Origin of the sequence: Novosphingobium sp. GV079 (assembly GCF_003058045.1) — a bacterium.
Taxonomy (GTDB): Bacteria; Pseudomonadota; Alphaproteobacteria; order Sphingomonadales; family Sphingomonadaceae; genus Novosphingobium; species Novosphingobium capsulatum.
Genome location: NZ_QBUE01000016.1, coordinates 1 through 57017, shown reverse-complemented (window position 1 = coordinate 57017; position 57017 = coordinate 1). Strand labels below are relative to the sequence as shown.

50 protein-coding genes, 1 tRNA gene and 1 pseudogene (1 of these 52 running past the window's edge) are annotated in these 57017 nt (G+C 67.1%); 24 read left to right on the top strand and 28 right to left on the bottom strand.

The genetic code is table 11. The features are described from left to right. The 6 genes from C8K14_RS17695 to C8K14_RS17670 form a co-directional block, all read right to left on the bottom strand. A protein-coding gene (locus C8K14_RS17695; protein WP_107718024.1) for a glutathione S-transferase family protein crosses the window boundary here: on the bottom strand, nucleotides 1–181 show its 5' portion. It extends 488 nt beyond the left edge of the window; 181 of the gene's 669 nt are visible here — the first part of the coding sequence; it begins with the start codon at nucleotides 179–181; its stop codon lies off the left edge, out of view. Between the two features lies 1 nt (nucleotide 182). Then, entirely contained in the window at nucleotides 183–611 is a 429-nt protein-coding gene (locus tag C8K14_RS17690) for a VOC family protein (RefSeq protein ID WP_062787729.1), read from the bottom strand. 22 nt (nucleotides 612–633) lie between these two features. Then, nucleotides 634–1077: an SRPBCC family protein gene (locus tag C8K14_RS17685; RefSeq protein ID WP_062787731.1), complete on the bottom strand. Its 444-nt coding sequence runs from the start codon at nucleotides 1075–1077 to the stop codon at nucleotides 634–636. A 54-nt stretch (nucleotides 1078–1131) separates the two neighbouring features. After that, entirely contained in the window at nucleotides 1132–1758 is a 627-nt protein-coding gene (locus tag C8K14_RS17680) for a TetR/AcrR family transcriptional regulator (protein ID WP_107718022.1), read from the bottom strand. 135 nt (nucleotides 1759–1893) lie between these two features. Next, nucleotides 1894–3888 carry an SPFH domain-containing protein gene (locus C8K14_RS17675; protein WP_107718020.1) on the bottom strand — a complete coding sequence of 665 codons (1995 nt, stop codon included), beginning with the start codon at nucleotides 3886–3888 and terminating at the stop codon, nucleotides 1894–1896. Nucleotides 3889–4305: 417 nt separating this feature from the next. Next, on the bottom strand, nucleotides 4306–4956 hold the full coding sequence (locus C8K14_RS17670) for a hypothetical protein (protein ID WP_107718017.1): 651 nt from the start codon (nucleotides 4954–4956) through the stop codon (nucleotides 4306–4308). Nucleotides 4957–5226: 270 nt separating this feature from the next. Between C8K14_RS17670 and C8K14_RS17665 the strand changes: the two genes are divergently transcribed. Further along, complete coding sequence (locus tag C8K14_RS17665; protein WP_233251136.1) at nucleotides 5227–8490, top strand: DUF3857 domain-containing protein; 3264 nt, start codon at nucleotides 5227–5229, stop codon at nucleotides 8488–8490. 262 nt (nucleotides 8491–8752) lie between these two features. Here the strand turns inward: C8K14_RS17665 and C8K14_RS17660 are convergent, their stop codons facing one another. Then, the gene (locus C8K14_RS17660; protein WP_107718013.1) at nucleotides 8753–9295 is read right to left on the bottom strand and encodes a pseudouridine synthase; all 543 of its coding nucleotides are present in this window, start codon (nucleotides 9293–9295) and stop codon (nucleotides 8753–8755) included. Between the two features lie 6 nt (nucleotides 9296–9301). Next, nucleotides 9302–10486, bottom strand: coding sequence for a cupin domain-containing protein (locus C8K14_RS17655; RefSeq protein ID WP_107718093.1), 1185 nt, complete (start codon nucleotides 10484–10486; stop codon nucleotides 9302–9304). A gap of 113 nt (nucleotides 10487–10599) precedes the next feature. On the opposite strand from C8K14_RS17655, the gene C8K14_RS17650 reads away from it, so the two are divergent. Beyond that, on the top strand, nucleotides 10600–11271 hold the full coding sequence (locus C8K14_RS17650) for an XRE family transcriptional regulator (RefSeq protein ID WP_022675447.1): 672 nt from the start codon (nucleotides 10600–10602) through the stop codon (nucleotides 11269–11271). 35 nt (nucleotides 11272–11306) lie between these two features. Here the strand turns inward: C8K14_RS17650 and C8K14_RS17645 are convergent, their stop codons facing one another. Together C8K14_RS17645 and C8K14_RS17640 are read right to left on the bottom strand one after the other, a co-directional pair. Further along, nucleotides 11307–12191, bottom strand: coding sequence for a homocysteine S-methyltransferase family protein (locus tag C8K14_RS17645; RefSeq protein WP_233251135.1), 885 nt, complete (start codon nucleotides 12189–12191; stop codon nucleotides 11307–11309). Further along, complete coding sequence (locus C8K14_RS17640; RefSeq protein ID WP_107718011.1) at nucleotides 12188–14581, bottom strand: TonB-dependent siderophore receptor; 2394 nt, start codon at nucleotides 14579–14581, stop codon at nucleotides 12188–12190. The genes C8K14_RS17645 and C8K14_RS17640 overlap by 4 nt, the downstream gene beginning before the upstream one ends. Before the next feature lie 159 nt (nucleotides 14582–14740). Between C8K14_RS17640 and C8K14_RS17635 the strand changes: the two genes are divergently transcribed. From C8K14_RS17635 to C8K14_RS17625, 3 genes are all read left to right on the top strand, one after another. Continuing rightward, nucleotides 14741–16105 (top strand): APC family permease, encoded by a 1365-nt coding sequence (locus C8K14_RS17635; RefSeq protein WP_233251134.1) that lies wholly within the window; start codon nucleotides 14741–14743, stop codon nucleotides 16103–16105. Nucleotides 16106–16201: 96 nt separating this feature from the next. Continuing rightward, nucleotides 16202–17098 carry a pirin family protein gene (locus C8K14_RS17630; RefSeq protein WP_022677418.1) on the top strand — a complete coding sequence of 299 codons (897 nt, stop codon included), beginning with the start codon at nucleotides 16202–16204 and terminating at the stop codon, nucleotides 17096–17098. Between the two features lie 212 nt (nucleotides 17099–17310). Then, nucleotides 17311–18189, top strand: a complete 879-nt coding sequence (locus C8K14_RS17625; protein ID WP_022677419.1) for a TorF family putative porin — start codon at nucleotides 17311–17313, stop codon at nucleotides 18187–18189. Nucleotides 18190–18392: 203 nt separating this feature from the next. On the opposite strand, the gene C8K14_RS17620 is transcribed toward C8K14_RS17625, so the two are convergent. The 7 genes from C8K14_RS17620 to der form a co-directional block, all read right to left on the bottom strand. After that, nucleotides 18393–19934, bottom strand: coding sequence for a SulP family inorganic anion transporter (locus tag C8K14_RS17620; protein WP_107718006.1), 1542 nt, complete (start codon nucleotides 19932–19934; stop codon nucleotides 18393–18395). Further along, nucleotides 19931–20626 (bottom strand): carbonic anhydrase, encoded by a 696-nt coding sequence (locus C8K14_RS17615; RefSeq protein ID WP_062787749.1) that lies wholly within the window; start codon nucleotides 20624–20626, stop codon nucleotides 19931–19933. The genes C8K14_RS17620 and C8K14_RS17615 overlap by 4 nt, the downstream gene beginning before the upstream one ends. 107 nt (nucleotides 20627–20733) lie before the next feature. Then, nucleotides 20734–22119: an ATP-binding protein gene (locus C8K14_RS17610; RefSeq protein WP_107718004.1), complete on the bottom strand. Its 1386-nt coding sequence runs from the start codon at nucleotides 22117–22119 to the stop codon at nucleotides 20734–20736. A 13-nt stretch (nucleotides 22120–22132) separates the two neighbouring features. Next, complete coding sequence (locus C8K14_RS17605; protein WP_054132086.1) at nucleotides 22133–22870, bottom strand: response regulator transcription factor; 738 nt, start codon at nucleotides 22868–22870, stop codon at nucleotides 22133–22135. 54 nt (nucleotides 22871–22924) lie between these two features. Further along, entirely contained in the window at nucleotides 22925–23230 is a 306-nt protein-coding gene (locus C8K14_RS17600; RefSeq protein ID WP_108350170.1) for a hypothetical protein, read from the bottom strand. A 203-nt stretch (nucleotides 23231–23433) separates the two neighbouring features. Continuing rightward, nucleotides 23434–23886, bottom strand: a complete 453-nt coding sequence (locus C8K14_RS17595; protein WP_107718003.1) for a DUF983 domain-containing protein — start codon at nucleotides 23884–23886, stop codon at nucleotides 23434–23436. After that, nucleotides 23883–25262, bottom strand: a complete 1380-nt coding sequence (der, locus tag C8K14_RS17590) for a ribosome biogenesis GTPase Der (protein ID WP_107718001.1) — start codon at nucleotides 25260–25262, stop codon at nucleotides 23883–23885. The genes C8K14_RS17595 and der overlap by 4 nt, the downstream gene beginning before the upstream one ends. A 161-nt stretch (nucleotides 25263–25423) precedes the next feature. Between der and C8K14_RS17585 the strand changes: the two genes are divergently transcribed. Continuing rightward, nucleotides 25424–26329 carry a CHAP domain-containing protein gene (locus tag C8K14_RS17585; RefSeq protein ID WP_233251133.1) on the top strand — a complete coding sequence of 302 codons (906 nt, stop codon included), beginning with the start codon at nucleotides 25424–25426 and terminating at the stop codon, nucleotides 26327–26329. A gap of 25 nt (nucleotides 26330–26354) precedes the next feature. Here the strand turns inward: C8K14_RS17585 and C8K14_RS17580 are convergent, their stop codons facing one another. Continuing rightward, the gene (locus C8K14_RS17580; protein WP_022675621.1) at nucleotides 26355–26693 is read right to left on the bottom strand and encodes a DUF3297 family protein; all 339 of its coding nucleotides are present in this window, start codon (nucleotides 26691–26693) and stop codon (nucleotides 26355–26357) included. Nucleotides 26694–26805: 112 nt separating this feature from the next. On the opposite strand from C8K14_RS17580, the gene C8K14_RS17575 reads away from it, so the two are divergent. The 8 genes from C8K14_RS17575 to C8K14_RS17540 all read left to right on the top strand — a co-directional run bounded on the left by C8K14_RS17575 (nucleotide 26806) and on the right by C8K14_RS17540 (nucleotide 36546). Continuing rightward, nucleotides 26806–26880: transfer RNA gene (locus C8K14_RS17575), tRNA-Val, on the top strand. Nucleotides 26881–27118: 238 nt separating this feature from the next. Beyond that, a complete protein-coding gene (locus tag C8K14_RS17570) occupies nucleotides 27119–27793 on the top strand; it encodes a response regulator transcription factor (protein ID WP_107717999.1) in 675 nt (224 codons plus the stop codon). Beyond that, on the top strand, nucleotides 27790–29154 hold the full coding sequence (locus C8K14_RS17565; protein WP_107717997.1) for a HAMP domain-containing sensor histidine kinase: 1365 nt from the start codon (nucleotides 27790–27792) through the stop codon (nucleotides 29152–29154). Before C8K14_RS17570 ends, C8K14_RS17565 begins: the two co-directional genes overlap by 4 nt. Before the next feature lie 56 nt (nucleotides 29155–29210). Further along, nucleotides 29211–30398 (top strand): efflux RND transporter periplasmic adaptor subunit, encoded by a 1188-nt coding sequence (locus tag C8K14_RS17560; RefSeq protein WP_107717995.1) that lies wholly within the window; start codon nucleotides 29211–29213, stop codon nucleotides 30396–30398. A 13-nt stretch (nucleotides 30399–30411) separates the two neighbouring features. Next, complete coding sequence (locus C8K14_RS17555; protein WP_107717993.1) at nucleotides 30412–33576, top strand: efflux RND transporter permease subunit; 3165 nt, start codon at nucleotides 30412–30414, stop codon at nucleotides 33574–33576. Continuing rightward, the gene (locus C8K14_RS17550) at nucleotides 33573–35021 is read left to right on the top strand and encodes an efflux transporter outer membrane subunit (RefSeq protein WP_107717991.1); all 1449 of its coding nucleotides are present in this window, start codon (nucleotides 33573–33575) and stop codon (nucleotides 35019–35021) included. Before C8K14_RS17555 ends, C8K14_RS17550 begins: the two co-directional genes overlap by 4 nt. Nucleotides 35022–35035: 14 nt before the next feature. Continuing rightward, on the top strand, nucleotides 35036–35794 hold the full coding sequence (locus C8K14_RS17545; RefSeq protein WP_107717990.1) for an MgtC/SapB family protein: 759 nt from the start codon (nucleotides 35036–35038) through the stop codon (nucleotides 35792–35794). Nucleotides 35795–35898: 104 nt separating this feature from the next. Further along, nucleotides 35899–36546 (top strand): GntR family transcriptional regulator, encoded by a 648-nt coding sequence (locus tag C8K14_RS17540; protein WP_107717988.1) that lies wholly within the window; start codon nucleotides 35899–35901, stop codon nucleotides 36544–36546. Between the two features lie 27 nt (nucleotides 36547–36573). Here C8K14_RS17540 and C8K14_RS17535 read toward each other — a convergent pair whose 3' ends face one another. Next, a complete protein-coding gene (locus C8K14_RS17535) occupies nucleotides 36574–37359 on the bottom strand; it encodes an enoyl-CoA hydratase/isomerase family protein (protein ID WP_107717986.1) in 786 nt (261 codons plus the stop codon). A 93-nt stretch (nucleotides 37360–37452) separates the two neighbouring features. Between C8K14_RS17535 and serS the strand changes: the two genes are divergently transcribed. After that, entirely contained in the window at nucleotides 37453–38733 is a 1281-nt protein-coding gene (serS, locus tag C8K14_RS17530) for a serine--tRNA ligase (protein WP_107717984.1), read from the top strand. Nucleotides 38734–38738: 5 nt separating this feature from the next. Beyond that, on the top strand, nucleotides 38739–39545 hold the full coding sequence (locus C8K14_RS17525; protein ID WP_233251132.1) for a M23 family metallopeptidase: 807 nt from the start codon (nucleotides 38739–38741) through the stop codon (nucleotides 39543–39545). 137 nt (nucleotides 39546–39682) lie between these two features. Here C8K14_RS17525 and C8K14_RS17520 read toward each other — a convergent pair whose 3' ends face one another. Beyond that, a complete protein-coding gene (locus tag C8K14_RS17520; RefSeq protein WP_210426922.1) occupies nucleotides 39683–40099 on the bottom strand; it encodes a DUF1761 domain-containing protein in 417 nt (138 codons plus the stop codon). A gap of 197 nt (nucleotides 40100–40296) precedes the next feature. On the opposite strand from C8K14_RS17520, the gene rimO reads away from it, so the two are divergent. Further along, complete coding sequence (gene rimO, locus C8K14_RS17515; RefSeq protein WP_233251131.1) at nucleotides 40297–41709, top strand: 30S ribosomal protein S12 methylthiotransferase RimO; 1413 nt, start codon at nucleotides 40297–40299, stop codon at nucleotides 41707–41709. 20 nt (nucleotides 41710–41729) lie between these two features. Here the strand turns inward: rimO and C8K14_RS17510 are convergent, their stop codons facing one another. The 3 genes and pseudogenes from C8K14_RS17510 to C8K14_RS17500 form a co-directional block, all read right to left on the bottom strand. Next, nucleotides 41730–42650 carry a cation diffusion facilitator family transporter gene (locus C8K14_RS17510; protein ID WP_054132074.1) on the bottom strand — a complete coding sequence of 307 codons (921 nt, stop codon included), beginning with the start codon at nucleotides 42648–42650 and terminating at the stop codon, nucleotides 41730–41732. A gap of 87 nt (nucleotides 42651–42737) precedes the next feature. Then, the gene (locus C8K14_RS17505) at nucleotides 42738–44516 is read right to left on the bottom strand and encodes a methyl-accepting chemotaxis protein (RefSeq protein WP_158271952.1); all 1779 of its coding nucleotides are present in this window, start codon (nucleotides 44514–44516) and stop codon (nucleotides 42738–42740) included. 152 nt (nucleotides 44517–44668) lie between these two features. Then, nucleotides 44669–45504 (bottom strand): annotated as a pseudogene (locus C8K14_RS17500) (magnesium and cobalt transport protein CorA). Between the two features lie 230 nt (nucleotides 45505–45734). Between C8K14_RS17500 and C8K14_RS17495 the strand changes: the two are divergent. The 4 genes from C8K14_RS17495 to C8K14_RS17480 all read left to right on the top strand — a co-directional run bounded on the left by C8K14_RS17495 (nucleotide 45735) and on the right by C8K14_RS17480 (nucleotide 50758). Next, the gene (locus C8K14_RS17495; protein WP_107718088.1) at nucleotides 45735–47243 is read left to right on the top strand and encodes an NAD(P)/FAD-dependent oxidoreductase; all 1509 of its coding nucleotides are present in this window, start codon (nucleotides 45735–45737) and stop codon (nucleotides 47241–47243) included. Then, nucleotides 47240–48016: a molybdopterin-binding protein gene (locus tag C8K14_RS17490; RefSeq protein WP_107717977.1), complete on the top strand. Its 777-nt coding sequence runs from the start codon at nucleotides 47240–47242 to the stop codon at nucleotides 48014–48016. Before C8K14_RS17495 ends, C8K14_RS17490 begins: the two co-directional genes overlap by 4 nt. Before the next feature lie 148 nt (nucleotides 48017–48164). After that, complete coding sequence (locus tag C8K14_RS17485; RefSeq protein WP_158271951.1) at nucleotides 48165–50192, top strand: DUF3857 domain-containing protein; 2028 nt, start codon at nucleotides 48165–48167, stop codon at nucleotides 50190–50192. Further along, nucleotides 50177–50758: a hypothetical protein gene (locus tag C8K14_RS17480; protein ID WP_107717973.1), complete on the top strand. Its 582-nt coding sequence runs from the start codon at nucleotides 50177–50179 to the stop codon at nucleotides 50756–50758. Before C8K14_RS17485 ends, C8K14_RS17480 begins: the two co-directional genes overlap by 16 nt. Here C8K14_RS17480 and C8K14_RS17475 read toward each other — a convergent pair. From C8K14_RS17475 to secE, 5 genes are all read right to left on the bottom strand, one after another. Continuing rightward, nucleotides 50731–51855 carry an FUSC family protein gene (locus C8K14_RS17475; RefSeq protein ID WP_107718086.1) on the bottom strand — a complete coding sequence of 375 codons (1125 nt, stop codon included), beginning with the start codon at nucleotides 51853–51855 and terminating at the stop codon, nucleotides 50731–50733. The two genes, C8K14_RS17480 and C8K14_RS17475, sit on opposite strands and share 28 nt — an antisense overlap. 218 nt (nucleotides 51856–52073) lie before the next feature. Next, nucleotides 52074–52775 carry a 50S ribosomal protein L1 gene (rplA, locus tag C8K14_RS17470; RefSeq protein ID WP_022675307.1) on the bottom strand — a complete coding sequence of 234 codons (702 nt, stop codon included), beginning with the start codon at nucleotides 52773–52775 and terminating at the stop codon, nucleotides 52074–52076. A gap of 4 nt (nucleotides 52776–52779) precedes the next feature. Further along, entirely contained in the window at nucleotides 52780–53211 is a 432-nt protein-coding gene (gene rplK, locus C8K14_RS17465; protein ID WP_022675306.1) for a 50S ribosomal protein L11, read from the bottom strand. A gap of 523 nt (nucleotides 53212–53734) precedes the next feature. After that, the gene (gene nusG, locus C8K14_RS17460; protein WP_022675305.1) at nucleotides 53735–54271 is read right to left on the bottom strand and encodes a transcription termination/antitermination protein NusG; all 537 of its coding nucleotides are present in this window, start codon (nucleotides 54269–54271) and stop codon (nucleotides 53735–53737) included. 30 nt (nucleotides 54272–54301) lie between these two features. After that, nucleotides 54302–54496, bottom strand: coding sequence for a preprotein translocase subunit SecE (secE, locus tag C8K14_RS17455; protein WP_022675304.1), 195 nt, complete (start codon nucleotides 54494–54496; stop codon nucleotides 54302–54304). A 493-nt stretch (nucleotides 54497–54989) separates the two neighbouring features. Here secE and C8K14_RS17450 point away from each other — a divergent pair, with 493 nt between their 5' ends. The 3 genes from C8K14_RS17450 to C8K14_RS17440 all read left to right on the top strand — a co-directional run. Further along, the gene (locus C8K14_RS17450) at nucleotides 54990–55544 is read left to right on the top strand and encodes a hypothetical protein (protein ID WP_062787784.1); all 555 of its coding nucleotides are present in this window, start codon (nucleotides 54990–54992) and stop codon (nucleotides 55542–55544) included. Nucleotides 55545–55878: 334 nt separating this feature from the next. Beyond that, nucleotides 55879–56061 carry a hypothetical protein gene (locus C8K14_RS17445; RefSeq protein ID WP_107717972.1) on the top strand — a complete coding sequence of 61 codons (183 nt, stop codon included), beginning with the start codon at nucleotides 55879–55881 and terminating at the stop codon, nucleotides 56059–56061. A gap of 765 nt (nucleotides 56062–56826) precedes the next feature. Next, nucleotides 56827–57017, top strand: a 191-nt coding sequence (locus C8K14_RS17440) for a hypothetical protein (protein WP_133726870.1), incomplete at its 3' end; no start/stop codon positions are given.

The window sequence follows — 57017 nt, the reverse complement described above, 5'->3', positions numbered from 1 at the left end:
GCTCGGCAAGGTGCTCTGCGGATTTTTCGGTGCCCGCCCCGCCGACAAGACGGACGCGATAGGGCAGGCCGATTTCCTCCAGCGCCCATCGCACTCGCAGATCCTTGACCCGTCCGCGCGCCATGTCGGGCACCCAGTCGTAGGCGGTGATTTCGATGGCGGCTTGCGGATCGATCGGCATGTCAGGCTGCCCCTTGCTGCATGGCTGCCGACGCAGCGGCCATGTCCATCCACATCACTTCCCAGATATGGCCATCAGGATCTTCAAAGCTGCGCCCGAACATGAAGCCGAAATCCTGTGTCGGCGTCGGGTCAGCCTTTCCGCCGTTGGCCTTGGCCTGCTCGACGTAGGCATTCACCGCGTCCTTGCTGTCGGCAGACAGGCACAGCAGCACCTGCGCGCTGGCATGGGCATCCACAATCGGCTTCGTCGTGAAGTGCCGCCACTTGTCGTGGGTCAGCAGCATGACATGGATAGTGTCGCTCATGACCATGCAGGCGGCGGTCTCGTCGGTAAACTGCGGATTGTTGGTCGCCCCGATGGCGGCGTAAAATGCCATCGACCGGTTCAGGTCGGTTACCGGCAGGTTGATGAAAATCATCTTGGACATGACTGGTTTCCTCTGAACGCGATTACTGGCTGATTTCAGGGGTGACGAGGCGCGCGAGCTTGTCCAGCGAGTCCTGCCAGCCAAGATAGCACATCTCCGTTGGGATGGCGTCGGGAATGCCGGCCTGTTCGATGCTCAGCGCCGTTCCGCACAATACCGGCGTGAAGTCGACCGTGACGACGATCTCGCCGGGCAGGTTGGGATCGTCGAAGCGGTCGGTATAACGCAGCCGTTTTCCAGGCACGAATTCCAGAAATTCGCCGCCGAAACCATGCGATCCGCCGGTGGTGAAATTCGTGAACACCATGCGAAAGCGGCCGCCCTCGCGCGCATCAAAATGTTCGATGCCGGCCGTAAAACCATAAGGGGGCAACCATGCCGCCAGCGCCTGTGCCTCGGTAAAGGCACGGAAGACCTTGTCGGGTTTGACAGGCAAGACGCGGTGAAGATGGACGGTTCCGGGCATGTCAAACTCTCCTCTTGGTTTGGCCTCTTCATTGGGCCTCTTCATTGTGTCGCTTCATTGAGGCAGGGGCACCTCGCACAGCATGGCGACATAGGCTTTGAGATGCGCGACGCTGGCCTTGGCATGCGCCGGGTCGCCGCTGGCTTTCGACAGGATAAACCCGCCCTGCAGAACCGCCTGGAAATGCAGCGCCAGGTCGATCGGCTGAACGCCGTGGACATTATGCGCCGCCAATGCTGCGGTGATATCGGGCACCAGGCTTTGCGCGTGGCCGAAGATGCTCGCCTCGCAGGCTTGGCGGATGGCGGGGCTGGTGCCGTGCACCTCCTGCACCATGGTGCCGACCAGACAGGTGAACGCGGCAATCTCGTCCGACACCAGGTCACGCCGGAAATCGAGATAGGCAAATACGCGGTCGAGCGGATCGGCAGGCAGGTGATAGGGAGCGCCGGCAAACAGGGCGGAGGTCGTTTCCGCCCAGTTGTTTGCCGCAGCCACGCCGAGCGCTTCCTTCGAGGCGAAATGGTGGAAGAACGCCCCTTTGGTCACACCCGCTGCCGCGCACAGTTCATCGACGCTGGTCGCCGTGAAGCCCTTTTCGCGGATCAGCTTTGTCGCCGCGTCGAGCAGGCGCGCCCGCGCATTGCGCTTGTTGGGAGATGAGGCTGCTCGACTCGACATGGGCAAAACATACCAACCGGTTGGTATGTCGTCAAACGCGCGGTTACGCGCATGTGCACAGCGCCTACTCCGCGCTACCCCGAAAAATGAAACGGCCCCGTTCCGTTTCGTTGGAGCGGGGCCGTGCGGGATGCGTCAGTGAGTCTGCACGGGCTCTGCCGCCGCGTCGCTGGCCAGCATGTCCCGGCCCTTTTCGCCCAGCATCATGCCGATCAGCGCGGCCAATGGCCCACCGGCAGCGCCGCTGGCGTCGCCGCCAGTGCTGATCTGGATACGGGGCACGATGTCCACGCCCGACTTTTCCAGTGCGTCGGCCAGCCGCTCCACGATCTGGCGCGTGAGCTGGTTCTGCGCCCCGCCCGATGCCTCGGCCTGGCGGGCAATGGTTTCGGCGGTGGCAAGGCCGGTCTTGGTGATGCGTTCGGCATCGGCCGCGGCCAGGGCGATCATCCGCGCGGCCTCGCCCTCGCCGATGATGCGCACGCGCTCGCTTTCGGCCTTGGCCAGGGTGCGGGTTTGTTCGGCCTGTTGCGTGGCCTGGCGCAGGGCCGCCTTGCCTTCGTTTTCGCGCACGATGATCGAGAGTTCCGACTGGGTGATCGCGGTCTGCTGGTTGGCGCGCGCCTCGGCCTCGCGCAGCGCCTTTTCGCCTTCGGCGGCGATGCGCTGCTTTTCATAGGTGGTCACGCGCTCTTCGGCCACCTGGCGTTCGCGCAGCTGTTGCAGCACTTTCTCGATCTGGTCGTTGCCGGCGCTGGCGCGCGGCGTACCGATCAGCACTTCCTGCATTTCCAGGTTGTAGGTGGCGAACTTGGCGCGCATTTCGGCGCCGGCCTGTTCCTGGATGTCGCTGCGTTCCTGCAGCAGTTCGATCAGCGTGCGCTTCTGGGCGATGTTCTTGAAATAGGCCGAGACCATCGGATCGAGCGTCTGTTCGACCAGCTTCTTGATATCGCCAAAGCGCTGCACCACCAGCGGCGCCTTGCGGTAATCGATATGCACCACCACCGACAGCGGCAGGGTGGGTTCGAACGCGTCGCGCGTGATCAGCGAGACTTCCGAGAGGTTTTCGTCGAACTTGTGCTGGCCGATCGTGTCGCTTTCCCACTTCAGGATGAAGTTGGTGGTGGGCACGATCAGGATCTTGCCGGCATAGGTGTTGAACGCATATTTGCCGGGCAGCAGCGGATCGCTCCACACCCCGCGCGAACCGCGCGCGACCAGCTCGCCATGGCGATAATCATCGCCCGAGGTATCGGCCGTGTCATTGCCGGTATAGCTGATCACCACGCCGACATGGCCCACCTCGATCACCGTCTTGGCGACCATTTCCACCGTGGCGAACAGGCGGTTGATGTAATAGCTGCCTTCGACCAGCACCTGCAACTGGCGCCCGCGCCGGCCGCCGGCGGCGATGAACTTTTCCGGGTCCTGGAACGAGTTGTGGAACGTGGCGGCATCGCCCTGCTGTGTGCCTACTTCGGGCGCGATGATGTGATCGGCGCTGAGCGCGGGGCCATCGTGCACGGTGACAATGCCGATCTGGTCGGCCGAATCCTTGATCACCACGGCTTCGAACCCGCCGCGCCCGGCGATCAGCGTCTGCATCTGGCCGAACAGATCGCCGTCATTGGCATTGAGCATCAGGCCATGGATGCGATCGCGCGTGATGATCACGAACTGCGCGGTGTTGATGGCATAAGTGCCCTCGCGCAGGATCGTGCGCTGCGGCCCCTTTTGCCCGCCGGCCGAGAGAAACGCGCGCACATCGAGGAAATCGGCGGTGTGGGCATTGCTCGCCAGGGTCTGCGTGGGGCCAAGCGGCGCACCATCGCGGGCAAAGACATAGCCGATCTGGCCCTGGGGAATGGTCACCAGCGACTGGCTATGGATGCGGTACTGGAACGGGAAGAAGAAGTGATAGCCGCCGCGCAGCACGTCGGGCTGGAACCCGGCTTCGCCGCGCAGGGCGATCAGGCCGTCGGTGATCGAACCGGCGCCGCTCCACAGCTTTTCGACAATCGCCACGCGATTGTTGCCGACATAGCGCACGCAGCGCGACGCCACGAACAGCACGAAGACGAACACGACGAGCACGGCAGCGGTGCCGAGCATGATGGGATCAAGCATGGATGACATCCTGTGGAGTCTGGATCAGGGGAAACAGCAACCGGGGTGACGCAACCCTCACAGCAGGCCGCACGCATGCCTGCCAACTGCGCCGGCTATCCGGCCCGGCTAGGGCAAGCATGGCGCCCGGCATGGCATACCGGCGTGCGGGAATGGTGCGGATGGGGTGGTGCGGTTGCGCACGGGCGCGCGGCCACGGTCAGGCGTGGTTGAGGCCTGACGCGGCGTGCGCGCCGTCAGGGCCGCAAGCGGCCTGGGCTTTCAAACCTGTGCTTGGTGAAAGTGAGCCGGGCGATACGCCGGGCCGAAGGGAAGAATTGCACACCCATGGGTGCTGTTACCCTGTTAAAAGCCGCTCGATGCGGCCACCGACTCATCTAGGCCGTTTTCACAGCGAAATCCACAACAATCGCAATGTCACACAGTATCCTGCCCGTCAGAACCGGGCCGATACTTGAGGTCGATATACCGCGCCATGACGCGCGCCTGATCCTGTGCTGCGCCTGATCTTTGGCGCATGTCCTGCTCCAGCGCGTCGGCCAGCGTTGCCAGGGCCTGGGCGGTGCCATGCTGCACCCCGGGATCGGATGCGGGCGCGGCGCTGCTGGCGGCAAGCAGGCGGATGATATCCTGGGCGATCGGGCCGGCTTCGGTGGGCGCGGCCAGGCTGGCAATGCGTGCCAGTTGTGCATCAGCCGCCGCGCCAAAGCGGCCCTGTGCTGCGGCCAGGGCCGGGGCCAACGGCACTGCCGGCGGTGCCGCCTGCACGCGCTGGCGCCGATCGGCCAAAGCCGCCACGCCGCTCGCCACCACGGCGGCGGCGCCATAGGCGGCCAGGAACCAGCCGCCCAGATGCAGGGCATGGGGCAGCCAGGCCGCCCACGCATGCGGGGCATGGCCCAGCGCGGCATCGGTCACCAGCACCAGGCCATAACCAGGCGCCAGGAAATGCAGGGCAATGCCCGCCACCAGCCGTCCGCGCCGGATCGGCCGCCCTGCCGAACGGGCAGGCACGCCGAGCACGGCCGACTGATCAGCGAGGTAAACCGGCGGTCTGTCTGCGGTCATCGTGCGTCGATCCAGGCACCGCGCGCTGCGGCATGGCCCATCTGCCCCGCTTCCCGCGAAACTTGAAGCAATTTCGCGCCAACCCTGGCTGGACGGTTCCCGGCGCAGGCGATAGCAATGGCAACAAAGACAAATCTGCCGTTACCATGCGGCACAAAGGTGGGGGCATTCTTGGGGGTTTTTCGTGCAGCCGCGGCGCTGGCCGCCGCTTCTTTGCGGCCATGTGCAGCGCTCGCCCTGCTGGGCTTGGGCCTGGGTCTGGGGTTGGGCGTGGCACCCATCAGCGCCTACGCCGCGCCCGAGGGCAGGGCCAGCACGGCCAGCGCGGCGCTGGCCCGCCCGGCCATTGCCCCACCCGAACCCTGGGTCTTGCCGCCCGGCGCCGCGATCACGCCCACCGGCGCCGGCGCGCAAGGTGCCGCCACGATCGACCTGCTGATCGATGAGCAGGCGCACCTGATCGATGGCGGCAGCAGCGTCTATCGCGCCAACCGCTTTCGCATTGCCACCACCCAGGGATTGGACGATGCCGCCCTGCAATTGAGCTGGGATCCGAGCCTCGAAACGCTGACGCTGCACCGCTATCGCATCCTGCGCGGCGATAGCGTGATCGACCTGCTGGGCGATGGCAGCGCCCTTTCCGTGGTGCGCCGCGAAAAGAACCTCGAAGATGCGATGCTCGATGGCAAGCTGACCGCCACGCTCCAGCCCGATGACCTGCGCGTCGGCGATGTGATCGACGTGGCCTATACCCGCACGCGCCGCGATCCGGCGATCGGTGGCCGCGCCGAACTGGTGATGGGCCCGGCAGACGGTTTCCCGCTGGGCCACTATCGCCTGAGGATGACCTGGCCGGTGGGCCGCGCGGTGCAATGGCGCGCCTGGCCCGGCGTGGTGCAACCCAAGCTGACGCGGCAGGGTGACACGATGGAACTGCTGGCCGAACGCAGCGACTTTTCCACCGAGCGGGCGCCCGCCGGCGCGCCCGCGCGCTTTGGCCTGGTCAACCTGGTGGAGCTGACCGAATTTGCCGATTGGCCCAGCGTCTCGCGCACCGGCCACGCCCTGTTCGAAACCGCCGAAACGCTCAAACCCGATAGCCCGCTCAAGGCCGAGATCGCGCGCATTGCCGCCGCCAGCTCCGATCCGGTGCGCCGCGCCGAACTGGCCCTGGCCCTGGTGCAGGAACAGGTGCGCTATCTGTTCATCGGCATGAACGATGGCGGTTTTGTGCCCGCCCCGGCAGACCTGACGTGGCAGCGCCGCTTTGGCGATTGCAAGGGCAAGACCGCACTGCTGGTGGCACTGCTCAAGGGACTGGGCATCGCGGCACGGCCGGTCTTTGTCGATACCGACAGCGGCGATGCCGTGGCCGCGCGCCTGCCGGCGATGAACCTGTTCGATCACGTGCTGGTCGAGGCGCAGATCGGCGGGCGCAGCTATTGGCTGGACGGCACGCGCCAGGGCGATAGCCGGCTCGACCGGCTGGAAGTGCCGAATTACACCAGTGGCCTGCCCACCACGGCGCAAGGCAGCGGCTTGGTGGCGATGGTGCCGCCCGCGCCCAGCGCGCCGCAGGTGGTGACCAGCCTTGCGCTCGATGCCTCGGCCGGGGTGGAGGTGCCCGCCCCGGCGCGGGCGGAAATGCGCGCGCGCGGCGATACGGCGGCGCGCTGGCGGATGAAATATGCCGGCCTGGCCACGGCCGAGCGCGAACGCCAGCTGCGCAAGCTGTGGCGCGATGTCTATGATTTCGTTACCCCGCAAACCGTGAAGGCCACTCTGGACGAGGCCAGCGGCGATTATGTGCTGGGCATGACCGGCACCGCCAAGATGGAGTGGACATCGAGCGGATCGATGCGCTGGTACGAACTCGATCGCGCGCGCGTAGGGTGGAAACCCGATGTGCAGCGCGAGGGCACCTTGCTGGCCGATGCGCCCTTTGCGTTTGATTATCCCGATTGGTGGGCCAACCACGAAACCGTGCGCCTGCCGCGTGGCGGCAAGGACTTTGCCCTGCAAGCGAGCGACGTGGATGAAACCGTGGGCGGCCTCTATGCCTTTCACCGTCGTGTGACGCTGAATGGCGACACGGTGACGATGGACAACGACACCCGCGCTCTCAAGGCCGAATTGCCCGCCGCCGATGCCGCCAAGGTGCGCGACCGCATGGCTGAGCTGGGCAACCATGGCCAGTTCATCCGCCTGCCCGCGATGTATGAAGCGACCGATGCCGACATGGCCGCCCTGGCCACTGACAAGCCGGCACTGGCCCATGCCTGGCTGGTACGCGGCGCGGCTGCGTTTGACCGGGGCGACATGCCCGGCGCCATCGCCGGCCTGAATGCGTCGCTGGCGGTCGATGCCAAGCAGCCGATCGCGCAAGGGCTGCTGGCCTTTGCCTATGCCAGCCAGGGCGATGCCCGCGCCACCGAAACGGCCGATGCCGCACTGGCGCTGGACGACAAATACGACATGGCCTGGGCGGCCAAGGGGCTGGTCGCGCTCAAGGCGCAGAAGATGGCCGACGCCATCGCTGCCTATGACCACGCCATCGCGATCGATCCGCGCAACCCGCGCACTCTGGCCGGGCGGGCCAGCGCGCACCTGGCGATGGGCCACTATGGCCCGGCCCTGGCCGATACCGACGCCGCGCTTGTCCTCGCGCCCGATCTGCCGCTGCAGCCCGTGCGCGTGGTCGCGCTCTCGATGCTGGGCCGCACGACCGAGGCACTGGAGGGGGCCGACGCGCTGCTGGCCAAGACCCCCGACGCGCGCGACATGCGCCGCCTGCGCGCTGCCCTGCGCGCGCAGGAGGGAGACCGCACCGGTGCCCTGGCCGATGCCGACTGGCTGGTGGCGCATGACGGCACGGCGGCAGACCTGCTGACTCACGCGTCGATGCGGCCGGTGGGCGACAATGCCGGACGCATGACCGACGTGACCGCCGCATTGAAGCGCGATCCCGACAATATCGATGCCCTGCTGCAACGCGCCGCCCTGGAACGAGACGCTGCCGCCACTGACGCGATGGCCGCCGATATCACCCACGCGGCCAAGCTGGCGCCCACCTCGCTCAAGGTGGCGGCCGCGCAGATGGACATGATGGCCGCGCAGGGGCGCACCGCCGCCGCGCTGCAACTGGCCGGCACCACGCTGGCCGGCCATGCCCAAGACCCGGAGGCGCACAACCTGGTGTGCTGGTTCAAGGCCACGCACAACCTGGCGCTCGACAGTGCCGGCGGCGATTGCGACAACGCCCTGCGCCTGGCGCCGGGCCGCCCCGATTTCATCGACAGCCGGGGTTTCCTGCGCCTGCGCCAGGGTGACAACAAGGGCGCGATTGCCGACTACGACACCGCGCTGCGCATGGCGCCGACGCTGATCGCCTCGCTCTATGGGCGCGGGCTGGCCTATGCCCGCCTGGGCGAGCGCGACCGCGCGCTGGCCGATCTGTCCCGCGCGCGCAGCCTGTCACCGGGGGTGGACAAGACCTGGGCCGAATATGGCATGCAACTGCCGCCAGGATTCTGAGCGCCGCGCGCGCCATGTGCGGTGCGGACGAGGCCCAAGGCTGGTGACGCGCCGGTTGCGGACGGTCTGGCAGGACGGGCCACCAGAAAAGCGGGACCCCGGGTCAAGCCCGGGGTGACGTAAGGTTTCAGAAAACAACACCTTCTTCGTCACCCCGGGCTTGACCCGGGGTCCCGCTCGGTGGCTTGCGCCATGGCAACCAGCCAACACTCCTTGCCCCTTACCCACACAATGGATCGACGCAGCGCGGATTGGCAGCGTCCTAATCCACCTGGCGCCACTCTCCGGGCGCGAGGCCATCGAGTGTCCAGGCGCCGATGGACCAGCGCACCAGGCGCAGGGTGGGGTGGCCCACGGCCGCCGTCATGCGCCGCACCTGGCGGTTGCGCCCTTCGCGCAGAGTCAGTTCCAGCCAGCAATCGGGCACGCTCTTGCGAAAGCGCACCGGCGGCACGCGCGGCCACAGCGCGGGCGGATCGATGCGGCGTGCGCCAGCGGGCAGGGTCATCCCGTCCTTGAGCCGCACCCCGCGCCGCAGGGCAGCGAGCGCCGCCTCGTCCGGCTCTCCCTCCACCTGCACCAGATAGGTCTTGGGCGCCTTGAACCGGGGATCGGCAATCCGCGCCTGCAAGCGGCCATCGTCGGTCAAAAGCAGCAGCCCCTCGCTATCGAGATCCAGCCGTCCGGCCGGATAGACGTCCGGCATGGTGATGTGATCGGCCAGGGTGGGCCGCGCCGGGCCGGTGCTCTCGTTGGTGAACTGGCACAGCACGCCATAGGGCTTGTTGAACGCGATCAGGGCCATGGGTGCTCAATCCGCCCAATCGCCGTCTTCGTCGTCCTCGCCATCATCGAAAGCGAGCGTGCCCTGGTCGATCAGCGCGGTCACCAGCGCGGCGGTGCCCGGCGCGCCGGCCAGGCCCGGATCGAGCAGCACCAGCGCCCCGCCGCACAATGCCTGGGCCAGGGCCACGTCGGCGCAGGGCCAGGCCTGGCCATCGGCAAACAGCAGCGTGCCGGCCCCCTCGCGGATATAGGCCAGGCGGTGGGCCGGGTTGCGGCGCAGCGCCACACCCTGCGCCAGCAGCGCGGCGACATCGGCCGGGTCTGCCGCCGTATCGGGGCGCCAGTCGGTATCGGCGTATTTGGCCTGGGTGTTCATCTGGCCAAACCAGCGGGCAAAGGCGACGCGATCGCCCAGCGCTTCCAGCGTCATGGCGTGCAGCCGGTCGAGCGCGGCCGGGGTGATCTCTCCGGGGTGATCCTGCAGGACGAGATCGGGATCGGCATAGCGATCGGCCTCGTGATCGGCCGCCGCTTCCAGTTGGTCGGCGACGTGGGCGCCCCAGCCCTCCACCAGTTCGGCGCGCGAGGGGGCGCGAAACCCGATCGAATAGGTCATGCAATCATCGCCCAGCGCCACGCCATCGTGGGCAAAGCCGGGCGGGACATAGAGAATGTCGCCCGGTTCCAGCACCCAATCGCCAGTGGCGGCAAAATCCGCGATCAGGGCCAGATCGGCGTGCTGCTGGCGCGGCGTGGCGGCATCGCAGCGCGGACCCACGCGCCAGCGCCGCCGGCCCAGCCCCTGGATCAGGAACACGTCATACTGGTCGAAATGCGGCCCCACCCCGGCCCCGTCGGTGGCATAGCTGATCATCACGTCATCGATCCGCCAATCGGGCACGAAGCGGAACGGCGCGATCAGATCGGCCACCTGCGGCACCTGCTGGTCCACTGCCTGGACCAGCAGCGTCCAGGGATCGGCGCCCAGGCTGGCAAAGCGGTCTTCGGGCAAGGGCCCGTGTTCCAGCACCGGCCCGCCCGCGCCGCGCACGATCAGGCGCGATTCCACCCCGGTTTCGCAGGCCAGGCCGGCCAGTTCGTCGGGATCGAGCGGATTGTGCCACGCCCCCCACGGATTGCGGATCAGCATGGGCTGCTTTTGCCAGGCAGTGGCGAGGAACCGGGCGATATCGAAGTGGGCAAGGTGCATGGCGCCGCTCATGCGCCGATGCACCGCCCCTTGTCAAAAGGTGGCCCGTCACCCGGGCTGCCAAGCTTGAATTTGCCGTGCCGCCGTTCCATGCAGGGCCAGCAGGAGACGATATGGCCAAGCGCGCAAAAGCCGAACAGGCAGAGCCTTCAGAAGCAGTTATCGAACAATTGACCACCGGATCGGGCGCCCCCAGCAACGATCCGCGCGCGCTGGAAAAGGCGCTGGGCCTGCGTGTGCGCCAGTTGCGCCGCCAGCAGGATCTGTCGGTGGCCGATCTGGCCACCGCCGCCGGGCTTTCCACCGGCATGCTCTCCAAGATCGAGAACGGGCAGATTTCCGCCTCGCTCACCTCGATCCACTCGCTTGCCCAGGCATTGAGCGCGCCGATCTCGTCGCTGTTCGCCCTGGCCGAAGAGCGGCAGGACTGCTCGTTCGTGGCGGCAGGCGAAGGCGTGAAGATCGATCGGCGCGGCACCAAATCGGGCCATGTCTATCAATTGCTGGGCCACCTGATGCGCGGCGACCTGGTGATCGAACCCTATCTGATCACGCTGTCGGACCGGGCCAGCCCCTATACCAGCTTTTCCCACGCCGGCACCGAACTGATCCATGTGCTGGAAGGCGAACTGTCCTATCGCCATGGCGACCGGCGCTATGACCTCAAGCCCGGCGACACGCTGCTGTTCGACAGCCAGGCCCAGCATGGTCCGGAAACCATGGGGCCGGGCACGATCCGCTATCTGTCGATCATCGCTTATCCGCGCGGGCAGGCGGGGGCCTGACGCACCCCCGCGCTGCTGGGATAACCGCCGGCAGGTTAGCCCAGTTCGCTGCGCAGCACAGCGATGTGTTCGGGCCCGATGCCGCAGCATCCGCCCAGGATCGTGGCGCCCTCGGCCGCCCAGGCACGGGCAAAGGCGGCATAGCCTTCGGGCGTGAGATCCGCGCGGATCGGACTGAGGCCATTGTTCGCCTCGGCATCGGCGCCCTGCGGCGGGAAGGCATTCGCATAGACGCCGATCGCCACCCCGCTGCCGGCCAAGGCGGCCTTGGCCTGGGCCACGGCGGCAGCCATCACTTCGGGCTGGCTGCAATTGAACAGCAGCGCCTGGGCGCCCAGCCGCAGGGCGGCGGCCGCAGCGGCTTCGACGCTTTCGCCCGAGCGCAGCTGCGGGGCTGCGGCCGGGTCTTCATCGGCCAAGGTGAACGAGAGCCACAGCGGCTTGCCCGTGGGCGCGATCAGATCGGCGACGAGTTCCGCCTCGGCAATCGCCGAAAGAGTTTCGGCCTGCCAGTGATCGACTTGCGGCGCCAGCGCGGTCACCAAGACCGACAGCACCGCGCGGCTGCGCTCCAGATCGATCAGGTCGGGGCGGTAAGACCCCGAGACCGGCGGCAGCGATCCGGCCACCTTCACGCCACGCGGCGCGGCATCGGCCACAGCGCGCGCCAGGCTGCCGGCCAGTGCCGCCCACTGCGCGCCATGGGCATCGAAGCGGTCCTGCCCGATGTGAAACGGCACCACGGCATAGCTGTTGGTGGTGATCACATCGGCCCCGGCATCGACATAGCGCTGATGCACCTGGGTCACGAACTCAGGCGCCTCGATCAGCGCCAGGGCCGACCATTCGGGCTGGCGGAACGGCGCGCCGCAGCGCGCCAGCTCGCGGCCCGTGCCGCCATCAAGGATCACCAGGCTCACAGGTTCACCGTCAGGCGCAGGTAATACGATCCGCCGTTGATGCCATAGGGCGCAACGTGGGAATAGCGATCGTAGTTGAGCGCCTGGCCAATGTCGGTGGGGATCATGCGCGGGTGCACGTCGAACAGGTTGTTCGCGCCCACGCCCACGCGCACCTGCGGCGTGACGCGATAGCCGATGTCGAGATCGGTGATCACGCGCGCGCCGGTATCGATGATGTAATAGGGCTCGGCATAGCCCTGGGCCTGGCGCGCATTGCTGTAGAACGTGTTGCGCAGCGTCAGATCCAACGGGCCGCTGCTCCATGCGGCAGCCAGCGAGGCCTTCCACGATGGCGTGGCGGTGGTGAGATTGGTGCGCTGCACCGCATCGACCAGCGCCAGACCGGCATCGGCCAGGACCGCCGGCGCGGCATGCACGCGGCGGATCGTGGTATCCACGTAAGCCAGCCCCGCATCCCAGCGGATCGTGCCCAGCGCGCCGGCCGGCATCACCCAGCTGGCGGTCATGTCCACGCCCTGCGTGCGGGTATCGACGCCGTTGGTGAAGAACACCGCACTGACATTGCCCGGATCGAGCCCGGCGGGAATCGTGGTGCCGTTGGCAGCAATCGCGGCCTGGGCCAGATCGCCATAGAGATAGGCGCTTTCGATGATCCGGTTCTTCACATCGATGCGATAGGCATCGACCGTGATCGACAGGCCATGGACCGGCTCTGCCACAAAGCCCAGGCTGGCGCTGGTGGAGGTTTCCGGCTTGAGCGCGGGGGCGCCCAGCAGGTTGGCGCCGGGCGAGCCGAGCGGCAGCTGGATCGAGGCATAGCCGGTGGTGACCGTGGTGGCCGAATAGTTCTGCTGCGCCAGCGTCGGCGCGTGGAACCCGGTGCTGACACTGCCGCGCAGGGCAAAGCGGTCGGTCACGTCATAGCGGCTGGCGAGCTTGCCGTTGAGGCGGCTGCCCACGCCGTTGTAATGCTCCCAGCGCAAGGCGCCCGAAAGCTCCCAAGCCTTGACCGGGCGCAGCGTCAGGTCGGCATAGCCGGCCACGCTGTTGCGGTGCACGTTGGCCGCGTCGCTGGGGCGAAAGCCGGGAAACGCCTGCGGCCCGCCGCTGTAGTACGACGTCGGCTCGCCGGCGCGGATCTCGTAGGTTTCATAGCGGTTTTCCGCGCCGAACGCGAACGTCGCCGGACCGGCCAGGCCCAGGTCGAACTGGTGCTTCACATCGAGGTTGCTGGTCCATTCCGACGCGGCAAAGCCCCCGACGTTGAAATCGGTCTGGGCATTGCCGGTATCGGCCAGCAGATCGGGATTGATCGTGCTGATATTGCGCAGCTTGACCGTGTCGCGGCCATAGGTGGAGGAAAGGTCCACCGCCCAGTCGCCATGGCTCTTGATGCCGCCGGTCACGCTGAAATCGTGCTCGTTCAAGGTTTCCTGCGGGGTGAAGCCCTGGGGATAGAGCGCATCGACCGCATCGGAAAACCAGCCGGGCTGGCGCGGGTTTTCATTGGCCCGCGCCTTGCGCCAGGCATAGGTGCCAAAGCTGTAGAAATCGAGGGTTTCACCCAGCGGCCGGGTATAGTCATAGCCGCCGCTGACCACGACCGAGCGCGGCATGCCCTGCACCTTGGCCGGCTGCACGCCGCCGCTGTCGCCGCTGCGGTTGGTGAAATCCTGATAGCGATAGCCGGCCGACAGATGCAGCACGCCGCCATCCTTGAGGGCGACGCCCTTGTCGGCATTGGCCTGGATCGAGGTGCCATCGCCGGCATAATACTTGCCGCCCTGCACCGAAACGCCGCCCGAATTGGCATCGTCCTTGAGGATGACGTTGATCACCCCGGCAATCGCGTCAGACCCATATTGCGCCGCCGCGCCATCGCGCAGCACTTCCACCCGGCCCACGGCGGCCAGCGGGATCATATCGAGATCGACGACATTGGAGCCCTGCGAGGGATCGCTGTCGGCATAGATGCTGGATGACAGGTGCCGGCGCTTGCCGTTGACCAGGATCAGCGTCTGGCTGGGCGAAAGGCCGCGCAGCGCAAAGGTGCGCGCCAGGGCGCCCACGTCATAGCCCACGGCCGGGGCATTGAACGAAGGCAGCACGCTGCGCAGCGAATCGACCAGGTTGGACTGGCCCGTGGCCGTCAGGGTATCGGCCTTGACCACGTCGATCGGGGTGGCGCTCTGCCGGGCCAGGCGGCCGCTTTCGCGCGTGCCGGTGACGATGATGGCATCGCCGCTGGTGCCGATGTCGGCAGCCGGCGCATCGGCGGCCGGTGCCGGTGCCTGGGGCGCGGCCAGCGCCATGCTGCTGGCCGAGAGGCCAAGGGAAACCAGCGCCAAACGCAGCGGCGCGCGATAGGAAACGACGGAAAGTGCCACGAAAACCCCGGATCGGTTGGACGTCGGAAAAATCCACCTAATGACTTGAGTATTATTCGGTCAAATGAGCAGTTCAAAACATGCCAATCCTTGCACGGACTGTGGCAATCGCGCACTAGGTGCGCTGCTCGTGGCCCCCAGCCTGCGGAAAGTGCCTGCTTGACCGATCTGCCCCCTTCCGGCCCCCTTACTTCCGGCCGTTCCACTTCTGGCCCACGCGCCCATCTCCACGTCGGCCACGCCATGCTGGTGGCGCTGGGCATGGTCATGTCGACCGACAGCCTCAAGACCGCGCCCACCGTGGCGGCCAATGCGCCGGGCGGGCATGTGCTGCTGCTGTGGGTAGCCGGCGCGCTGGTCACCATGGTGGGCGCGCTATGCTATGTCGAAATGGCGGCGGCCTTTCCGGATTCGGGCGGCGAATACAGTTTCCTGCGCCGGGCCTGGGGCGGCCGCGTGGCCGCGCTCTATGCCTGGTCGCGCTTTGCCATCATGCACACCGGCTGGATCGCGCTGATGGCGCATCTGTTGGCCGACTATGCCAGCGCGCTGTGGCCGCTGGGCCATGCCGGGCGCACCGTGCTGGCGCTGGCGATCGTGGCGGCGCTCACCGCGCTTAACCTCGTGCATGTCAGGCTGGGTTTCCTGACCCAGGCACTGCTGGTGGCACTGGTGGCGGCCGGCTTTGCCTGTGTTACTGCGGCCGGCCTGCTCGTGCCGGCCCCCGCCGCCGGCGCGCCGCTGGCTGGTGGCGGCAGCGTGGGCGTGGCGCTGATCTATGTGTTCCTGGCCTATGGCGGGTGGAGCGACATGGCCACGCTGTCGGGCGAGGTGCGCGGCGGGCGGCGGGCCATGCTGGTGGTGGTGATCGGGGCGCTGGCGCTGCTGATGCTGATCTATTGCGCGATGAACTGGGCGCTGCTGCGCGGGCTGGGGCCAGCGGCCCTCGCCGCCAGCACCGCGCCCGGCGCCGATCTGGCGCGCACCGCGTTCGGCCCGGCCGGCGCGTGGCTGACCGTAGGGATCGTGGCGATCTCGGCGATCAGCAGCATCAATTCCACGCTGATCGTGTGTTCGCGCGTCACCGCGTCTGCCGCGGCAGACCTGCCGGCGCTGGCCGCGCTTGGTAATTGGCACGACGCACGCGGCACCCCGGCGCGCGCCACGCTGGCTGTGGGCGGATTTTCCCTGCTGCTGACGGCAGTATCGGGCCTGTCGCAAAGCGGCTTTGGCGCGATGGTCGATTACATGACCCCGGTGTACTGGCTGTTCGTGATCCTGGGCATGGCTGCCTTGATCCGCCTGCGCCGCACGATGAAGGCGCACGACTGGCCGGTGCGCACGCCGCTGTTTCCGCTGTTTCCGCTGGCCTTCATGGCGCTGTCGGCCGCCATGCTGTGGTCTTCGCTCACCCAGCTGGGGCCGGGCGCCTTGGCCGGGGCCGCCGTTCTGCTGCTGGGCCTGGTGCTGGGCCAACTGGTGCAGCGGCGTGGGAGGACTGTCCAAGCCGTCCAACAAAGCTGAACAATTCGACCAGCCTTATCGGTATTTCCTTGAATAGCTGCGCGCCTTAAACCGGCCACATAGCCCGTCACGGGCGCAAGCTTTGGGAACACCGCCATGACCATCCGCACCCCCGACGTGCCGGGCATCGAATTTGCCCTCCTGCCCCCGGTTCGCGATCTGGGCGAAGGCTTCAAGGTGCGCCGCGCGCTGCCTTCGGCCCACCGCCGCATGGTCGGGCCGTTCATTTTCTTTGACCAGATGGGCCCAGCCGCCTTTGCCGGTGGCGAGGGGCTCGACGTGCGCCCGCACCCGCATATCGGCCTCGCCACGGTGACCTATCTGGTGGAGGGCGAGATCCTGCACCGCGATTCGCTCGGCTCGGTCCAGGCGATCCGCCCGGGTGAGGTCAACTGGATGACCGCCGGGCGCGGCATCACCCATTCCGAACGCACTGGCCCGGAAATGCGCAGCAGCGGCGGCCCGCTGTTCGGCCTGCAGGCCTGGGTTGCCCTGCCCACCCATGCCGAGGAAACCGATCCCGCCTTTGCCCACCACAAGGCGGATGAAATCCCCACGGGCGAAGTCGATGGCACCCGCCTGACGCTGATCGCCGGGCAGGTTGATGGCCTGACCTCGCCGGTCAAGACACTGTCGGACCTGGTCTATGCCGAACTGGTGATCGCGCCGGGCGGGCGCTATCGCGTGGCGGCCGAGCATGTCGAACGCGCGCTCTATGTCGTGAGTGGCGAGATCAGCGTGGGCGGCCAGACCGGCGGCTTTGCCACCAGCGAACTGATCGTGCTCAAGCCCGGCGCCGAAGTGGTGATCGAAAGCACGACCGGCGCGCGGGTAATGCTGATGGGCGGCGAACCGTTTCCCGAAAAGCGCCACATCTTCTGGAACTTCGTCTCGTCGCGGCCCGACCGCCTGGAGCAGGCCAAGGCAGACTGGAAGGAAGACCGCTTTGCCCATGTTCCCGAAGAGCACGAGTTCATCCCGCTGCCCGAATAAGTGGCTGTGACGTAAAAGCCACAGCAGAAACACAGCAACACTTCGTTGCATAAAGGAAAAGGAACAGACAGCATCGCAGCCTAACCCCGGTCATCTCGGCGCAACCTGCTGCCGGAGATGGCCGGGCTTTCCCTTGCCATCGTCCGAGACGGGCAGGCGCCGAGACGCAGGCGGAACCGTTTCTCGATGACCGTGAGGGAAGGACAGTTCCGATGATTCAACGCTCTGCACGCCGCCGGGCCGGCCGTATCGCCTTGGCCGCCACGCTGGCCGGCGCATCCATGGCCCTGGCCACCGCGGCCAAGGCGGAAGACACCGCGCCGCCTTCGGCCATCACCATTTCCGGCAGCGCCGCCGTGGTGACCGACTATCGCCTGCGCGGCGTGTCGCAATCCAACAATGGCTTTGCCCTGCAGGCCGGCGTCACCATCGCCCATGAAAGCGGCTTCTACGTCGGCACCTGGGGCTCCAACCTGGCCGGCTGGGGCACGTTCGGCGGTCCCAACCTGGAACTCGACGCGATCGGCGGCTTCAAGAAGTCGTTCGGCCCGGCCACGCTCGACGTTGGCCTGACCTGGTACATGTATCCGGGCGGCGCGGCCAAGACCGACTTTGCCGAACCCTTCGTCAAGCTGTCGGGCACCGTCGGCCCGGTCTCGGCACTGGCCGGCGTGGCCTATGCGCCCAAGCAGCAGGCGCTGGGTCAGTGGTATGATTCGGGCGCCAGCTACGTCGCCGGCACGCCCGAACATCCCGGTGCCAAGAACGACAACCTCTATGTCTGGGGCGATGTGAGCGGCGCAATCCCGACTACCCCGGTCACGCTCAAGGCCCACCTCGGCTATTCCAAGGGCAATCCCGGCCTCGGCCCCAATGGCACCAGCGTGGCGCCGACCGGTTCCTATGCCGATTGGCTGCTGGGCGCCGACCTGGCGCTGGGCAAGGTGGTACTGGGCATTGCCTATATCGACACCAACATCAGCGATGCCGATGCCGCCTATCTGCGGCCCAACTTCACCAAGTATCAGGTCCAGGACGGCGCCTCGATCTCGTCCTCGCGCGTGGTGCTGTCGGCCACGGTCAACTTCTAACCCGCCCTTTCCACCAGGTACGCACGACTGTCCCTCGCCAGCCCCCAAGCTGGCGGGGGACTTTTTTTATGTGCCGTTGTCGCAGGCCTGGCTCAACGAAACTGCCCCCACAGGCCAGAGGCCGTGGGGGCAGCGGCGCGTGGTGCGCCATCCATGAGCCGGGATGGGGGTGGGCTCAGGAGTTCGACAGGGGCTCTGCGCGATCAGGCGGCGTGGGGCACCGCGCGCAGGATCGGCTCGGGGCCCGAGACGGTTACCGCGTTGCCCTGCTGGCGGCGGCGGGCGAGCCATTCGCGCAGGGTTTCGGCAGTGGTGTGGTCGATCGCCTTGACCCGGCCGAGATCGAGGTGGACACGGCGATCGGCCGGCAGGTCTTCGAGCACGGCGTTGAGCTTGGTCAGCCGCAGGAAGGTGGCCGCACCCTTGAGTTCCACGTTGGTGGCGTCACCATGATCGTGGGCGTGAACACCCAGGTTGAGGTGCTTCACATGCGGCAGCAGTTCCACCAGCGACAGCGCCATGCCCACGAGCACGCCGGTCAACAGGTCGGTCGTCACGACCAAGGCAAAGGTCACCGCCCAGATGGCCGCGGGCAGCGGGCCATAGTGGGTGAACAGGTGCTTCACATGCTTGAGGCTGACCAGCTTCCAGCCCGTCACCACCAGCACGCCGCCGAGCGCAGCCATCGGCACTTCGCGCAGCAGCCAGGGCAGCAGCGCGACAAAGCCAAGGATCCACGCGCCATGCAGCACGGCCGACCAGCGGGTTTGCGCACCGGCCTGGACGTTGGCCGAAGAACGCACGATCACCCCGGTCATCGGCAGGGCGCCAACCATGCCGCACAGCAGATTGCCCACGCCCTGCGCGCGCAGTTCCTTGTTGTAATCCGTGCGCACGCCATTGTGCATGCGATCGACCGCGGCGGCTGACAGCAGCGTTTCAGCACTGGCAATAAAGGCGATGGCCACGGCCGAAACCAGCAGCGCCGGCTTGGCCAGCAGCGGATCGAGGAACGCGCCGCCCGGCGCGGCAAACGCGGCGCTGAGCGAATCCGGCACGGCAATGCGCGCCACCGGCAGGCCGAGCACGGCGGCGAGCACGGTGGCAGCGACCACCCCGATCAGGGCGCCCGGCACCAGGGACAGCGCCTTGGGCTTGAGCTTGTCCCAGGTGAGCATGCCCACGATCGTCACCAGGCCCAGGACCAGCGCCATTTCGCTGGCGCGCCAATCGAACGGCGAAAGGCCCAGCACACGCGCCGGGATCATCGACAGGTTGGCCAAGCCATTGGACATCGGCTTGGCATCGAACAGGATGTGGAACTGGCCCACCACGATCAGCGCGCCGATGCCGGCCAGCATGCCATGCACCACCGCCGGGGAAATGGCGCGGAACACGCCGCCCAGGCGGGCAATACCCGCCACCAACTGGATCAGCCCGGCAACGAGCAACACCGGGCCAAGCGCGGACAGGCCATTGTCGCGCACGAATTCGAACACGATCACGGCCAGGCCCGCCGCCGGGCCGGAAACCTGCAAGGGAGAGCCGGCCAGCAGGCCGACGACGATGCCGCCGATGATGCCGGTCACCAGGCCCTTTTCCGGTGGCACGCCCGAGGCGATGGCAATGCCCATGCACAGCGGCATGGCCACCAGGAACACCACGATCGACGCGGTGAAATCGCGAACGAGGCCGCCCCTTGCGGGGGCAGCCTCGGGCGATGCAGCGATTGCTGCCTGGCTCATTCGGCCGCCTCCGCCAGGGCCGGTTCGCGTGCAAAGCGCGGTGCGGCCGCCAGGGCAACCGGCAGCGGGCGATCTTCGCGCAGCGGCACGAATTCGCCGGTATCGCCATCCAGGCCCAGTACCTGGCCAGCGCTGATATCCACGAACCAGCCATGGAGCGACATTTCGCCGCGCGCGATCGCCGCCGAAACCGACGGATGGGTGCGCAGATGATCGATCTGGGCGATGATGTTCTGCAGGCTGACCGCGCGCACGCGCTCGCTGCCGTGCAAATGCGGCGAACAGCTCGACACGACATGCTCGGCCGCAGCGCCATGGCGCAGCCAGGCGACCACGTTGGGCATGCCCTGCGGCGGCTCGGGCGCGGCCAGCGCCTTCATCGCACCACAGTCAGAGTGTCCGCACACGATGATGTCACGCACGCCCAGCGCCACCACGGCATATTCTACCGTGGACGAGACGCCGCCGTTCATCGTTGAATAGGCCGGCACCATGTTGCCAGCGTTGCGGCACACGAACAGGTCGCCAGGCTGGGCCTGCATGATCTGCTCGGGCACGATGCGCGAATCCGCGCAGGACACCATCAGCGCCTTGGGCGCCTGGCCGTGGGCAGAAAGCTGGCCATAAAGCTCGCTGCTCTGCGGAAACACGGTCTTTTCGAAACGGAAAACCCGGCCGATAAGTTCGTTCATGGGGAGGTACCTCCTCTTGAATATCTGATGCGCGGGGCGAATGCCGTTGCGCTTGATGCAAGAGGTACGCGGATGTCTTTGCCCGCAGCCGTCGCAACTGTAAGGAACTATTTCCCTGGCTTGGCAGCGGGGTAGCCGGCCTTGCGCGGCAGACGAACCGTGGCGACAAGGCCGCTGACCGGCCCGGCCTCGCCCGGTTCGGGGCGGCGATTGGCGAGAATCAGCGTGCCGCCTTCGGCCCGGATCGCGCGCTTGACGATGGCCAGGCCCAGCCCCATGCCCGGGGTATCGCGCCCGCGCGCCGCATCCAGGCGCACGAACGGCTGGGTCACTTCGTCCAGCCGGTCCACCGGAATGCCCGGCCCGCGATCGGCCACCACCACTTCGGCCCAATCGCCGTCGGCGCGCACGATCACTTCCACGTGCCCGGCATAGTGCAGCGCATTTTCCACCAGATTGCCCAGCGCGCGGCGCAGCGACACCGCGCGCGCCTGGATCACCAGCCGGTCTGGCCCGTCATAGGTGGCATCGCCCCCCTGGTCATAGGCGTTGTCCACCAGGGTCATCGCCATGGCCGCCAGGTCCACCGGCTCTGCCGGGATCTGCCGCCCTTCCCCTTCGACATAGGCCTGCAGCGAGGCGAGCAGGTGCATCATCTCGTCAATGTCGTGGACCATGTCTGCCTGGGTTTCGCGGTCGATGCCGGCATCGTCCAGCCGCAGCCGCAGCCGCGCAAGGGGTGTGCGCAAGTCATGACCGATCGCCAGCATCGACTGCGTGCGATCGAGCATCTGGCGATAGATGCGGCTTTGCATGCGGTTGAACGCGCGGATCAGGCGGCGCACTTCGTCCGGGCCGCGCTCGGTCAGCGGTTCGGGCGGGCCGGCGCCAACCCGCCCGGTGGCCGATACCAGCGCCTTGAGCGGGCGGATCGTGGCGCGAAACAGCACCCAGGCCAGAACCACCAGCAAGGGCGTTGGCACCAGCAGCACCGCCAGCCGTCCGGCATTGAGCGTCCAGGCCTCGCTTGCCTGGGTGCGGAACACCACGCCCGAGCCATCCTTGAGCAGCATCGCCCCGTTTACCGATCCGGGCGAGGCGAGCGATTTCAGCGAAAAGCGCGGATCGCCCGAGGCCAATTCGGGCGCGGCATCGAGCACCTGCGCGCGCAGCCGGTCGAGCGAAAGGGCATCGTCGCCGTGGGCCAGGCGCGGTTTCCACGCCAGGGAAAAGCGCGGTGAAGACAATCGCTCGGCCAGCGCCGGGCGGTCGGCGGGCTCTTCTGCTTCCAGCGCGCGGCTGGCGATTACCAGGTTTTCGGCAATGCGCGCCGCATCATCGCTGCGCAGGGCAAAGTTGCTGGCGCGATCGAACAGCACGGCGTTGGAGCCGAAATCGATCGCCGCCATCAGCACCAGAATGGCCAAAAGCCGCTCCGGCAAACCGAAGCGGCGCATGGCCCGGCGCAGCGACAGCCGGCGCCGGGAAATCATGAGCGGCGCTGCATCACGTGCGGGTGACTTGCGCCTTGAACATGTAGCCAACCCCGCGCACCGTCGCGATCGGGGCTTCGCCCCCGGCCGCCGTCAACTTGCGGCGCAGGCGCGACACCAGCACGTCGATGCTGCGGTCTGAACTGTCACCCAGGCGGGTGCGCGACAGCTCGATCAGGCGTTCGCGGCCCAGCACGCGCTGCGGCTGCGCCACGAACGTGGCGAGCAGATCGAACTCCGCCCCGGTCAGGTCCACCATCACACCATCGGGGGCATGCAGTTCGCGGCGGGCGAGCGAGAGCGTCCAGCCATCAAAGCGGATTTCGCTGGCGCGCTCACCCGGCTCGGCCGCCGCCAGGCCATCGCCGCCCTGCCCGCCACGGCGCAGCACGGCGCCGACGCGGGCGACCAGTTCGCGCGTGCCGAATGGCTTGGCGAGATAGTCATCGGCGCCGAGTTCCAGGCCAAGCACGCGGTCTTCCTCGCTGCCACGGGCGGAAATGAAGATGATCGGCACGTCGCTCAACCGCCGCAGCTTGCGGAACAGCTCGATCCCGTTGGTGCCGGGCAGCATGATATCGAGCACGACAAGGTCGGCCGGCGCGCTATCGAGCAGCACCCACATTTCCGCGCCGGTGGCGGCCGGGCGCACTTCATAACCATGCTCGCGCAGGGCGCGGGCGGTCAGCGTGCGCAGGGGGCCATCGTCTTCGACAAGCACGATGGAGGGGGCAAGACGGGTGGCCAGCATGGCTGTGCTACGCAATGGCGCTCCTTTGGTTCCAGGCTCGATCATACCGCCGCCTCAGCGCGCATCCTCGCGCACCACGGCGTTCTGGGCAAGGGCGGCATCAGTGCCGATGGCGGTGCGGCGGAAACAACCGCGGTTCTTGCCCGGATCGGGATGGCAGGCCACCACGGCGACACGGCCAGCGGCTGCATCGGTGCGTTCCGCCACCGGCGCGGCGACGGCAGCGGGGCGGCACAGCGCGGGACGGCCAGGCGCGCCCTGGCACACCGGGGCCGGGTGAGCAGCGGCAGTGGGAGCGGCCAGCAGCGGAGCTGCCGGGGCCGAAAGCGTCGCCAGAGCGAGGAAGGAAGCGAGGATCATGAGGGGGACACTCCGCAGGAAATTGATCGTGAAATTGGTCGTGTCCGGGGTAACACCATGCCTTTTGCGCGATGGGTGCGGCTTCGTGAAGAAGTGTTGCTGCGCAAGAAAAGATTGCGCCTTCATGTCCACCCTGCGCGCCATGCCGCAGCAAAGTGCCGGTGCGGCATGGCGCCGGCATAGGGACGAAGCTGTTAAAGCAATTACGTTTCGTTGCGCGGACGTGTCTCGATCGCGGCGCTTTCGCGCGCCGGCGCCGCGCCGGGCGCCAGGGCCTTGCCCGGTGCGCCGGCAAAACCGTGCAGGCCCAGCCACCATTGCAGCGCGATCACCGCGCCCTTGGCCGGTTGCAACAGGCCTAGCACCATCGTCACCGTGATGGTCAGGCACACGGCCATCATCACCGGCCATGACAGCGTGGTGTGCAGGCCCAGCGCGATAATCACCGGCGCCATGACGTGGCCGGTGATCAGGATCGCCACATAAGGCGGAAAATCGTCGGCGCTATGGCCGCGCCAGTCCTGCGCGCAGGCCGGGCACTGTGCCACCGGGCGCAGCCAGGCGGCAAACAGGCGCGCGCCGTCACAGCGCGGGCAATGGCCCCGCGCCCCGCGCCACAGGGCATCTGCCAGGCGGCGCGGGGGGTTGCGGGTCATTTCTTGGCGAACGGGTTGGTGGGGCTGCGCAGCGTCAGCCGGATGGGCACCGCTTCGAACCCCAGCGAGCGGCGGATGCCGTTGACCAGATAGCGGCGATAGCTTTCGGGCAGCTGATCGAGCCGCGTGCCGAACATCACGAAGCTGGGCGGGCGCGTCTTGGCCTGGGTGATATAGCGCAGCTTGATGCGGCGGCCGCCTGGCGCGGGCGGCGGGTTGGCCGCCAGGGCATCGTCGAACCAGCGGTTAAGCGCTGCAGTCGGCACGCGCTTGCTCCAGGCATCGCGCAGCGTAAAGGCGGCCGACAGCAGCGTGTCCAGCCCCTTGCCGGTGCGGGCCGAAACCGCCACCAGCGGCACGCCGCGCACCTGCGCCAGGCCATCGTCGAGCGCCTGGCGCACGCCGTTGAACAGGCCGCTGGCATCTTCGGCCACGTCCCACTTGTTGATGGCAATCAGCAGGGCGCGCCCTTCTTCCAGCACCATCGAGGCGATCTTGAGATCCTGGTGTTCCAGCCCGCGCGTGGCATCGAGCAGCAGCACGACCACTTCGGCAAAATCGATCGCGCGGCGGGCATCGGCCACCGACAGCTTTTCCAGCTTGTCGACCACCTGGGCCTTCTTGCGCATGCCGGCCGTATCGATCAGCCGAATCGGGCGTTCTTCTCCGTCCTTGGGATCGGTCCAGTTCCAGTCGATGGCGATCGAATCGCGGGTGATGCCCGCTTCCGGCCCGGTGAGCAGGCGGTCTTCACCCAGGAAACGGTTGATCAATGTGGACTTGCCGGCATTGGGCCGGCCAACGATGGCCAGCTTGAGCACGGCCTTGGGATCGTACTCGGCCTCCTCGTCGGTGGCTTCTGCCTCGTCCTCGGCTTCCTGCTCGGCAAAATGGGGCAGCAGCGCCTCGAACAGGTCGCCCAAGCCTTCGCCGTGCTCGGCCGAAACGCCCACGGGATCGCCAAAGCCCAGCGAGAACGCCTCGAACAGGCCATGATCGCCGGCGCGGCCCTCGGCCTTGTTGGCCAGCAGGATCACCGGAATATCGTGCCCGCGCAGATAGCGGCCGATTTCCTCGTCCAGCGGGGTGATGCCGGCGCGCGCATCGATCACGAACAGCGCCACGTCGGCGCCTTCCAGCGATGCTTCGGTCTGCATCCGCATCCGGCCGGGCAGGCTGGAGGGATCTTCGTCTTCCCACCCGGCGGTGTCGACGATGGTGAATTCAAGGCCCAGCAGCGACGCATCGCCAAAGCGACGGTCACGGGTGACGCCGGGCTGGTCGTCAACCAGCGCCAGCTTCTTGCCGACAAGCCGGTTGAACAGAGTGGACTTGCCCACGTTGGGCCGTCCGATGATGATAACCTGGGGACGCATAGCCCCCGTTGGCCCGGCTTGGCGCCAAAGGCAAGCGGGCGTTGCATACCAGGCCCGGTTGGTCGCGATTCGTAAAACCGCCATTAACCAAGCCGGTCAGGCGGGCATTGACCATTTGCCGGCACAACAGCGCCATGGTGTGGTGGACAAGAACAGGGCCGTTGGGCCTGGCCGCGGGGGCGGCACTGATCGCCGGGATGATCGCTCCAGGGGATGCCGTAGCGGCCCCGATCGCCCTGATTCCCGGCCCGGATCAATCCGATGGCGCACCGGCCGATACCGCCGGCGCGCTGCCTTACCTGCAATGCGTGCCCTATGCCCGGCAGGTTTCAGGTATCCAGCTGTTCGGCGATGCGCACACCTGGTGGGACCAGGCCGAGGGCCGCTATGAACGCGGTTTCACGCCCAAGCCCGGCGCGGTGATGAGCTTCCATCCCTATGGCGCGATGCGCCTGGGCCATGTCGCCATGGTCAGCCGGGTGATCGATTCGCGCACCGTGCTGCTGCGCCATGCCAACTGGTCACCGATCAACGGCACGCGCGGGCAAAAGGAAAACGATGTACGCGCGGTCGATGTGTCCGACGCCAACGACTGGAGCGCGGTGCGCGTGTGGTATGCGCCGATCCAGGGCCTGGGCACCACGCATTGGCCGGTCGACGGCTTTATCTACAATCGCCCGCCAGCACGCCACCTCGGCACCGCCACGCCGCTGCGCCTGGCGAGTGCGAGCGCTGCGCCGCGCAGCATGATGCAGCCGGCCGTGCAGCGCCAGGTGTTGATGGCCACGCGCGCGACGGCCCCGGCGCGCAGCCCGATCGATAGGGATTTCCTGAGTGGCGTTGCGGTGGAAACGGCAGTGCCGAAACCGGCCGCGCCCGTGCGCACCACGGCGCGGATCAGGATGGCGCAGGCCACTATTGCGGCCAGTGCCGCACTGCCGGCTCCGGCGCGGCGCGATCAGGCCAGCCTAGCGCGCGACGATGATCCCATCGGCCGCATCATTGCCAGCCGCACCGGCGGCGCCGGGGTGGGCAGCGCCGGCATGGGGATCGGGCGCCTGCGCTAACGCCGGCACCCGAACAACCCAAAGATCAGGCCTTGGCCACCGGGGCGTCTTCGCCCAGGTCTTCATACCATGCCTCGACCGGGCCGGAGAGCTTGAGCGTCAGCGGGTTGCCCTTGCGGTCCATGGTCTTGCCGGCCTGCACGCGCACCCAGCCTTCGGAAATGCAATATTCCTCGACATTGTTGCGCACAGTGCCCTTGAAGCGGATGCCCACGCCACGGCCCAGCTTGTCGGCGTCAAAGAACGCGCTGCGCGGGTTGATCGCCAGGCGATCGGGCGGCACATCGGCGCCGGACGTGGCAGGTGCGGTGGAAGGAGCGGCGACGGCGTCCGCGTTTTCGGGCGTTTCGATTGGATCGGTCATGGGGAGCGAAATATCTTCACATGCCCACTTGTCAACGTTGCGCAACGCCGTTAGAGGCCGCCTCCACACCCCGGGGTCGACACGATCGACCACCGCGGGACGCCATTTCGGCGGGCGCGTAGCTCAGCGGTAGAGCACACCCTTCACACGGGTGGGGTCACAGGTTCAATCCCTGTCGCGCCCACCATAAAATCCCAACAGATCCGGATTTTATGGTCATGGCAGGTAATGTCCTGCATCACGCTTGGTCGCCTTCTCGCACGCCAGCCGGCGACCGCCCAATTCATACCAATCTGGATGTATCGCGCAGGGATTTGCGGCGCCGTGCGTTTGGCACAGGTACAAGCGCGCGCCTGATGCGGCAGCGGCGGCGCAGGGCCGGGCGGGCTGTCCGTTGTTGTGGCCAGACATCACCGGGTTCCTGCATGCGCATACTGCTTGTCGAAGACGATGCCCCCCTCGCCCGTGCGCTGGAAGCGTGCCTGGCCGGTGCCGGGCTGACTGTCGACCATGCTGCCAGCAGCGAGGAGGCGGAGCTGTACCTGGCTGCCAATACCTATGCCGCGCTGGTGCTCGATCGGGGATTGCCCGATGGCGACGGATTGGCCCTGCTCGCCCGGTTGCGCCGCGCCGGGCATGGCCTTGCGGTTGTCGTGCTCACCGCGCGGGGCGAGGTGCAGGCGCGCATCGCCGGACTGGACGCAGGCGCCGACGATTACATGGCCAAGCCGTTTTCGCCCGACGAACTGCTCGCCCGCCTGCGCGCCGTCCTGCGCCGCAACGGCACGTTCCAGGGCCGTGAAATCGCCTGCGCCAACCTGGTCTTCGATCTCGACAATCTCTCGCTCAAGGTCGGGGGACGGGTTGTGGCGCTTTCGGCGCGCGAAGCCGGGCTGCTCGGCCTCCTGCTGCGCCGCGAAGGACAGGTGGTAACCAAGCGCCTGGCTGAAGACCAGCTGTTCGGCGCCAACGATCCGCTCGGCTCCAACGCGATCGAGGTCTATGTCCATCGCCTGCGCCAGAAACTCGATGCCGCGCAGGGCGAGGCGGAGATCGTGACGGTGCGCGGCGTGGGCTATATCATCAAGCCGCGCGCATGAAGCGGCTGGTCCGCCGCGCGGCGACCTCGCTGCTCACGCGCATCCTGCTGGTAGAGGGCATCACCATTGTGGTGGCCAGCCTTGCCATGCCCTTTGCCGCACGCACCGTGCTGGAAAGCAGCGTCCGCGCGATCGAGCGCGATACCTTGCGCCAACAGGCCGAACTGGTGGCGCGCCATGTCATCCCCGCACCAGGCGGCCATTGGCAGGTGGCCCTGCCGCGCGAGGAGATGGCGATCTATGCCACCGGCTATGACGGGCGCGCCTTTGCCGTGATCGATGCGCGCGGGCAGGTTCTGGCCCACAGCCCGTTTTTCCTGCCCGATATCTGGCCGCAGCCGCCCCGGGCCTGGCACGAACAAGCCCTGACCAGCGGGCCGCTGGTTGGCCTGAGCGTGCCACGCGCGTTTGCCGATCAGAACGTGCGCATCGTCGTGACCCAGGACCAGACCCGCCCTGGCGCGGTGGTCGACGATGTGGTGCGCAGCTTCCTGGCGCATTACCTGGTCTGGCTGGTGGGACTGCTGCTGCTGATGCCGTTGGCCAATATCACCATGCTGTGGCCATTGCTGCGACGGATGCGCCACACGGCGCGGGCCGCCACGCAGCTGGCCCCGCAGGACCCGGGCGCCCGGCTCGATGCGGCGGGCCTGCCGGCCGAGGCGACCGCCATGGTCAGCGCGATCAACGGCCTGCTCGACCGGGTGGAGGCAGCCCTGGCGCTGCAACAGGAATTTGCCGGCAACGTGGCCCACGAACTGCGCACCCCGCTTGCCACCCTGCGGCTGGAAGTGGGGCGCATGGCCGCGGAGCCGGCGCGCGACGAGGCGCTGGCGCAGATCGCGCGGATGGCCCACGTGCTCGACCAGTTGCGCGATCTGGCCAGCCTGGAGCACGATGCCGCGCCCGCGTTCGAGCGTTTCGACCTGGCCGGGCTGGCCGTGGCGGTCGTGGCCGATCGCACGCCCGATGTGCTGGCGGGCGGGCGCAGCATCGCGCTGTTCGGCGCTGAAGAGACGGTAATGACCCACGGCAACCCCGGCCTGGTGGCCATGGCCATTGCCAACCTGCTCGACAATGCGCGGCTGCACACCCCGCCTGGCACGGCGATCGAAGTCAGCGTTGCCCGCCCGGCGCAGATCAGCATTGCCGACAACGGCCCCGGCGTGACCGAGGAAGAGGCCACGCGCCTGGCGCGGCGATTCTGGCGGGCCGACCATCGCCGCAGCGACGGCGCCGGGCTGGGCCTGTCGATCGTGCAGCGCATCGCCCACGTCCATCATGGTCGCCTGCTGATTTCCCGCGCCGCCAGCGGCGGGGCGTGCTTCACTCTGTCGCTGGCAGAATACGCTTTGCCGTAAGGTTGATGTAAGCGAGCCTGCCTAGGCCCGGCCCGATTTCAAGATCGAGGCCTGCCATGATGGATCATCTTCCCTCCGACGAGCCGGAACGGCCCGTGCCGGTTCTGTCGCGCAGCGTGCAATGGCAATTGGCCGCTGCGCTGGTCGTGCTGGTCGCTGCCGGGGGCTGGCTGGCGCCGCGCATGTTCGGGCTGGATGGCGACCCTGCCCCCGCGCCGCCCCCGGCCACCAGCGACGGTAGCTTTTCCGCCACGCAGGCGCAGTGGGATACCTTGCGCTTTGCTACGGTACAGACCGGCCCGCTGGGCGATGCGACGCAAAGCGATGGCAAGATCGCGGTCGACGATGACCTGACCACGCCGGTCTTTTCGCCGTTCACCGGGCAAGTCACGCGCGTGTTCGCCAAAGCGGGAGACCGCGTGCGCGCCGGCCAGCCGCTGTTTGCCGTGGCCGCCAACGAGGCCGCGCAGAGCGAGGCCGACATCATGACCGCCGCCGCCGCGGTCAAGGTGGCGCAGGCCAATGCCGCCCGCCTGCACGATCTGGCCGCCAACAAGGGCGCCGCGCTCAAAGACGCGCAGCAGGCCGATGCCGATCTTGCCGCCGCGCAAGGCAATCTGCTGGCCGCCCAGGGCCGCCGCCGCGCACTCGGCAGCATCAGCCATGGCGAAGGGATTGTCCGCGCGCCAGTGGGCGGCGTGGTTACCCAGCGGTTGATCGGCATGGGCCAGAACGTGGCCAGTGCCACCGGCGGCGCGGCCACCCAGGCCTTTACCATTTCCGATTTCTCGCGCGTGTGGCTGGTCGGCAACCTGCGCGAGGAAGACGCCGGGCTGGCCCGCCTGGGCCAGGTGGCACTGGTGCGCCTGCCCGATGGCACCACCTTGCGCGCGCCGCTGAGCTATGTCGCGCCGATGATCGATCCGGCCACGCGCCGGCTGACCGTACGCGCGCAGATCGCCAATCCCGATGGGCGGCTCAAGCCTGAAACCTATGTCAGCTTTGCGCTGGAAACGGGCGGCGCACGCCAGGCGCTGATCGTGCCGGAAGAGGCCGTGATCTTTGAAGGGGACACCGCGCGCGTCTGGGTGGCCGACATGCGCCGCCATCGCCTGATGCTGCGCCCGATCGGCACGGGCCAGGTGGGCGGCGGCATCGTCGAGGTGACGAGCGGGCTCAAGCCGGGCGAAACGGTGGTGACGGCGGGCAGCCTGTTCATCGACCGTGGCGCCAAGGCGGATTGAGGGAGCGCGACGCATGAACCCTGTCGTTGCCCTGGCCCTGCGCCATCGCGTGCTTGTGCTGGTCCTGCTGGCGCTGTTCCTGGTGGGCGGGGGCATTGCCTTTCGCCTGCTCAATATCGAGGCCTATCCCGATCCCGTGCCGCCGATGGTGGAGGTGGTGACGCAGAACCCCGGCCAGTCTGCCGGCGAGATCGAGCGCACCGTCACCATGCCGATCGAAATCCAGCTGGCGGGGATCAAGAATGTCAAGAAGGTGGAGACGATCTCGCTGTTCGGCCTGTCGGACGTGCGCGTGCAGTTCACGTTCGATTATGACTATGACCAGGCCAAGCAGCAGGTCATCAATGCCCTGTCGCAAGTGCCGCCCCTGCCCGGCGGCGCCCAGCCGGGCATTTCACCGACCAGCCCGATCGGCGAAATCTATCGCTATCGCATCGTCGGGCCCAAGAACTATTCCGTCACCGATCTCAAGACCATCCAGGACTGGATTCTGCAACGGCGCTTCAAGGCGGTGCCGGGCGTGATCGACGTCAACGGCTGGGCCGGCAAGAGCAAGACCTACGAGGTCACGATCGATCAGCGCAAGCTGGTTGCCTATGGCCTGTCGCTGGGCCAGGTGCTCAACGCCATCAACAATGCCAACGGCAATGTCGGCGGCCAGACGATCAACCTGGGCCCGCAGTCGGCGGTGGTGCGCGGCGTGGGCCTGATCCATTCGATGGACGATATCCGCGATACGCTGGTGGCCACCCCGGCGGCGGGCAAGCCGGTGCAGGTCAAGGACATTGCCACGGTAGAGGTGGGCAACCAGCCGCGCCTGGGCATCGTCGGCCAGGACAACGATGACGACATCGTCCAGGGCATCATCCTGATGCGCCGCGGCGAGCAGAGCCTGCCCACGCTCAAGGCGGTGGAGGCCGAGGTCGACAAGATCAACAACGAGGGCATCCTGCCACCCGGCGTCCATCTCGAAAAGATCTATGACCGCACCGACCTGATCGACGTGACGACGCATACCGTGCTGGAAAACATGGTATTCGGCATCGCGCTGATCTTTGCCGTGCAATGGATCTTCCTGGGCACGTTCCGCAGCGCGCTGGTGGTGGCCGCCACGATTCCCTTTGCCCTGGCGTTTTCGATCCTGATCATGGTGCTGCGCGGGGAATCGGCCAACCTGCTGTCGGTCGGCGCGATCGATTTCGGGCTGATCGTCGATGCCACGGTGATCATGGTGGAAAACATCTTCCGCCATCTTGCCCAGCCACCGCGTGCCCGCTTTGCCGCCACTGGCGCGCTCGATCACCAGGGCGGCATCGCCAGCTTCTTTGGCAAGCTGGGCATCATCGAAATGTCGGCCACCGAGGTCAACCGCGCGATCTTCTTTGCCGCGGCGATCATCATTGCCGGCTTCCTGCCGCTGTTCACGCTGACCGGGGTGGAAGGGCACATCTTCGGACCCATGGCCAAGACTTATGCCTATGCCATCGTCGGCGGGCTGATCGCCACGTTCACCGTGGCGCCGGTGCTTTCGGCCTTCCTGCTCAAGGACGAGGAGGAAGAGCGCGAGACGCCGATCGTGCGCGCGATGCGCCGCGTCTATGATCCGGCGCTGCGCTTTGCCCTGGCCAATCGGGTGGTGGCGCTGGGCACCATGGCGGCGCTGCTGCTGGCAGCAGGCATCGCCATGCATGGGCTGGGCCTGGAATTCCTGCCCAAGCTGGAAGAGGGCAATTTCTGGATTCGCGCCACCCTGCCGCCCTCGATCAGCCTGGAAGAGGCGCAAGGCCAGGTGAACCGCATGCGGCACATGCTGATGAAGTATCCCGAGGTGAAGACCGTCATCAGCCAGCTTGGCCGCCCCGACGACGGCACCGATACCACCGGCTTCTTCAATGCCGAATTCTACGTGCCGCTCAAGCCGGCCAGCCAATGGCCCAAGGGCGTGACCAAGGAAGCGCTGACCCGCCAGGTGAATGCCGAACTCGCCGCACCCTTCCCCGGCGTGGAGTTCAATTTCAGCCAGAACATCGAAGACAATGTCGAGGAAGCCGCGAGCGGCGTGAAGGGCGCCAACTCGATCAAGCTCTATGGCAACAATCTGCAGGCGCTGGAAAAAACTGCCTATCAGATCAAGGCCATCATGGCCAAGATCCCCGGCATTACCGACTTGTCGGTGTTCGATGCGCTGGGCCAGCCCACGCTGAACATCAAGATCAACCGCGACAAGGCCGCGCACTATGGCCTGGCCCCCGGCGACATCAACACCGTGGTCCAGGCCGCGATCGGTGGCCAAGCGGCGGGCAACCTTTATGAATATGGCTCTGACCGCAATTTCCCGATCGTGATCCGCCTGGCGCCGCAGTTCCGCCAGGATCTGGCCGCGATCCGCGCCATCCCGGTGGCAGTGCCCAATTCCACCGGCGGGGTCAGCCAGATACCGCTTTCGACCGTGGCCGATGTCAGCCTCGTGTCAGGCTATTCCTTCATCTATCGCGAAAACCAGTCGCGCTACATCCCGATCAAGTTCTCGGTGCGCGGGCGCGACCTGGGCAGCGCGGTGCTGGAAGCGCAGCACAAGATCGCGGCCGAAGTGAAGCTGCCGCCCGGCAGCCGGATCGAATGGGTGGGTGAATTCGGCGATCTCCAGGCCGCGCTCGCCCGGCTGGAAGTGGTCGTGCCGATCAGTCTGGCGCTGATCGTCATGCTGCTGTTCCTCAACTTCGGGTCGGTGCGCGACACCGCCCTGGCGGCCAGTGTGATGCCCATGGCGTTGGTCGGTGGCGTGCTGATCCTGGCGCTGACCGGAACGCCGTTCAGCGTGTCGGCGGCGATCGGGTTCATTGGCCTGTTCGGCATTTCGGTGATGGAGGGCATTCTGGTGCTGGCCTATTTCAACCAGTTGATCGGCAATGGCATGGACCGGGCGCAGGCCGTGCTGCATGCCGCACGCACCCGCTTCCGCCCGGTGATGATGACCTGCATCGCGGCCTGTGTCGGCCTGCTGCCGGCGGCGGTATCGACCGGCATCGGCAGCCAGGTGCAGCGCCCGCTGGCCATGGTGGTGGTGGGCGGCATCCTTCTGGCGCCGGTGCTGATCCTGATCGTGTTGCCGGTGATGATCGATCTGTTTTCCAACCGCTCGGTTCGCCCGGCCCAGGAACCGGAGCAGGCGGCATGAGCGCGCGGCAAGTCCTTTCAGCGGCCGCCTGCGTGCTGGCAAGCGGGTGTGCCGTGGGGCCCGATTTCCACGCTCCCGCGCCGCCTGTGCAAACCGCCTATGCCCCCGCCACGCCCACGGCGATCACTGCGCCTGGGAGCGTCGCTGGCGGCACGCAGGTGCTGTCAGCGGGCGCGGTGGCGGGCGAATGGTGGCACGCCTTCGGCTCCCCCGCGCTCGATGCGCTGATCGACCGGGCGCTGGCAGCCAATACCGATCTGGCCGCCACGCGCGCCGGGCTGAGACAAGCGCGCGAGCTGTGGCTGGCGCAGCGCGGGGTGCTGTTTCCCACGGTCGATGCCGGGGCCACCACCAACCGCGTCAAGGGATCGCAATATCTTGCCCCGGTGCCCAACAACTCAAGCTTTACCTACAGCCTCCAGACCGCGCAGGTGAATGTCGGCTACACGCTCGATCTGTTTGGCGGCAACCGCCGCAGCGTGGAACAGGCCCGCGCCCAATATGATGCCCAAGCCTATCAGGCGCAGGCCGCGCGGATCACTCTGATCAACACCGTGGCGGCCACCGCGTTTCAGCACGCCGCCCTGCAGGAACAGGTCGATCGGCAGCGCGAGGTGATCGCTCTGCAACAGGAACTGCTGGCGATCACCCGCCACCAGCTGGCCGTGGGCCAGGCCGCCGGCGTCGACCTGATGGCGCAGCAGGCGCAACTGGCGCAGGCGCAAGGCGCGCTGCCGCCGCTCGAACATGCCCTGGCGCAAAGCCATGACCTGCTCGCCTATCTCACCGGACAGGGCGCGGCCGATGGACCCCTTCCGCCGCTGGCCCTGTCGCAGGTAACGCTGCCGCGCGATCTGCCGCTAAGCCTGCCGGCGCAGCTCGTGCGCAACCGGCCCGATATCCGCGCGGCCGAAGCCAACTTGCACGCCGCCAGCGCCGGGGTGGGCATCGCGACCGCCAACCGCCTGCCGCAGATCACCATCGGCGCCAGCGCCGGCGGCAATTCCGGGGGCTGGTCCAGCCTGCTGTCGGCGGCCAATGCGTTCTGGTCGGCCGGGGCAGGCTTGACCCAGCCGATCTTTGCCGGCGGCGCCCTGCTCCACCGCCAACGCGCGGCGCGCGCCGCCTATGACCAGGCCGACGCGCAATACCGCTCCACCGTGCTCGCCGCATTCCAGAACGTCGCCGATACGCTCGCCGCGCTTGCAGCCGATGCCGCCGGCCTGGCCGCCGCGCAAGATACGCGCGAGGCGGCACGCGATACCCTGGAAGCGACCGCACGCCAGGCCCGCGATGGCGCCGTGGCGCCCACGGCCGAACTGCAGGCCCGCATCGCCCTGCTTCAGGCCGACCAGGCCCTGGCCCAGGCGCAGGCCGCGCGGCTGAGCGATACCGCCGCCTTCTATGAGGCGCTGGGCGGCGGGTGGCATTCTCCGGCCGGCTGATCTAGGTGCCGGTCATGTCCGTTACCTCCCAGACCCTGCCCTATCCGGCCTCGATCGCCGCGCTGTTCGATGTCGATCTGGTCGGGCTGATCACCAGCCTGATCTGCCTGTCGACCGCGTTCGTGCTGGGCACGCTGATCGGGCTGGAGAGGCAATGGCGCCAGCGCACCGCCGGGCTGCGCACCAATGTGCTGGTGGCGGTGGGCGCGGCCGCGTTCACCGATCTCGGCCTGCGGGTTGCCGGGGTGGATGGCGGGGTGCGGGTTATTTCCTATGTCGTATCGGGCATCGGCTTTCTCGGCGCCGGTGTGATCATGAAGGAAGGCACGCAGGTGCGCGGGCTGAACACGGCGGCCACGCTCTGGGCCAGTGCGGCGGCGGTGGGCAGCTTTGCCGGCGCGCGCAAACCAGCGGAAGCCGTGCTGGTTGCGATCTTCGTGCTGGCCGGCAACACGCTGCTGCGCCCGCTGGTCGATGCCGTCAACCGCCGCCCGCTGACGCCGGGCGAGACGGAGGCGCTCTATCGCGTGCACGTGGTCTGCGCGGCGGAAAACGTCGCCACCGCGCGCGATCTGCTGTTCGAGGAACTCGACATGCACCACTATCCGATCCGCGAGATCGAGACGCTGACCGATGGCGACACGCAGGTCGAACTTGGCGCGATCCTGGTGCCGACCACCGCCAACCTGGCGGATCTCGATGCGATCACCGCCCACATCGGCCGCCACGCTGCCATTACCAGCGCCACCTGGACGGTCAGCACCACGCATTGATCAAGCGCCGGCAGGCATTGCGGTTACCGGCGCGTGGCATATATGGTCGCGCCCGGCCGGAACAGGAATTGCCCCCATCGCCGCGGCTGCTGGAGTAAGCGGGAATGAGCCTTGTCGTGCGCACGCTGGCCGATCGGATTTTCGATCTCGTGCGCGAGAAAGTCGTCTCTGGCGAGTTGGCGCAGGACCAGCCGATCCGGCAGGATGCGCTGGCCGCCGAATTTGGCGTGAGCAAGATCCCGCTGCGCGAGGCGCTGGCGCGGCTGGAGCAGGAGAACCTGCTGGTTTCCCATGCCAACCGTGGCTACTTCGTCCGCGCGATGAGCGCTGACGAGGCCGAGGAAATCTATGCCCTGCGCCTGGCGATCGAACCGGCGGCGGTTGGCCTGGCGGCACGGGCCGCCACCGACGCCGAACGCGCCGCCGCCACCGCCGCGATGGACGCGCTGGACAAGGCCGCCGCCGGCCAGGCCGAGCAGGTGGCCATGCGCAACCGCGAGTTCCACGTTGCGCTGGCCCGGCCCTGCCGCCGCGTGCTGACCGTGCAACTGATCGAGCGACTGCAGTTCCTGTCGGAACGCTATACCGTGGCCCATCTCGCCCCGGCCGGACGCGGCGACCGCGCCCATGACGAACACAACGGCCTGCTGCAGGCCTGGCTGGCGCGCGATGCCGCCCGTGCCGAAGAACTGGCCGCCGCGCACATCACCGGCACGCTGCAGGACCTGCGCCAGCAATTGCACCAGGCCTAATCCCGCTTGGGCAGCGCAGCCGCAGCATCACGCCCCGGTGAAACGGGCTGGCCGCCGCTCGAACACGGCTGCCACCCCTTCGGCATAATCGGCGGTTTCGCGCAAGAGCGCCTGCCGCGCCAGTTCGTGGTCGAGCGTGGCCGCCACCTCCTGCGCCAGGCCGCGCGCCAGGGTGGCCCGCACCTCGGCCAGGGCCAGCGGCCCGTTGGCGGCCACGGCGCCGGCCATGGCCAGCGCCGCCGCATCGAGTTCCTCCGCCGGCACCAGGCGATCGACCAGGCCCCATTGCAGCGCCTGCTCTCCCTTTACCCGTTCGGCCGATAGCATCATCCACGCCGCGCGCTGTTCCCCCACCACGCGCGGCAGGGTGTGGCTGATGGCAAAGCCGGGGTGAAAGCCCAGCGCCACGAAATTGGCGCAAAACCGCGCTGCCGGGCTGGCAATGCGGAAATCGGCGGCCAAGGCGAGGCCCAAGCCCGCGCCCACCGCCGCGCCGCCCACTGCCGCGATCATCGGCTTGCGCCGGCCAAACAGGCGCAGCGCCTGGTCATAGAGCCGGCGGATCGCGGCCAGCCCATCGGGCCCGCTTTCCCCGGCCGCGCCGCCAACCAGGTCTGCCCCGGCGCAAAAGGTCTTGCCTTGCGCGCGCAGCACGATCGCGCGCACCTGCGGATCGGCATCGCAGGCCTCCACCGCATCGGCGATCTCGCCCAGCAATTCCACCGAGAGGAAATTGAGCGGCGGATGGGCAAGCGTGATGATGCCAAGATGATCGGCAACCTGAAGAGCGAGGCGGTGCGGGGTCTGCGTCATGCGCGCCTTGTTCCTGATCTGCCCTTTTCCGGCAAGTCTCATCGCATCGGGCCGATTGCATCCGCGCAGCCTTGCGGGCATAGCCCGGCAACCATGCATGATATCCGCCTGATCCGCGAAAACCCGCAAGCCTTCGACGCCGCCCTCGCTCGCCGTGGCGTGGCCCCCGTCTCTGCCGACATCCTGGCGCTCGACGCCCGCCGCCGCGAGGTGGCCACGCGGATGCAGGAGGCGCAGGGCCGCCGCAACGAAGCCTCGAAGCTGATCGGCGCGGCCATGGCCAAGGGTGACAAGGACACCGCCGAAGCGCTCAAGGCCGAAGTCGCCACGCTGAAGACCACGCTGCCCGCGCTGGAAGAGGAAGAACGCCAGCTTTCCGCGCAAAGCCTGGCCGCGCTGGCCGCCCTGCCCAACCTGCCCGCCGATGCCGTGCCCGAGGGGGAAGACGAAGCCGGTAACGTGGAAGTGGCCCGCTGGGGCACCCCGCGCAGCTTTGCCTTTGCGCCCAAGGAACACGCCGATCTGGGGCCGGCGCTCGGCCTGGACTTTGAAACCGGCGCGCTGATTTCGGGCGCACGCTTTACCTTCCTGCGCGGCCAGATGGCCCGCCTGCAACGCGCGCTGGCGCAGTTCATGCTCGATCACCAGACCGGCGTGAACGGCCATGTCGAATGCGCCCCGCCGCTGCTGGTCAAGGACGAGGCGGTGTTCGGCACGGGCCAGCTGCCCAAGTTTGCCGACGACCTGTTCCGCACCACCGACGGGCGCTGGCTGATCCCCACGGCCGAAGTCTCGCTGACCAATGCCGTGCGCGAACAGATCCTGCCCGAAAGCGCGCTTCCCCTGCGCATGACCGCGCTGACCCCGTGCTTCCGCAGCGAAGCCGGTGCCGCCGGTCGCGACACGCGCGGCTATATCCGCCAGCACCAGTTCGACAAGGTGGAACTGGTCACGATCTGCAAGCCCGAGGATTCGGCCGCCGAGCACGAACGGATGACGGCGGCGGCGGAATCGGTGCTCCAGGCGCTGGACCTGCCCTATCGCAAGATGCTGCTGTGCGCCGGCGACATGGGCGCGACTGCCCGCATCACCTATGACCTGGAAGTGTGGCTGCCGGGGCAGGATGCCTATCGCGAGATTTCCTCGTGCTCCAACTGCGGCGATTTCCAGGCGCGGCGGATGAACGCGCGCTATCGGCCAGACAATGCCAAGGGCACCGAATTCGTCCACACGCTCAATGGTTCGGGCCTGGCCGTGGGCCGCACGCTGGTGGCCGTGCTGGAAAACTACCAGCAGGAAGACGGCTCGGTAGAGGTGCCGGCGGCGCTGGCACCCTACATGGGCGGGCTTACCCGCCTGGTGCCGCAGGGCTGAACGCCATGGGGCGGATGCAACGGCGCGGCCTGAGCTTGCTGCTCGCGCTGCTGCCGTCGGCATCGCTGGCTGCGCCGCCCGCCCCGTCCGCACCGCCGCCGCCGCCGCCCTATGAAAGCCCGATCATCGCCTGGACCTATGTGGTCCAGCCGGGCGATACCTTTGCCGCGATTGCCCGCCGCATGGGCGTTTCGATGGCGGCGCTGGCCGCGGAAAACCGCGTGCCGCTGCCCTATCTGATTACCCAGGGCCAGGTGCTGCGCCGGCCATCGCCAGCAGGTGACGCCGTGCCGCCTTCCCCCCACCCTGCTTCACGCCCGGCGCCAGTGCCTCGGCCGGCACCCCGCCCGGCGCCTGTCGCACGTCCCGCGCCGCCGCTGCGCCCGGCCCCCGAAACGGCCCCGGCACACCAGCGCGAGACTGGCGCCCCGCGCCTGTCCTGGCCCACATCAGGCACGATCGTGGCGCGCTTTGGCGTGCGCCAGGCGCAGGGACGGGCCAACAACGGCATCGACCTGGCCGCGTTTACCGGCATGTCGGTTCATGCCGCAGCCGCTGGTCGCGTGCTGTTCGCCGGCACGGAGCCGCAGCGCTTTGGCCAGTTGATCGTGATCGACCATGGCGGCGGCTGGGTTACCGCCTATGCCTATCTTGGCCGGGTTGACGTGGTGGAGGGCCAGCGCGTGACTGCCCGCCAGCCGATCGCGCGGATCGGCCGCAGCGGCGAAGCGCAAAAGCCGACACTGCATTTCGAACTGCGCCGCGACAACGTGCCGCGCGATCCGGCGCCCTATCTGCCGGTGCGGTTGTAGCGGGAAAGGCTGCGGGAGGTTTCCACCACCCCCAACCCCCTCCTCTAAAGAGGATGGGGCTTTAACGCCGCTTTCCCCATCCTCTTTAGAGGAGAGGGTTGGGGGGAGGTGCGAGGCCTTACGCCGACTCTAGAATATCAGAACCGGCCGAGCAGCCAGAACACCGTGCCCATAGCCAGATAGCACAGCATGACGCAGCCGGCATCGATCATCGCCAGGCGCGTGGAGGTGCGCTGCTGGGTATAGCCAATCCACAGCCCGGGGATGACAAAGGCGCCGGCCAGGCCGCCCGACATCATGAAGAACAGCCAGGGCTTGGCCGCCAGCGTGGCCGCGCCGACGCGGGCGAACATGTGGCCCATCATTGTGGAACTGACCAGCAGCAGGCCCGCGGTGATCGCCAGCGTGCGCCAGGGGGCCATGCGCAGGCCCAGCCCGCCCGGTCCAACTTCGGCCAGGCGCGCCCGGCCAAAGAGCGGGCCATACCACAGGCCCTGCACCGCCAGCGCCGCCAGGACGGCCAAAATCACTGCAAACCAGTTTACCGGACCCATTGCACCTCTTTCCCGTGCCACGCCCCCGTGTGTGCCTGTGCCTAGACCCAGCGCGCGCAAAGCGCAAACATGCGACAGGAAATCATCGTTTTCCTTCCACGATCCGTCGCAGCGATCGCCGCCCAAGCCCAGCAAGGCCGGGGAAAAGCCATGATGAGGTGACGCGCGCGCCTTTTGCGCGTATGGGCGCGCGCACAATGGCCACTCTCCCCCCCGATTCCCGCGAAAATTCCGCCACCCCCGCCCCCGAGCCCAAGCGCGTGGGCATGGTCAGCCTGGGCTGCCCCAAGGCGCTGGTCGATTCCGAACGCATCCTCACCCGCCTGCGCGCCGATGGCTATGCCATGAGCGCGGACTATGCCGGGGCCGATGTCGTGCTGGTCAATACCTGCGGGTTCCTCGATTCGGCCAAGGAGGAAAGCCTGGCCGCGATCGGCGAGGCGATTGCCGAAAACGGCCGCGTGATCGTGACCGGGTGCATGGGCAACGAGGCCGAGGTGATTCGCGCCCGGTTCCCCGATGTGCTGGCCGTGACCGGCGCGCATCAGTATGAAGCCGTGGTGGAAGCGGTACACGAAGCCGCGCCGCCGGCGATGGGCCCCTATTTCGACCTGATCCCCCAGGCGCTGGACGACATGGGCGGGGTCAAGCTCACCCCGCGCCATTACAGCTATCTCAAGATTTCAGAGGGCTGCAACCACGCCTGCTCGTTCTGCATCATTCCCGACCTGCGCGGCAAGCTCGCCAGCCGGCGGATCGATGCCGTGCTGCGCGAGGCGGAAAAGCTGGTGGCCGCCGGCACCCGCGAATTGCTGGTGATCAGCCAGGATACCTCGGCCTATGGCGTGGACGTGCGCCACGAGACACGCACCTGGAAAGGCCGCGAGGTGCGCACCCACATGACCGACCTGGCGCGCGAGTTGGGCCAGTTGCGCACGCCCGATGGCCAGGTGCCGTGGGTGCGGCTGCACTATGTCTATCCCTATCCGCATGTCGACCAGGTTATCCCGCTGATGGCGGAAGGGCTGCTCACGCCTTATCTGGATATCCCGTTCCAGCACGCCAGCCCCAAGGTGCTGCGCGCGATGAAGCGCCCGGCCAACGAAGCCAAGGTGCTCGACCGCATCAAGGCCTGGCGCGAGATCTGCCCCGATCTGGCGATCCGCTCCAGCTTCGTCGTCGGCTTCCCCGGCGAGACCGAAGAGGATTTCCAGTACCTGCTCGACTGGCTCGATGAAGCCCAGCTCGATCGCGTCGGCGCCTTCCGGTTCGAACCGGTCGAAGGCGCGGCGGCCAATGCCTTGCCCGATGCCGTGCCCGACGCGGTCAAGGAAGAGCGCTATGCCCGGATCATGGCCAAGACCGAGGCGATCAGCGCCGCGCGCCTGGCGGCCAAGGTTGGCCGCACGATCCGCGTGATCATTGATGACGTCGGCGAGCCGGACGAAGACGGCGATATCGGCGCCACTGGTCGCAGCCAGGCCGATGCCCCGGAAATCGACGGCGCGGTCTATCTGCGCAACGTGCCAGCCAGCCTCAAGGCCGGTGATTTCGTCGACGTGGTGGTGGAAGAGGCCGATGCCCACGACCTCTATGGCGTGATCGCCTGACCACCTGAGCGCCCCGCTGTTCAGCCGTCGAGGGCCTCGGTCGCGCTGTCGCGCGGGCGAACATAGACCCGCGCCACCAGGGGAAAGCGGCTCGATACATCGGTCTCGATCGCCAGCACGATGCGTTCCACGTCGCGCGCGGTGATCGTGTCGTCGAAATCGGCGCTGATGATCACGGTCACCATCGTTGGCGCACTGTGCACGGTCAGCACTTCGTGCACGCGCACCACCCCGGTGTGGGCAGCTGCGGTGGCGCGGATCGCCGCGACCAGCTGGGGATCGGCGCTTTCGCCGATCAGCAGGCCCTTGGCTTCATAGAGCAGGATCAGCGCGAGCGCGCCCAGTACCAGCCCGATCACCACCGAGGCCATCCCGTCCCACAGCGGATTGCCGGTCAGCAGGCTGAGGCCCAGGCCCAGCGCGGCGACGACCAGGCCGACCAGCGCGCCTGAATCCTCCAGCAGGATGACCAGCGTGGGCGCATCCTTGGTATCGCGGATCGCGGCCCAGACCGTGCCGCGCCGCCCGCGGTTGAAATCGCCCAGCGCCGCCAGGATCGACCAGCCTTCCAGGCCAAAGGCCACGCCCAGCACGGCAAAGGCGATCAGCGGGCTTTCCGCCGGCTCGGGATGCAGGATGTGCATCACCCCTTCGAATACCGAAACCCCCGCGCCCAGGGCAAAGACCAGGATCGCGACGATGAAGCTCCAGAAATAGAGCTCGCGGCCATAGCCGAAGGGATGCAGCGCATCGGCCGGCTTCACCGCGCGCGAGCGGCCGTGCAGCAGCAACAGCTGGTTGGTCGAATCGACCATGCTGTGCACGCCTTCGGTCAGCATCGCGGAAGAGCCGGTAAAGGCGGCAGCCACGAACTTGGCCACGGCAATCCCGAGGTTGGCCCCCAGGGCAATCAGAATGGTGCGTGTCGATCCACCGGCCATGCGCGGTCAGGTCCCCTGTTGTCGTGACGAAGCACGGGGCTAACGCGCAAGGGCGGTGAATGTCACCCGATTAGTTGCACAGCTGGCTCAGGCCGCCAGGCGGGTATGGCCGGCGGGCGCATGGCCGGTGCCCAGGTCGAACTGGCCAACCAGCTGGCCCAGGGCATTGGCTTCGTTCGACAGGCTGCGCGAGGCGGCCGTGGCTTCTTCCACCAGCGCGGCGTTGGCCTGGGTGATGCGGTCCATGTCGGATACCACGGTATCGACCTGGCCGATCGCGCCGGCCTGCTCTTCGGCCGAGCGGGCGATCGCCTCGATCATTTCCGACAGGCGCGAGGTGCGCTCCACGATCTGGCCCAGCGCGCTTTGCGTTTCGCCGATCATCTGCACGCCATTGCCCACGTCGCGATCGCTCTCGCGGATGATCGCGGTGATTTCCTTGGCCGCTTCGGACGATCGCTGCGCCAGGCTGCGCACTTCGCTGGCAACCACGGCAAAGCCCTTGCCAGCGTCCCCGGCGCGGGCCGCTTCCACCCCGGCATTGAGCGCCAGCAGGTTGGTCTGGAACGCGATGCCTTCGATCAGCGCGACGATTTCCTGCATGCGGTTGCTCGACTTGGCGATGTCTTCCATGGCCGAGACGGCCTGGGTCATCGTCTCGCCGCTGGCACGCGCCTCATGGCGGGTCTGCCGCGCGGTGTCGCTGGCGTCCTTGGCGGTCTGCGCGGTCTGCGCCACGGTGGTGCTCAGTTGGCGCACGGCAGCCGCCGATTCTTCCAGCGCGGCGGCCTGGTTTTCGGTGCGGCTCGACAGGTCGTGGCTGGCCGATGCGATCTCGCTGGCACCCACGCGCACGCCCTGCGCGGCCTGGGTCACCTGGCCAAGGGCATCGGCCAAGGTCGCCATCGACTGGTTGAAATCGACGCGCAGCTGCTCGTAATCGCCGGGGAAAGTTTCGGTGATGCGGTGCTGCAGGCGCCCTTCGCGCAGCGAGGCAAGCCCCGCGCCCAACGCGCCCACCACCTGCTGCTGCACCGCCATGCGTTCTTCCCCCGCACGCGCCGCCCGCCGCGCCACGAAATCCTTGATCCCTTCCAGCGCACGGGCAATCTCGCCCACTTCGTCGGTCAGCTCATGCCCCGGGATGCTGCGATCGATCTGCCCCGATGCCATGTCCTGCATCGCCTCGGACAGGCGCATCAGCGGGTTCGACACGCGCAACCGGAACAGCAGGGCGACGCCCAGAGCAACGATCACGGCCAGCACACCCGCCCCCACGGCCATGGACCGCAGACGGTCTGCCTGGGCCACGCCCGCTGCGGTGTCTGCCTTGGCCAGCGTGGCATTCCGCGTGGCCAGGCCAGCAATGCGCTTGCCCATGGTCAATCCCAGGGGATTCATCCGGTCGCGAAACTGGTTATAGGCTTCGTCGTTGCGGTTTTGCAGCGAATAGTCGCGCACCGGGCGGGCTTCCTTGACCCAGGTGTGGAAGATCTGCTGCAGTTCACCCACGGCGTTCAGTTCGTCCTGATCGCCGGTCGGCTCCTGCAAGGCGCGATAGTCGTTCAGGGCCTTGTCGAAATCCGCCACGCGCTGGTCGAACTCGGCATCGAGGCGGCGGGTTTCGGTCAGTTCGTTCGACAGGATGTGCTTGGCGATGGTCAGCCGTAGATCGCCCAGCATGCCACGCAACTGCGTCAGCGCGGTGAGCGTGGGAACCGTGTCGGTTGACATTCCGGTCAACCGACTGCCCAGGCTGCTCGTGGCCGAAATGGCCATGGCCGCGCTGCCTACGGCTGCCAGGGCCAGCAGCAGCGTGCCCAGCAGGGAAATGGTGCGAATTCGCAAAGACCCGAAAACAGACATGTGAGAGCCACCCTTGCCTTGCATCATCCCGCGCGACAGATGGCGCGGCCTTTCGCAGTGCATGGACCATGGCGCGTTAAGCCTGCGCCGATGCCGGCATAGGGGATTATGCGAGAGGGGGGCGATGCGCGATGCGGGCCGGAATCAGCCGGTCACAGCCAGCCGATCCGGCGAAAACGCCAATAGAGCCCGCCGCATATCGTCAGGATCACGCCCCAGACGAAGAAATAGCCATAGTGCCATTTGAGTTCAGGAATGTACTCGAAGTTCATCCCATAGATGCCGGCAACGGCAGTGGGCACGGCGAGCAGGCCCGCCCAGGCCGCCAGTTGACGCGTCATTTCCCCCTGGCGATGCTGTTCGAGCAGGCTGGCGGTTTCGACGATCGCGGCCAGCGTTTCTTCAACCCGCGCAGGCGCGCCATGGCGCGGCGCACATGGTCGAGCACATCGCGAAACCAGATGCGCGCGGTGGGATCGATCAGCGCCACGTGGGATTCGGCCAGGCGCTGGCACACTTCCTCCATCGGGCCGATGATCCGCTCGAACCGGCGCAATTGCCGGCGCAGGCGGAAGATGCGGCGGATCGTCTGCTGTTCGGGAAAGACGTCGATCGCCGATTCTTCCATGGCGTGGGCCACGGCTTCCAGGCGCTCCATGATCGGCAGATAGCCATCGACGATGAAATCGAGCACGGCATGCAGCACATAGTCGGCGCCTTCGGCCAGGCGCTCGGGATCAGCCTCGAGCTTGTCCCGCAGGCCCAGATGCGCCCGGCTGGAGCCGAACCGGACCGAGATGATGAAATCGGCGCCCAGGAAAAACGCCGTCTGGCCATAAGCCAGCGTCTCACCCGGCTCCAGCGTGGCGGTGCGCGCCACCACGAACAGGTGCTTCTGGTACTGGTCCAGCTTGGGCATCTGCTGGGGGTTGAGGGCGTCTTCCACCGCCAGGGGATGCAGGCCATAGTGACTGGCCACCTGCGCCATCTCCTCGTGCGACGGCTCGCACAGGCCAATCCAGTCGAATGCCCCGTCGGGCACGGCGGAGAACCTGTCGCCCAGGGCAAGCGGGCCAGGTATGCGGACGGCCGAGCGGCCAGTGGGATCGGGCACATAGCGGCGCGCGGCAATGATCGTCATGGCGGCCTATGTGGCAATGGCACGGGAAAAGCGCAATCGTGCTGGCAAAAGCCGGGCAAAGCCTTACGTCCATGGCCATGACGATACACGCGCCCGATCTGGATGTGGCGATCATCGGCGCGGGCATCAGCGGCATCAGCATGGCCGCCCACATCGCCCGCGATTGCCCCGGCCACCGCTTTGCCCTGCTGGAGCGGCGCGCCAGCCTGGGCGGCACCTGGGATCTGTTTCGCTATCCCGGCGTGCGATCGGATAGCGACATGCACACGCTGGGCTTCGGCTTTGCCCCGTGGCGCGGCGCCGATGCCATTGCCGATGGCGCGGCGATCCGCGATTATCTGAACGAAACCGTTTCATTGTTCGATCTGGACCGGCACATCCGCCGCAACACCCGCGTGACGGCGGCGGATTGGGACAGTGCCGCCGCCTGCTGGCGCTTGGTACTGATCGACGCAGCGGGGGCGGAGCAGCGCCTGACGGCGCGGTTCCTGGTGCTGGCCTCGGGCTATTACGATCACGATGCCGCGCACGATCCGCCGCTCGCTGGCGAGCAGGACTTTGCCGGGCCGATCGTGCTGCCGCAGTTCTGGCCGCAAGATCTGGACGTGGCGGGCAGGCAGGTGGTGGTGATCGGATCGGGCGCCACGGCGGCCACGCTGGTGCCGGCACTGGCGCAGCGCGGGGCGCAGGTCACCATGCTGCAACGCACGCCCACCTGGTTCATTGCCAGCCCACGGCAAGACCGGCTCGCGCAGCTTCTGCACCGCGTGCTCCCGGCCCGCCTCGCCGCGCGGCTGGTGCGGGCGCGCAACATCCGCCTGGGTGCCTGGTTCTACAACCGCGCCCGCCGCGCGCCCGACAAGGTGGGCGCCTGGCTCAAGCGGCGGGCAGCCCGCGCGCTCGGCCCGGCCTGGAACGAAGCGGCGTTCACCCCGCCCTATGGCCCGTGGCAGCAGCGGCTGTGCCTGGTGCCCGATGGCGATCTGTTTGCCGCGATCCGCGCCGGACAAGCCAGAGTGGTCACTGGCCACATCGCCCGGATCGAGGCCGGCGGCGTGGTGCTGGCCGATGGGCAGCGCCTGCCGGCCGACGTGATAGTCAAGGCCACCGGCCTGAAACTGGCCGTGGCCGGCAAGATCGCGCTCAGCCGCGATGGCGTGGCGGTGAACCTGGCCGATCACGTCAACTACAAGGATTGCATGCTGTCGAACCTGCCCAACCTGGTGCAGGTGTTCGGCTATCTCAACGCCTCGTGGACGCTGCGCGCCGATCTGGTGGCCACGTTCACCACGCGGGTGCTCGCCCACATGGCGCGCACCGGGACGCACGTGGCCACCCCTGTGCTGGGGGCAGACCATGGCCTGGAAATGGACGATACGCCCGCGTTTTCCTCGGGCTATCTGCTGCGTGGGCAAGCCATGCTGCCGCGCAGCAGCACCGACCGGCGCTGGCGGCTCAATCACGATTACCTCGCCGATCGCGCGTTTCTGGCCAAAGACCCCCTGGAGGATGGCGTACTACGCTTTGACCGTGCGCCCCAGCCGCTTGCGCCCGCGCCCGATTGCGTTATCGATACGCCCCGATGAGCGACGCATCCCGCATAGACCCCGCCCGCATCTGGACCGCAGCCCTGCTGGTGATCGGCGATGAAATTCTCTCTGGCCGGACCCACGACAAGAACATCGCCCAGGTTGCCACCTGGCTCAACGTCCAGGGCATCCGCCTCAAGGAAGTGCGCGTGGTGGCCGATGACATGGCCGCGATCGTCGAGGCGGTGAACGCGCTGCGCGCGCGCAACGACTACCTGTTCACCACCGGCGGCATCGGCCCCACCCATGATGACATCACCGTGGACGCGGTGGCCGCCGCGTTGGGGGTGGAGGTGGTGATCCACCCGGCCGCCCGCGCGATGCTGGAAGACTATTACGGCCCGCGCGGCGGCGTGAACGAAGCGCGGCTGCGCATGGCGCGGGTGCCAGCGGGCGCCACGCTGATCGAAAACGCGCTGTCGGGCGCGCCGGGCATTGCCGTGGCCAATATCCACCTGCTGGCTGGCGTGCCGCACATTGCGGCAGAGATGCTGGCGGCACTGACCGGAACGCTGCAAGGCGGGCTGCCGGTGCTGTCTGGCACGATCGGCTGCTGGGTGACCGAAAGCGAAGTGGCCGATCTGCTGCGCGAAACCGAGCAGGCCCACCAAGGCTGCCAGATCGGCTCCTACCCGTTTTTCCGCGAAGGCAAGGTGGGCGCCAATTTCGTCATCCGCGCCACCGACCAGGGCATTATCGATGCCTGCATGGCCGATCTCATGGCCGGCCTTGCCGCGCTGGGCCGGCAGGGCGTGACCGGCGGGATCTAACCGCAAGCGACGGAAATCTCTCTAGACTTGGCTGGCGCTTGGGGCATTATTCCCGCCGATGGGCGGCGCATGGCGCGCCGCATGGGGGAACGGCGTGAACATATCCAGGGGCTTGGTCATTGCGGCCGGGCTGTCAACGGCGTCTGCCATGGTCCTGGCAGCAAGCCCCGCCTGCGCAGCCGCGCGCAGCACCACGCGCGAGGTGATCGTGGCCGATCCGGCGCCCTGGGTCTTGCCCCCGCCACAGCCGGCCACCGCCACGCCGCCTGCCACCGATGCCGCGCTCGCCGCGATCTATAGCGACACGCAATACATGGCCGGCCCCGATGGCCTGCAGGTCTACAACGCGATGCGCTATCGCATCGTGAAGCCGCAAGGGCTGGCCGCCGGCAACCTTACCCTGACCTGGTCACCCGATGCCGGGCGCATGGTGCTGCACCGCCTCCGCGTGTTCCACGCCGGGGCGATGCGCGATCTGACGCATACCGCCACCTTTTCGGTGATGCAGCGCGAGCAGAACCTGGAACTGGCCACGCTGGATGGCCGGCTGACCGCCGCCTATCAGATCCCCGGACTGGAAGTGGGGGACGAAGTGGAACTGGCCACCACGCTGACCGCGCGCGACCCGACGCTGAGCGATGCGCGCGGCGATCTCTATATCATGCCGCAGGCCAGTGCCACGGGCACGTTCCGCCTGCGCGTGTCGTGGCCGCAGGGCCAGGCGATGCGCTGGCAGACAACGCCCGATCTTGCCCCCACCCCGCTGCCCGGCGGCGGCAAGCTGGACGGCATCGCGCTGGAACTGCACGACCCTGATCCGCCGGCCGACGTGCCGCAGGGCGCGCCGGCGCGCTATGGCTTGCGCCGCCTGGTGGAATTCACCAACTATGCCAGCTGGCCCGATTTTTCACGCCGGTTGTTCCCTCTCTATGACAAGGCCGCGCGGCTGGCCGCCAATAGCCCGCTCAAGGCCGAAGTAGCGCGGATCGCGGCCGCATCGCCCGATCCCGCCCGCCGCGCCGAAGCCGCGCTGCGCCTGGTGGAAGAACAGGTGCGCTATGTCTATGTCGGCATGGATGGCGCCAACCTGACCCCGGCCGATGCCGATACCACGTGGCAGCGCCGCTATGGCGATTGCAAGGGCAAGACCGCCCTGCTGCTGGCGCTGCTGCGCGAACTGGATATCGAGGCGCAGCCGCTGCTGATCCAGACCAAGGGGGGCGATGGCCTGGCCGATCGCCTGCCCAATGCCGCGCTGTTCGACCATGTCGTGGTGCGCGCGACCATCGCCGGCAAGCCCATGCTGCTCGACGGCACGCGGCTGGGCGATCGCTCGCTGGCGATGATCCTGCCGCCGCCGTGGCGCCAGGGCTTGCCGATCACGGCCGAAGGCGCGCCGATCCTGTCGCTGCCCACGCCGCCACCGGTGCTGCCGCGCATGGTGGCGGTGCTCGATATCGATGCCAGCGCGGGGCTGTCTGCCCGTGCCAAAGTGCGCGCGCGCCATATCCTGCGCGGTGACGAAGCGCTGGTGATCCGCAGCTATCTGAGCAGCCTGCCCGCCGTCGACGCCGAACGGGCGCTGCGCAAGTATTGGGAAGCGCAGGAAAACTGGCTGGTTGCCGACAAGGTTTCGTGGGAAGCAGACGAAGCGCATGGCGCCGTGGTGCTCAGCGCGCAAGGCCTGGGCGACATGGATTGGGAAGACATGGGCGATGGCGCGCATCGCTATTACCTGCCGGGCGCCGGCTTCAGTCCGCCCGATCGCCTGCGCCGCCGCGCCGACCAGGACCAGACGCTGCCCTATGCCACCGATTACCCGGCGTTTCGCTGCTGGGCCACGACGGTGCGCCTGCCCGCACCAGCTACCGCGCACGACTGGACCTATTACGCCAAGCCGGTGGACCGTTCGCTGGGCGGTGTCGCCTATTGGCGCAAGGCCGGGCTCACCGGCACGGTGATGCGCACGGTGATGAGCCGGCGCGTGCTGCTGCCGGAAATCAGCGCGGCCCAGGCGGCCGAACTCAACCGCCAGATTCCCAAGTTCGACAACGACATGTCATCAGTGTTCGAACAGACTGCGGTGAAAGGCGTGGCCCCGGCCAACCACGATGCCGCGCCGTTTGCCGACGATACCGACTGGCTGGCCGCCAAGACGCCATGCACCGCGCCATGATCGTCGGTCGCACCCTGGCGGTAGCCGCTCTACTGGGCACCACGCTGGCGGGCTGCGTGCCAGCGCGCCTGCCGGCGCTGGAAGCGACGCTCGCCGCCCAGCCCAGCGCCACGGCGGCCCTGGCGCAATGGTGCGCGGTGCAGCACCTGGCTGATCCGGCCACGATCCATGCCGCGGCCGATCGCACGCCGCGCGCGGCGCCTGCGGCCGTGCGCGCTGCGCTGGGTGTGAGGGCGGATGCGCCGCTGGGCTATCGCCATGTGCGCCTGTCGTGCGGCAATGTCGTGCTGTCCGACGCGCAGAACTGGTTCGTGCCAGCGCGGCTAACCCCGGCGATGAACCAGACCCTGGCCAGCACCGACACGCCGTTCGGCACCGTGGTGGCGCCGCTGCATTTCACGCGCCAGCGCCTGGCCGCGCAGCGCGGCCGCATGGCCGAATGCCCGGCCGGCACCGTGCTGTCACACCGCGCCGTGCTGCGCCGCCCCGATGGCGCAGCGATCAGCCTGGTGGTGGAATGCTATACCCGCGCCAGCGTTCAGACCCCGCCTGCCTCGCTGCGCTGATTGGCCGGAACGACCGCCGTGCGCACCCGCGAAAGCGCTGCGCCCAGCAGCAGCACCGGTTCGAGCACGGCCATACCCACCAGGATGCCGACCAGGCGATCAAAGCCGGGGGCGATATGCGCCGCTTCCCAGCTATCGGGCACCAGCACGACCAGCACCGCCAGGGTGAACTGCGTGCCGACATAGCCGCGCCCGTGGTTGCCGTTTTCCAGATGGCGGCCCAGCGCCACGCCCATCGCGGTGCCTGCCAGCATCAGCGCGGCCCGCGCCGGGCCATGCAGCAGCGCGGCCAGCCCCAGCACCAGCGCCGCCAGGGCGCCACCCGCCAGGCAGCCGAGCAGGCGATACCACAGCCGCCGGCTGACTTGGCGCAGGCCATTGGGGCCGTCCACCGCCGTCACAGGAATCAGCATCACCGCCATGATCGTGATCGCGCCCGATACCAGCGAGGGCAGATCCCACAGCGTGGCCAGGCCGAGCAGCAGGGCCAGGGCCAGGCCGCCCCGCGCGCCGTGGAGCAGCGCATCGGGACGCCAGCCCACGCCCTGCGGCTTGGGTGCGCGAATCGCCGGCCAGCGGCGGCGCAGCGTCCATGCCGACGCCAGGCTCACGGCCATGCAGGCGGCCGTGCCGGCCAGGGTTTCGATCATGCGCATCACCGCAAAGGCCCGCGGATCGGCCAGCGGCATGGCCACGCGATCGTAGAGCATCATCGCGAAGGTCAGCCCCAGGAACAGCCAGGCATAGGCATGGCGCCCGGTGATCGCGCCATAGAGGCTGACCGTGCCGGCCAGCGCCATCGCCATGGCCAGCACCACCATGTTGCCGCCAAGCGGGCTTTCCAGCACGGCAAGGCACGCCAGCGCGCCCAGCGCCGTACCGATGATGCGCAGCAGCGCACGGCGCAGCGTTTCCAGCGGATAGCCGCGCATGACCATGTAGCCGGTGAATGCCGCCCACGAGACATGGGTGGCACCGATATGGTGCGCCACCAGGATCGCCAGCAAGACCGAGGCGACGCATTCGGCCTCGTCCACCAGGCGCGGGGCCAAAGGATCGGCATCGGGATCTGGCGCTGCGAGAGAGGCAGAAGACACGGTCACAGCCCTGTGATTAGGCGAGCCAGGCACGCGCGCCTAGAGCGTTTTCAAGGCAGGTGGAATCACCTGCCGACTCGGAAAATGCGGAAAATCAAAAGGCTAGAGCGCCGGCTTTGACGCAGTCAAAGTCGATCGCGCTCTAGCCCCAACGGAAAGGGGCCGGGAAGGCAAACCCTCCCGGCCCCGAAATCCTGTTTGCCTTGACGGCGTGCGGCTTAGCTGCCGTGCACCTGGGCAACGTCGATCTTCAGGCCGGGGCCCATCGACGAGGACAGGCCGACCTTGCGGACATACTTGCCCTTGGCGCCCGACGGCTTGGCCTTGACGATCGCATCGACGAAAGCGTCGAAGTTGGCGCGCAGCGCTTCGTTCGAGAACGAGAGCTTGCCGATGCCGCCATGGATGATCCCGGCCTTTTCGACGCGGAATTCGATCTGGCCGCTCTTGGCCGACTTCACGGCGTCAGCGACGTTCGGCGTCACGGTGCCCAGCTTCGGGTTCGGCATCAGGCCCTTGGGGCCCAGCACCTTGCCGAGGCGGCCAACCAGGCCCATCATGTCGGGCGTGGCGATCACGCGACCGTAGTCGAGGTTGCCGGCCTGCATGTCTTCCAGCAGGTCTTCGGCGCCCACGCGGTCAGCGCCGGCGGCCAGAGCCGCTTCGGCCTTGTCGCCACGGGCGAACACGGCAACCTTGACGTCCTTGCCGGTGCCCGAGGGCAGGCTGACCATGCCACGGACCATCTGGTCGGCGTGGCGCGGATCGACGCCGAGGTTCAGCGACACTTCGAGCGATTCGTCGAACTTGGCGCTCTTCAGATCCTTGAGCAGCTGGATGGCTTCATCCACGCCGTAGATCTTCTGGTTGTCGCCGAGCTTTTCGACGAGGGCCTTCTGCTTCTTGGTCTGCTTTGCCATGGTATCAGCCCTCCACAACCTGCAGGCCCATCGAACGGGCCGAGCCCTCGATGATCTTGGCGGCCTGTTCGATGCTGTTCGCGTTCAGGTCCTTCATCTTGGCCTGGGCGATTTCTTCGAGCTGCGAGCGCTTGATGGTACCGGCCGAAGCCTTGCCCGGGGTCTTCGAACCCGACTTGATACCCACGGCCTGCTTGATGAAGAAGGTGGCGGGCGGAGTCTTGGTCACGAAGGTGAACGAGCGGTCCGCATAGACCGTGATCACGGTCGGCAGCGGCGTGCCCTTTTCCACTTCCTGGGTGGCGGCGTTGAATTCCTTACAGAAACCCATGATGTTGACGCCGCGCTGACCCAGCGCGGGCCCGATCGGCGGCGAAGGCTTTGCTTCGCCGGCCTTGATCTGCAGCTTGATATAGCCTTCGATCTTCTTGGCCATGATGGCCTCCTTTCATCCTGTTGGGGCATGTGCCCCGCAGAGTAAGCGGTGATAACGAGCGGCCGAAACTGCTCTACCGCGCGGAATCGGGCGGGCACGAAACCCGCCGCGAAGTGGGCGCCCTTAGCAGGCGTTGCCGGAAACGCAAGGTATAACGCCATCCAACGTAACAGCAGATGTTAGGACAGCCTCTTCGGCTTCCATCGCCACGAGGAATAGAGGTGCTCACCCTTCCCCTCCCGGTATTTTAACTTCACGTCCATCGCAAAGCGCGTGCCGACTGGATTATCGTCCGCTAATTCTGCGGCACACTCTACATCTAACGACTGAGGGAATGGTTGCCCTGGCGCCGGGCGAATATGCCGACGCCCATGTTTTCCACTGACCGCTCCCGAGTCGTAAACTTCGACGACGATATTTGTATATCCTGATCGCGACATGTTCGCCCCCGCCCAGACTTGCTGGGGCAAACATATCACGGCAGGGTGGAGCGTAAAACTTCAGGCCGGTGATGATCGCGCAATCACTTGACCAGTTCGACTTCGTCGAAGCCAAGTTCCACCGGGGTGGCACGGCCGAAGATCGACACCGAGACCTTGACGCGGTGCTTGTCGAAATCGAGCTCTTCCACCACGCCGTTGAACGTGGCGAAGGGACCGGCGTTGACCTTGACCGAATCGCCGATTTCGTAATCGACGGCAACCTGGCGGGCCGGCTGGGCAGCGGCCTGTTCGCGCGCGCCGAAATAGCGTGCGGCTTCCTTTTCGGAAATCGGCTGCGGCTTGCCATTGTGGCCGAGGAAGCCGGTCACCTTGGGCGTGTTCTTGACCAGGTGATAGATATCGTCGTTCATCGCCAGCTTGGCGAGAACGTAACCGGGCATGAACTTGCGCTCGACCGAGATCTTCTTGCCGCGCTTCACTTCGGTCACGGTTTCGGTGGGCACTTCCACCGCTTCGACCAGCTGCGACAGGCCGATGCGCTCGGCTTCGGAGATGATCGATTCGCGGACCTTGCTTTCAAAGCCGGAATAGGCGTGAATGATGTACCAGCGGGCCATAAGTGGGTCTCTTGTACGAAGGTTTGTGGATCAGGCCAGCTTGAGCAGCCACTGCACGATCATGCCGAACACGCTGTCGATGCCCAGGAAGAACACCGCCAGGATCAGCATCATGATGCCCACGAAAATCGCGGTGGTGGTGGTTTCCTGGCGCGTGGGCCACACCACCTTGCGCGCCTCTGCCTTCACCTGATTGAAGAATTCGCCGGGGCTGGTCTTGGCCATAGCCGTGCTGCCTTCGCTGCCTGAATGAATCTCGTCCCTTCCGCCTAGGGGCCATCGCCACCCCGGACAGGTCCGGGAGGGGCAGGTCAGGGCTCCGATGTCGGAAAGTTTGCCGTATCTAGGACCAAGCGCGCCGCTTGGCAAGGGTGCAGGCTGGCTAGGCGGCGTGGACCAATTCCACAACGCCACGGTTGCCCTATAAAAGGCCCTGGCGAGGCGTGAGGACGAAGCAAGAGTGGGCCTCTTGCAAGGCCGAGCAACGCTGCCAGGGCCTTTTATAGGGCAACCCCTTTGGGGCTGGACCAAAAACCGCCATTCCCGCGTCGGCTCGTCGCGCAATATTCCCGATATTCCGCCTCCTCGCCTCCTTGAACTGGCGGTTTTTGCCTCCAGCCGTGGCGCTGTGGAATTGGTCCACGCCGCCTAGCACCCAAGGCGCCTGCTGCGCGCCAGCGTAAAAGACTCGGATACGAGCGGGCATTGATCCGTTAAGGTGAGCAAACGCATCCTCAAGGAGTGCCCGACCATGCGCGCCATTGCCGCAACCGCTGCCCTGATCCTGGGCACCGCCATCAGCCTGCCAGCCATGGGCCAGCAGGCCACCACCGACACCACTTCGCGCACGCCGCTGCCGGGCACCCCGCCGGGGGTCAGCAGCCGGGCGACGATCGGCGCCGGCATCGGCCCGATGACCGGGGTGAGCCCCGCCATCGGCCCGGTGCGCTCTCCCGGCGGCGACGGTACGGGCCGCCCCCAGCCGGGCACGCCTGCCGATCCGGCAGCCACCAGCCTCAACAGCACTGGCATGGCCGGCGGCTTTGGCACCAGCCGCCGCACCACGATCGGCCAGGGCGGCGCAACCGGCACAGCGCAAAGCGCGCTGGGCAGCACGCTGCGCAGCCCGGTCGATCCGATGGGCCGGGCGATGACCGGCGCCACCGGGGGATCGACCCTGGGCGGCGGCGCGGCGGGTAGCACGGGAAGCCGGGCCGGCCACGCGGGCACCACCACGGGTGGCGCTGCCAGCGGAACCACGGGCGGGTTGTGAAACGGCGGTGAACCAATGAAAAAGGCCGCATCCCAAACGGGTTGCGGCCTCTTTTCAACACATGGCCATCACGCGGTGGTGATGGCAGGAGCGGGGGGAGTGCATCAAGTCAATTAAATTAATGGCTTGATATGGCTAACTCGCCGTTCGCGTCCCACGCAAACCTGGCGCTTCCCATGCCATCTGTCTAACCGATCCGAAGCTGCTTCCTCGTGCTATCACGCGGTCCAGATATATTATGGATATCCAAAATAGTCCTTGCTGGATTCGTGAATTTTGGATATCCATAATGCATCGAGACGGCGGAGGGCTGGATCGGAGCGGAGCGATAGACATGACCAAGACTTTTACGATCACCGCCGGCGCCATCGAAGTTAGCTACGACGCCGCTGATGAAGCTAGCGCGATTAACGCCTATGTTCAGGACGCCGGCTATGCGTCGGTCCAAGCTGCCGCTGACGCCTGCAACCAGACCGTCGAAAATTTCCTGGCCGACATCACCGTGACGGAGGTCTGAAATGCCTCCTCGCAAAGGACGCCCACCACGTGGAGATGGGCAGCGCAAAGTGCTCATTACGCTGAGCGCGCCAGCCTTGGCCTTGATCGACGCGCAGCCAGGCCAACGATCCGCAGCGATCGAGGCGCTCATTCTCAAAGCATATCAATCGGGGGCTTAGGCTCCCGATTTTTGTTTCTGCCCACACGCAAAGAAACGCAAAGCCAAGCGCGGGCATCAGCGCATCTCCGCGATCGTGGGATTTGCGCGGCAGCCTAGGCATATAAGCGCGATTTCCAGCTTTTACGGGTAGGGTCCGCAAGTCGGTTATCTCGGTTACATTGGCGGAAATCAGCCATTTTCTCGGCAACACAGAGGGCAACACGGCGGTTATCTGGTAACCTCTATATAAAGGAATATTCCATGTAATTTATATACAATAACTTCAATGACATAACCGTTTTGACCGACAGATATTGCCCATGGGTAACCACTGTTGGGTTACCTAGAAAACCGCAGATTTCCGCCATTTTTTCGGCCATCGCACTGCCATGTAACCGAGATAACCGACTTGCGACGATGGGGGGTGATCCCCAGCCACTGTGAGCGGCGCGGAGCTGGCCCCAAAAATGCAAAATTCGAGACGAAGAAGAGGCAAGCGAGGCGTGGGGGCGAGCGCGGCGCGCGAGGTGACGGGGCGGTGGCCGCCCTCGGTCCGCCTCACGGCCGTTGACTACAATGTTCCACTTATGTTCTCACGCAGGGATGCGAATCGCACCTGCCCAGATGGAACGCGTCACGAAGCTCGCGCTGCGCGTGCTGGAGGAGGCGCTCGCCCAGGCCGAGGCGGAAATAGTCGAGCCGCATGTGTCGCATCGCCTGGCCCTGCAATGGCTGGTTGCTGTCGGCGCGCTGGAGAACTGGCAGGCCCAAGGGTTCATTGAGGCGATGGGCGCTCCCATCCTCACGCCGCATCT

What these genes read in the sequence shown, in the direction of transcription:
- C8K14_RS17610 (WP_107718004.1), bottom strand. Translation starts at nt 22,119, where the DNA reads ATGATTTCCCGGCGCCGGCTGTCGCTGCGCCGGGCCATGCGCCGCTTC.
- C8K14_RS17505 (WP_158271952.1), bottom strand. Translation starts at nt 44,516, where the DNA reads ATGTCTGTTTTCGGGTCTTTGCGAATTCGCACCATTTCCCTGCTGGGC.
- C8K14_RS17550 (WP_107717991.1), top strand. Translation starts at nt 33,573, where the DNA reads ATGAGCGCGCGGCAAGTCCTTTCAGCGGCCGCCTGCGTGCTGGCAAGC.
- C8K14_RS17485 (WP_158271951.1), top strand. Translation starts at nt 48,165, where the DNA reads ATGGTCCTGGCAGCAAGCCCCGCCTGCGCAGCCGCGCGCAGCACCACG.
- C8K14_RS17580 (WP_022675621.1), bottom strand. Translation starts at nt 26,693, where the DNA reads ATGACCGATCCAATCGAAACGCCCGAAAACGCGGACGCCGTCGCCGCT.
- C8K14_RS17660 (WP_107718013.1), bottom strand. Translation starts at nt 9,295, where the DNA reads ATGGCCCTGATCGCGTTCAACAAGCCCTATGGCGTGCTGTGCCAGTTC.
- secE (WP_022675304.1), bottom strand. Translation starts at nt 54,496, where the DNA reads ATGGCCAAGACCAGCCCCGGCGAATTCTTCAATCAGGTGAAGGCAGAG.
- C8K14_RS17615 (WP_062787749.1), bottom strand. Translation starts at nt 20,626, where the DNA reads ATGAACGAACTTATCGGCCGGGTTTTCCGTTTCGAAAAGACCGTGTTT.
- C8K14_RS17480 (WP_107717973.1), top strand. Translation starts at nt 50,177, where the DNA reads ATGCACCGCGCCATGATCGTCGGTCGCACCCTGGCGGTAGCCGCTCTA.
- C8K14_RS17675 (WP_107718020.1), bottom strand. Translation starts at nt 3,888, where the DNA reads ATGCTTGATCCCATCATGCTCGGCACCGCTGCCGTGCTCGTCGTGTTC.
- rplA (WP_022675307.1), bottom strand. Translation starts at nt 52,775, where the DNA reads ATGGCAAAGCAGACCAAGAAGCAGAAGGCCCTCGTCGAAAAGCTCGGC.
- C8K14_RS17650 (WP_022675447.1), top strand. Translation starts at nt 10,600, where the DNA reads ATGGCCAAGCGCGCAAAAGCCGAACAGGCAGAGCCTTCAGAAGCAGTT.
- C8K14_RS17620 (WP_107718006.1), bottom strand. Translation starts at nt 19,934, where the DNA reads ATGAGCCAGGCAGCAATCGCTGCATCGCCCGAGGCTGCCCCCGCAAGG.
- C8K14_RS17565 (WP_107717997.1), top strand. Translation starts at nt 27,790, where the DNA reads ATGAAGCGGCTGGTCCGCCGCGCGGCGACCTCGCTGCTCACGCGCATC.
- C8K14_RS17495 (WP_107718088.1), top strand. Translation starts at nt 45,735, where the DNA reads ATGACGATACACGCGCCCGATCTGGATGTGGCGATCATCGGCGCGGGC.
- der (WP_107718001.1), bottom strand. Translation starts at nt 25,262, where the DNA reads ATGCGTCCCCAGGTTATCATCATCGGACGGCCCAACGTGGGCAAGTCC.
- C8K14_RS17625 (WP_022677419.1), top strand. Translation starts at nt 17,311, where the DNA reads ATGATTCAACGCTCTGCACGCCGCCGGGCCGGCCGTATCGCCTTGGCC.
- C8K14_RS17510 (WP_054132074.1), bottom strand. Translation starts at nt 42,650, where the DNA reads ATGGCCGGTGGATCGACACGCACCATTCTGATTGCCCTGGGGGCCAAC.
- rimO (WP_233251131.1), top strand. Translation starts at nt 40,297, where the DNA reads ATGGCCACTCTCCCCCCCGATTCCCGCGAAAATTCCGCCACCCCCGCC.
- C8K14_RS17560 (WP_107717995.1), top strand. Translation starts at nt 29,211, where the DNA reads ATGATGGATCATCTTCCCTCCGACGAGCCGGAACGGCCCGTGCCGGTT.
- C8K14_RS17540 (WP_107717988.1), top strand. Translation starts at nt 35,899, where the DNA reads ATGAGCCTTGTCGTGCGCACGCTGGCCGATCGGATTTTCGATCTCGTG.
- C8K14_RS17685 (WP_062787731.1), bottom strand. Translation starts at nt 1,077, where the DNA reads ATGCCCGGAACCGTCCATCTTCACCGCGTCTTGCCTGTCAAACCCGAC.
- C8K14_RS17600 (WP_108350170.1), bottom strand. Translation starts at nt 23,230, where the DNA reads ATGATCCTCGCTTCCTTCCTCGCTCTGGCGACGCTTTCGGCCCCGGCA.
- serS (WP_107717984.1), top strand. Translation starts at nt 37,453, where the DNA reads ATGCATGATATCCGCCTGATCCGCGAAAACCCGCAAGCCTTCGACGCC.
- C8K14_RS17670 (WP_107718017.1), bottom strand. Translation starts at nt 4,956, where the DNA reads ATGACCGCAGACAGACCGCCGGTTTACCTCGCTGATCAGTCGGCCGTG.
- C8K14_RS17525 (WP_233251132.1), top strand. Translation starts at nt 38,739, where the DNA reads ATGGGGCGGATGCAACGGCGCGGCCTGAGCTTGCTGCTCGCGCTGCTG.
- C8K14_RS17490 (WP_107717977.1), top strand. Translation starts at nt 47,240, where the DNA reads ATGAGCGACGCATCCCGCATAGACCCCGCCCGCATCTGGACCGCAGCC.
- C8K14_RS17535 (WP_107717986.1), bottom strand. Translation starts at nt 37,359, where the DNA reads ATGACGCAGACCCCGCACCGCCTCGCTCTTCAGGTTGCCGATCATCTT.
- nusG (WP_022675305.1), bottom strand. Translation starts at nt 54,271, where the DNA reads ATGGCCCGCTGGTACATCATTCACGCCTATTCCGGCTTTGAAAGCAAG.
- C8K14_RS17680 (WP_107718022.1), bottom strand. Translation starts at nt 1,758, where the DNA reads ATGTCGAGTCGAGCAGCCTCATCTCCCAACAAGCGCAATGCGCGGGCG.
- C8K14_RS17595 (WP_107718003.1), bottom strand. Translation starts at nt 23,886, where the DNA reads ATGACCCGCAACCCCCCGCGCCGCCTGGCAGATGCCCTGTGGCGCGGG.
- C8K14_RS17445 (WP_107717972.1), top strand. Translation starts at nt 55,879, where the DNA reads ATGACCAAGACTTTTACGATCACCGCCGGCGCCATCGAAGTTAGCTAC.
- C8K14_RS17605 (WP_054132086.1), bottom strand. Translation starts at nt 22,870, where the DNA reads ATGCTGGCCACCCGTCTTGCCCCCTCCATCGTGCTTGTCGAAGACGAT.
- C8K14_RS17655 (WP_107718093.1), bottom strand. Translation starts at nt 10,486, where the DNA reads ATGCACCTTGCCCACTTCGATATCGCCCGGTTCCTCGCCACTGCCTGG.
- C8K14_RS17545 (WP_107717990.1), top strand. Translation starts at nt 35,036, where the DNA reads ATGTCCGTTACCTCCCAGACCCTGCCCTATCCGGCCTCGATCGCCGCG.
- C8K14_RS17630 (WP_022677418.1), top strand. Translation starts at nt 16,202, where the DNA reads ATGACCATCCGCACCCCCGACGTGCCGGGCATCGAATTTGCCCTCCTG.
- C8K14_RS17520 (WP_210426922.1), bottom strand. Translation starts at nt 40,099, where the DNA reads ATGGGTCCGGTAAACTGGTTTGCAGTGATTTTGGCCGTCCTGGCGGCG.
- rplK (WP_022675306.1), bottom strand. Translation starts at nt 53,211, where the DNA reads ATGGCCAAGAAGATCGAAGGCTATATCAAGCTGCAGATCAAGGCCGGC.
- C8K14_RS17570 (WP_107717999.1), top strand. Translation starts at nt 27,119, where the DNA reads ATGCGCATACTGCTTGTCGAAGACGATGCCCCCCTCGCCCGTGCGCTG.
- C8K14_RS17690 (WP_062787729.1), bottom strand. Translation starts at nt 611, where the DNA reads ATGTCCAAGATGATTTTCATCAACCTGCCGGTAACCGACCTGAACCGG.
- C8K14_RS17555 (WP_107717993.1), top strand. Translation starts at nt 30,412, where the DNA reads ATGAACCCTGTCGTTGCCCTGGCCCTGCGCCATCGCGTGCTTGTGCTG.